This is a genomic window from Sulfitobacter sp. NFXS29 (assembly GCF_040148765.1).
In the GTDB taxonomy this organism is placed as follows: Bacteria; Pseudomonadota; Alphaproteobacteria; order Rhodobacterales; family Rhodobacteraceae; genus Sulfitobacter.
Map to the genome: position 1 here is coordinate 1 of NZ_JAGDED010000017.1, position 44,907 is coordinate 44,907.

Consider the following 44,907-nt stretch of genomic DNA (forward strand, 5'->3'; position numbering starts at 1 on the left):
TGCCTGCTTCAACACGGCCATGATCTGTGCGTCGCTAAATCGTCCGTTCTTCATCATAAATCTCCTCAGATATCTTGCCGAGAAAATTCTACTTTTGAACACCACTATTTTTAGGGGGGATTACCCTATGATAGAATAAATGAGGCCATTTCTGGCCATAACGTTCTTTTTTAGAGGTAAGTATGGCTACGCAGGCGCAGATTAATACTCTTACAGGGCTCTATGTCAGTTATTTTGGCCGGTCTCCTGACCCAGAAGGCCTCCAATTTTGGATCAAGCAAGTCGATAGCGGCCGAGACATTACAACCATCGCACAAGACTTCGCGCAGTCTGACGAAGCAAAAAGCCTCTATCCTTATTTGGCAAATCCGAGCAGCTCCTCTCCCTTAGATTTCATCTCCAGTATCTACCAAAACCTGTTTAACCGGGCTCCCGAAGCTGCGGGGCTTGGCTTCTGGTACGATGCTCTAACGACAGGCGCTGTCTCTGTCGGCGACATGATCGAGGCCATTCTTCTTGGCGCGCGAGGGAGCGACGCCACGATCGTAGAAAATAAAATCGAGGTCGCTTTCCACTGGACCATAAGTGTCCCGGAAAAGAAAGGAGGCTTCACATTTGACGCCGAGGCAATGGCTGCAGCCAAAACGGTCCTTGATGATATTGATCAGTGGCAAGCATCTGTAGCCCACGCCAAAGAACAGACTGAAGTCTATGTAGCAGGTGTAGTTGATGTGCCAGAACCCCAGCCTGTATTGGCTACGCCTCAAATCTTGTACCTCTCATATGAACAAGGTGAAGTCCTCGAAGGGGGTGCCGCTGGCGACACCTTTATTGCAGCGCCTGGAACCCTACAGGACGGTGACGTATTGAACGGCAAGGGAGGCAACGACGTCTTGAAGCTAACGGTCGGCGTCAACCTTGACGGGATAGAAGGCGGTCCGCTCATCGCAATGGCGGACGCCCCTCCTAATCTGGAAATCGTTCCGGATCTTCTAGATAGAGGGTACACCAATCGACTGAATTTCGACCAGTTTTCCATTTCTAGTATAGAGACGGCAGAGATCCATCTTAGCCCCTTCTTCATGGGGTCGCAGTACTTCTCTCTATGGAATCTTCCCTTTGAAACAGTAGAGATTACTGGAGGGGGTCACCTTATTAACCTTCCCCCTTACGAGCTTATCGATGCGGCACCTTACCCGTATTACGTTGAGCCGTCTTACGCGGATATCGATACGGCTGTTGCTGCAACGATCGATGCGTCTGGCTTCAACGGAAGAGTTTACCTTAGCGGTAGCGATGAAGAAGACACTCTCATCGGGACAGACTACGTCCAGCCCGGCTATACGGACACTCTTGTAGGTCGTGGTGGCGCGGATACGATGACAGGCGGCGAAGGCGCAGATATTTTTCTCTTTACTGAAGCCAGTGATAGTAATTCTGCTAACGCAGATATCATTCTTGACTTTGACGCAGAGGAAGACGTGTTGGGGTTCTATTCCATTGTCAATTACTTAGGTGAAGCTGAGGGTTATGCTGCAGTTCTAGAAAAACTACAGCTCTTCGAGACAACTCCTACAGAAGATCGCAGTCATATGATGCATTTTAACGCCGTTCTCGACGCAGAAGAAAACGTTCTTTACGTTGATGTTAACGGGGATCGCGCTCTGGATGACAACGATATGGAAATCAATCTGGCGGGTATAGAGGCTCTTACCGCAGATAACTTCTATTGGTACGATTGATAGAAGGTCCCCGCTTTAAATGGCGGGGGCCTTTTGCCGCAGTGGCCCAGAATACTTGGGAAATGAGCACTTTGGGGGCAGAGATGCCCCTTCTGAATACTACCGCGAAACTACGGCACCACCGTTCACTCCGAGTGCTTGGCCGGCAAGCTGAAGCAATCTGTGAAGGGACGCACCATATCTCTGCGCCCTTCGATCATCACCCCCGCATCCAGAGCCGCCATGTCACCGTAAAAAACCGCAGCAAGCGGTTGAGCGGAGACCGCTGAGAAGGTCAAGTCCGGTGCTGCCGTCTCGCCGCGTTGAATAGGCATCTCCCCGCGTTCGAGCCGGGCGGTAAAACGTGCAGAACCAATTTCAAAGACTGCAGTGACATCCAAATCACGGGCGACATTGCTGTCCAGCATTGTTCGAAGGGAAAGCATGAAGGAGGCCGGCGAAAGCGGCAGCGTTGGATCGTGCAGCGGCGATGCGGCGGCCCATCGGCCGATCTCTTGGACTAATGGCTCTGCCGCATACCCCCATTCCGTCAGCCCATAGAGCTGCGCCGGCACAGGTTCTGGGGCGTTTGTCCGAACGATCACGCCAGTCGTTTCCAGCCCGGCCAACCGCTCGGTCAGAACCTTTGCGCTGATGCCTGGCAAATTCGCTCGAATGTCGGTAAAGCGCCGCGGCCCGAACATGAGCTCTCGAACGATCAATAGAGACCAGCGTTCGCCGAGCAACTCCATGCCAAACGCCGTTCCGCAGGCATCCCCATACCATCGACCATGGAGCCCTGGCTTATTTATTGTTTCTTTTTGTAACTTCATAGTTGATTTATATAACTTAGGCTGTTTAGCCTGTCCATATCCGAAGCGCCGTTCAGGAGGATACGCAATGCCAAAGACAATCTTCATCAATTTGCCGGTCGCTGACGTGGCAAAAGCTACGGCCTTCTACGAGGCTCTCGGCTTTAAAATGAACCCCGCTTTTTCCAATGAGAGCGCCAGCGCTATGGGATGGTCGGACACCATCCACATCATGCTGCTTGACCGTGCGTTCTATGCCACTTTTACCGATAAGCAGATTATTGATGCCAAGACACACAGCGGCGCGCTGTTGTGCCTGTCCTTCGACAGCAAGGAGGCGGTGGATGACATTCATAGCCGTGCTGCTACTGCAGGCGGACGCGAGACACGCGCTATCGAAGACAAGAGCTTCATGTATGGCGGTGCTTTCGAAGACCTTGATGGTCATGGTTGGGAGACCGTTTGGATGGACGCTGGTGCGAGTACAGACGGCGCAACACTTGCCCACGACGCGGCTTGACCGCGCATCGCGGCCCTCAAAAGCAGTCTCGCCGCATCGCATTAGAAGTACCGTAGCCCTTTAAGCGCCCCCGCAGCCCCCTTTCAACATAGAATTCAACTAAGGCGCAAAACAGGAGACCTGACATGACCTACGTAGCTGGATTTCTCACCCCCGTTCCCGATGAAAATCGTGAGGCCTATATTGAAAGTTCTCGCAAAGCCTGGCCACTTTTTCGCGATTACGGCGCGCTGTCGACTATGGAATGCTGGGGCGACCAAATCCCCGACGGAAAGCGAACGGATTTCAAGCGCGCTGTGGCATTGGAAGAGGGCGAAAGCGTGTGCTTTTCGTGGATCATCTGGCCTGACAAGGAAAGCCATGACCGGTGCTGGGCCTCCATGGAGACAGACACGCGCTGGCAGGAACTCACGATGCCTTTTGACGGCAAGCGCATGATCTGGGGCAGCTTCGCTCCTATTTTTCAAGCAAGCGCAGAGGCCTCTGAATAACCTGTCTGCCGCCGCAAGGAGCATACCGATGACAAAACGCAAGGCCGCCGTTTTCCTCTGGTTCGATACCGAGGCCGAACAGGCTGCGAAGTTTTATGCCGCTACCTTTCCCGACACTGAAGTGGAAAATATCACCCGTGTTCCCGAGGGCCTTCGCGGCAGCCCCGCAGGGACGGTTCAGGTGGTCGAGATGACCCTTTTGGGTCTCCCCTATGCGCTTCTCAACGCCGGACCGCAGGTGCAGCCAAATGACGCCTACTCGTTGCAAATCTACACCGAGGACCAAGCGGAAACAGACCGGCTTTGGAGCGCTATCGTTGGCAACGGGGGCACAGAGATCATGTGTGGTTGGTGTAAGGATCGTTGGGGTTATCGGTGGCAGATCACGCCACGGGTGCTCATGGAGGCGCTTTCGAACCCAGACAGGGCGGCTTCGGCACGTGCCCAAGCTGCAATGCTGAAGATGAAAAAGATCGACATTGCCGCGATTGAAACCGCACTGCGGCACTAACTTGAAATCCAATCTGCTGAAGGCCTCATCCGTAAAGGAGGCTTCAGCGCGCAGCAGGACTGGTTCCGCCCTAGGCCTTCCTAGGTTTAAGTGGGATTACGGAGAAAAGCAGTAACCGATGCCATAGATCGCACTGAGCACTGCAAGCATTACCGCCCAGCTATATAAGATGGCTCTGATATCGACGGGGGTCTTTCCAGGTAAGCTTTTTGAACCTGCATCACTTTTGGCAGAGTCCAGATCAGGTAAATGCTCGGTTTGCATTTAAAGGTGTTCCGGCTCGGAGGTCGCCGAGCGCGAGGGGCCAGGTAATGCCATCTGTCTTCTAGGGCATGCGGCAAAGGTTGATATTGATACGGGACCGCTCATGCACAAGAGGGCAAACACGACTAATGTGAAATATAGTTGTGGTTCCCACGTTGGGTCTGGAACACTTTCGAATGGAAGCTGCCTCAAACCTTTCAAATCTATAAACAATAAATTACCTATATTTTTAAATTACTTGCCTAGCACTCTTAATGTTTTAGTAGAGGTACGGCTGGCGGCTATTTTGATGCTTCGCCCCTCCGTCCGCGATTTTTTGAACCGCTGAGCGGCTAGAAGAAAACCTCCTACTTCGGAAAAAGCAGCGTTTGGCTGTACTCGTTGGATCACCCCTATCCCGCATTTGAGGAACCCGATCGCTTCCTTGACGTTCTGTAAGATACGCCCTGTTCAACGAGGATGGAAAACAAAGCACCCGGAGGAGCCCGAATGGCCGGAGGAGATAGGATGGATTGTGCTGCCGTGAAAACCATTGCAAAGTTTGAGAATGACAAGCTACGGCAGCGTGCCGCACGCTATCTTAAAAGATACCCTCATAGCCTGGAGCATCTGACGTTCGATGAGTTGCAGGACCAAGTTATAATGCATCCAGACGCCGGGCCTGCGACTTAAAGCTGGTATAAAGCATTCAGTCATCTCCCCTTTGGAACTGCAACGGCCTAGGCAGTGAGATCAAGCATTCGGCAACAGTCACCTAAGCGGCGCGCACTGCGTGGTTTTAGTGGACGGTCAGCCTTGGCACATGGCTCACACCCTACTAATAACGCTTTGCGCAGCCATGGCTCACCTGACCGCAATTCTATCACCGACGCCGAGGTAGGGCTTTCGAGAGCCTTCGACGACATCTGCGTTGTGGGCGGGTGTGATTGGTGAGCAAAGAAATCGTAGTTTGGGCGAGGCGCGCCTTTTGGATGCCAAGAGCTCACTTTTTTCAGAAAATATGCGACGACCCCACCTGGGGTATTAAGAGAAAAGGGTCGCCGCAGTTTTTCCGGACGACGGGGAGGAAGTTCCGGAGTGAATAGGCGCTAATAGCAGCCTACGCCTGTAGATATATGTGCGCTTAAAACTAAGGCAACCACGAAATCACGCCAAGCCTGCAGACCGCTCTCCGGGCCCGATCTGTTTGCAATAGGTTGTGCTTAATGCGTAGCGCCAAACCAGATACATAGGTCAGTGGAAGGGCTATGATTGTCCCGGAAGACTTATGGATCCTGTATTTAGGTGAATGCCGAAGAACAGCTAAGCATTTCAGTTAAATGTGGAAATATGACGCTAGAACTGTATTGATGCAATTGAAATAGAGGAGGCTGACGATGGGCATGACCCGCAAGACAATGACCGAGGGCCGTTCCATTGCAGACGCCAACGTGGATCTTGAGCGCGATGTCTTTCTGCGCTCTTTGCTACGAGAACTCTCTGGAACTCTCGAAAACGTAGTCGGGCTGTCAGAAGCCTCTGGCTACATCAGCGTGGTCGGCGGGGCGATTGGCGAACAGATTGATACATCCTATCGCAAGGCTCTTGCCGTCGAACGGTTGTCAAAAGATCAAGTTCGAGACGTTCTGGTTGATCTCAAGCGCAGAATAAACGGCGACTTCTATGTCATTGAAGAACGCGAGGATCGGATCATTCTTGGCAACCGCGCCTGCCCCTTTGGCGAGTTTGTAGAGGGGCGTCCTTCCCTATGCATGATGACGTCCAATGTGTTCGGATCAATTGCCGCCCAGAACCTTGGCTATGCCCGTGTGGAGATTGAAGAAGCGATCGCTCAAGGTCACCCTGGCTGTCGGGTGGTTGTTTATCTGCGGCCAACCGACAATGTCGAAGCAAATGCCCGTGAATATTTCCGGATCGAGCAATGACCCCCAAAAGCGGCTCGCAACTCGGCGGCTTCCCGCTGGAGTTTCTGCTGGAGCCTGCCATGCTGGTGAGCCTCGATGGTCATGTGCATGAAGCAAACGCGGCGGCCCATAGGATTCTCTCTGGACTGAGCAGCCCGCAAAACCTCTTTGAGATATGTTGTGATCCAAGGCCTAATGTGGCGGCTTTCTTGCGAAACGCAAGCAGGAGCACATCTTCTTATATTGGCGCTTTGGAGCTCAAACAGGGGGAAGAAGTCGAACGGTTTCGCGCAATGGCCGCAAGAATTCAGCATCCAGCGCAGGAAGGCACGCTTATCATCCTCCGATTAATGCCCGCCGAGCTCGATCGTTTCAGCATTCTCAACCGCAGAATTCAGGAAATCGACCGCCAGTTGCACAAGCGGCTTAAAGAGAATGCATTAATGGCAGAGACGTTGGAGGATAAACGCGTGCTGGTGGAAGAGCTGCAGCATCGCGTGAAAAACAATATTCAGCAGATGCTCTCCTTGATGAACTTTTCCGCCGCGGGCCGCAACACACTCGAAGTCGCTGAGTTTATGTCAGTAGCAGCAAATCGGTTGCGTGCAATGAGCGCAAGCCAAGAAGCAATCTACCAAAGCAGCAGCGCGCGGGCGATCTCATCGCACAGTTTCCTTGATGAGGTGGCGCGCGGAGCCGCTGAAAGCTTTGGTGCATCTGACCAGTTAAATCTTTCCATTGAAGATGTGCAGATCCCAACAGACGCGGCCCATAATCTGGCGCTGATCGCCAATGAGCTTATTACAAATGCGTTCAAATACGGAAATGGACAAGTGAGTGTGCGCTTCCATAGATCCGGAGAAAACCTGGTCTTGGACGTTTTAGATGAAGGCATGGGGTTCGATGAGACCGCCCTTACGCGCACCTCTGGGCTCAAGCTGGTACGCAGTTTATGTCGACAAATTGGTGGAATGCTCCAAATTGCAAAGGTAGGGACAGGAAAATGCTCGGTACAATTCGATATAAACCCATAGAGAGAGTGAGCATGAAAGCACAGGGACATGAACGTGAAAGCTGGGAGGTAACAAGTGGATGGCACAATGTAGCCACCTCCCCCAAAAATGAGGCGGCGCATTCTGTGCTTGCCGGGAGGTCCGCGGCTACAGCAACCGAAGAAACCCAAAGTGCCCAGCAGAACGACGTCGTTGTGCCACCTCCGCCACTACGTGTGCTCATCGTCGAGGATGAGGCAATCATTGCGATGGAAATCGAGATGATACTCGAAGACCTCGGCGCGGAGGTGGTGGGGACAGTCATGTCGGCCCAAGAAGCCGTCGACTATGCTAAATTACACCGGCCAGACTGTATCACCATGGACATTAACCTGAAAGGGGATCGGGATGGTGTCAGTGCGGCATTGGAAATCCATGAAGCGATCGGCATTCGTGCGATCTTCATATCAGCCTATGGCAGCGACGATCTGAAACTGCGCGCCCAACCCGCACAGCCCTTCGGATGGATTCAAAAACCAATCCTAACAGGTGAGCTTAAAACCGCGCTCGTCCGGGTGCGCGAAGCTTTGTGAAGGCAAGCGCAGCTAGCTATTCGACGAAAACCTTCGACCTGAACGGGCTCCGGGCGCAGCTTAGGCGCTCTGTCTTAACCGAAGTGGCCGCGAACCATCTGTCAGTTGATGTTAAGGGCCAAACTTCGCGTTTAATGCCTCCAGCCGATCTTTGAAAAAATGGGCGTTAAAGTGAAAGCCGGTCTCATCCAGCCGGCGCTCGAAACGCCCCCCAAGACGCCCTTCAACCATTGTTTGAATAAGCCGGCTTCCAAATCCTCGCCGCTCCGGCTGCTCGGGGGGAGCTGCGAGCGGCTCCCGGCGACGCTCTTCCCAATCTAGGCGAAGAACATCAGACGTATCTGCATTAGACACTTGAATATATAAGCGATCACCCCCGCCCAAGCCGCCATATTTTAAGGCATTGGTGCCAAGCTCATGCAGGATTAACGACAAAGGCATCACCGCCTCTCTGCAGATCATAATGGGGGGGGCATCGATGACGATTTTGTCGTGATCTGGCAGCATCGCGAGAGACTCTTTGATTAGATCAGGGAGAAAAACACCCCGTTCAGCCTCTACGATCGATGTCTTGTTCGCGCGCCCTATGGCAATGATGCGACCTAAGAACATGTCATCCAGCTCTTGGATTGATCGCGCCTGACGAGAACACTGGCGGTAGATAGACGATAGAATGGACAAGCTGTTGCTAACCCTATGCACCATTTCGTTGCGCAACGTCTCACGGCTCTCAGCCCCTTGCCTGCGGCGTATGGCGGCACCCACCTGGCTGCCAACAGTTTTTACCAGACGCAGGATTTCCGGGTCCATTCTGGAGCTGTCTGTGCCGAAAAACTCAAGCACCGCATGAACGTTGCCCCCATGCGGCACCGCAAGTGCCACACCCCGCGTCAGTCCCACCTCCGTAAAAACCTCGCGGCGCAAGAATTTGCAGTCACCAATCAGGTTTTCGAGTGCCTCCAACCCACCTGACTGCCAAGCCCGGCCTGGAAGCCCTTGCCCTGGTTTGAACTGAAGACCGGAGGTGGCCTCTACCACTGGCCGGTACCGCTCATCGCGCAAGCACCAAATCCCCGAAGGCTCCAAGACCTGACTGCTGCCTTCGCCCCGTACAACATAGAGATGCCCCGCATCCATGTTGGCAATATCGCACACCTCGTCGAGACAGAACTGAATGAAGTCATCAAGCGGCACATCTTCAATCAGCTTTTGACCAACATTCATCACAGCCGTTGCTTCACGCGCGCGCAGCTCTTGCTCGCGCTGCGCCACCTCTTCAACAGAGCGATCGCGCACAAAGGCGTAAAAGCTATGCTGCTGGTCGGAGTGGTTGATCGCGAAGATCGACAGTTCAACTGGAAACTCGACGCCAGTCTGGTGCAGGGCTGTAATTTTGATACGCTTCTCAAGAACGGGGCCTTCGCCTGTGCGGTTATAATGCTCAAGGCCGCGTGTGTGATGTTCACGATGTTGGGCCGGCACAATCAATTCACCTAAGACCGCGCCTAGGGCCTGCTCCTTAGACCAGCCAAAGATTTCTTCGGCCGCGCCATTCCAAGCCGTTACGCGTCCATCTGGGCCCATACCGATGACTGCATCCAGCGCGCGGCTCAGCAGAAGCTCTAAGTTCTCCATACGTACATATTTCTCCCCCTATTAGTATCTTAGGAAAGAAATGCGGTTCCGTCGAGAGAGCTGCCGGATGGCACCTAGCATGGCCTATGCGCATCTCAATACGACGGAACCCGCGCGCGGCAAGGAACGGCGCTCTGCAATTGCGGCCTTTGCGAAAATCAGACTTCAGCATTTTATGCTTGCGTCTGAACGCATTGCGGCATGAGCATGCAACGAGCAGAGGAAAGAAATCTATGATCCGCAGCCGGTTGAAGTTCACCATCCAAAACCTCAGCGAAAAGCTATGGATCAGGCCCCTGCGCAATGCGGTGCTCGCAGTTCTGGTCGTCTATATCGCACATCTTGCCGACCAGTTGCCGCTGCAGGATCTTGTGCCTGACATCAGCATTGAGACGGTCGAGAAGCTGTTGACGGTGATCTCAGCCAGCATGCTTGGCGTGGCCACTTTTGCTGTGGCCTCCATGGTCTCTGCCTATGCCTCCGCCGGGGGCAGTGCGACACCGCGTGCTTTCGCGCTGATCGTTGCAGATGGCGTGTCTCAAGAGGCTTTGTCGAGCTTCATCGGCGCTTTTATCTTCAGCATCGTAGGCATCATCGCCGTTAAAGTCGGCTTTTTCGGCGTGGCGGGGCGCTTTGCGCTCTTTTTGTTTACCATCGCGATATTTGCCTGGGTGATCCTCACCTTCGTACGTTGGGTCGACAACATCGCCCGGCTCGGCCGCATTGGAAACACGATTGAAAAAGTCGACGCCGCCACACGAGAGGCTTTTAATCATTTCCACGCCTCAGCCCCTCTTGGCGGTAGGCCGGTCATCAATTTCCCCGAGAATGGGGTAGATATCTACTCCGATGAGCTTGGGTTCATCCAGCACATCGACACAGGCCGGCTGGACGACTGGGCAGAAGATAACGATGCAATGGTCTATATCAGGAGCCTGCCTGGGGCTTTTATCGACCCTAAGCGCCCTCTCGCGACAGTCGTGACACGCACAGAGAAGACTGTGCTGGAACTGGGCATACCGCGGCGCGCCTTCATCTTGGCGGAGCGTCGCACCTATACGAACGACCCGCGTTTTGGCCTCATTGTCCTGTCAGAGATCGGGTCTCGTGCCCTCTCGCCTGGGATCAATGATCCAGGAACGGCAATCGAGATTGTCGTGCGTCTGTCGCGTATCCTCCGTGATTGGACTGTAAAGCAGAAGGCTGAAGACACAGAGCGCCCTCAGCTCAAGCGGGTGTTTGTACCCCCGCTTGAGCTCGGCGATCTTCTCGAAGACGCTTACGGTGCAATCAGCAAAGATGGCGTGGAATCGGTAGAGGTTGGTATCTGGATACAGCGATCACTTGCCTTATTGGCGCAGCTACCAGAAGCGGGCATCAGACAGGCCGCTCAAGTGCAGGCCAAGCTCGCCTTGGACCGAGCAGAGCGGGAACTGTCATTTCCTCATGATCTGGCGCGGGTGCGCCGTGCGCATGAAGCCGTGCCTAAGCTCAAGTTCCATTAGAGCCAAAAACCACAGGTCCGCGGGCGCAAGACCTTCCATTAATGCCCCTGAGAACTGCGCCCTAAGTTAAAGTTCTTTGAGAACTCGCCCAAATCTGCGATCCTTATGGGATCAGAGGGGGGAACCAATCATGGATTTGGGGAAATTCTCATGGCTTGCATTTGTCTGCGGGACGGCCGCACTTGCCGAGCCGAGCTTGGAGCGAGGCAAATACCTTGTTGAGGGGCCAGCAGCTTGCGGAAATTGTCATACGCCCATTGGGCCTGAAGGTCCTATCGCGGAAATGCAACTGGCGGGGCGTCTCGTAGAGAAGGCGCCAGACTTTACCGCCATCGCCCCCAACATCACGCCAGGCGGACGCGTCGCAGAGTGGACCGATGAAGAACTTGCCCGCGCCATCCGAGAGGGGGTAACTCCTGGCGGTTCTCGGGTCATCGGCCCTCCTATGCCCATCGCGCTCTACCGCCGACTATCGGACGACGACGTTTTTTCTATTGTCCAATATATCCGGTCCGTGCCGGCTGTTGAAAATGATCCAGGCGACAGCGTCTACAGCTTTCCCCTGCCCCCCGCATATGGACCGCCTGTGGGCACGGTTCCACATCCTGAGGAAGGCGTCACAGTGGCATATGGAGAGTATCTTGCCGGCCCTGTTGCCCACTGTATTGAATGCCACAGCCCAATGGGGCCCATGGGCCCCGATTGGGTCAATCAGCTCGGCGCAGGAGGATTTGAGTTCAATGGGCCCTGGGGCAACTCCGTTTCAGCAAACCTGACGTCCCATGAGGAGGATGGCATTGCCGGTTGGGCTGATGAAGAGCTCAAACAGATGATTACGCGCGGTGTGCGCCCGGATGGGACAAAGATGATGCCGCCGATGGGCTATGGCTATTACAGCCAGATCAGCCCCAAGGATCTTGATGCGATCCTTCTCTATCTGCGGCAACTTCCCGCCCTGCCCGACCCAACATAAATCTCGATCTCACCTAGCAGAGGGAGCGATCAGGCGATGCGGAAAATCAATTGAAGTGCTATGTCATTTTTTTATCAAATGTTCTTTGCGCTCACCCGGGTAGTAGTCTTGGTGGCTAAAATAAGCGGCGAGCAGCGCATACAAGGCACGCGCATCAAATGACATCGGCTTTATCCGTTCTGTCAAAGGGGTGCCGCCTGAAGGCCAGATCAGCAAGCGCCCTGCATCTATGCCTTCGATGAGCGCCCCCTCCCCTTTGGTTTCAGCCCATTGTTCAGGAGAGATGATTGAATCTGATGCGTTATTGTAACCGGGACATTTTTGAGGGGACCAGCTCATTGAACGTTCCTCTAATAAAATAAGAATTCAAAATCAGCTGCTGATAGAAATGAAGTACAGACGCGCTTACGAGACCGTAGCGGCTTTCCTAGCTTTGGGGAAGCGATAGCAGAAATTTATACGACCTTGCTGATCCCATCGACGATGGCGCCAGTGGTTATGCGACAATGGCAGCAAAACGCGGAATTGAACACTTCGTGGTAGACCGCAAACCCGGCACGCGCGTCACGCCTGCTATGACAAGTTCATCAAACTCTTCTATGGCCCGGCCACGAAAAACCGCAGTGATCTATGGTATTTGCCGCGTTGGACTAAAAGACATTTGCAGGGGCGGTGCTTTCTAGGTGGCAGAAAGCGGTGGTTCGGTTTGGTCGGCGCGAAGGGTACCAATCAGTTTTGCAACCAACATGATGAGGGAACGCGTTGTGTCATATCCAAGCTTTCCTAAGCTACAGCCTTGGATGGCATGATGGCCCGCAGTGGAATTGAAATCGTGAAGGTCGCACCGTGACCCAGCTGGCTCTCAACTGTGATCACACCCTCCATCCGATCAACCAAGCGCTTCACGATGGGCATTCCAAGACCCGTTCCTCCGGAAGCTCTTCCTTTGATCGACCCCGCTTGTTCGAATTCTTGGAATATCCTGTCGTGATCTTCTGGAGCAATGCCAATGCCAGTGTCTATGACATCAACCAAAACTTGCCCGTAGGAGTCTTCTCTCACTCTAACGGTGACAGAGCCGGCTTGCGTAAACTTGATGGCGTTTCCTACCAAATTCTGCAGAATCGTTTGAAAAGCACTTCTGTCGGCGAAGTAGAGGTTGCTGGATAATTCATCATCGACACTGAGGTGAATGGATTTAGAATCCGCGAGCCCTTGGAACTCATGGAGAATTTCGCGCGCGAAATCACCGATATTGGTCTCCTCTTCCACGCTTTCGAAGTGGCCGGCATCAAGCTTTGCCAGATCCAGCACATCGTTCACAAATCCAAGCAGTTTATCGGCCGACCGGTTCAAGATTGACATCAAACGGGCCGAATGGTCGTCAGATTTCGACTGGATAAGCATCTTGATCGAGCCGATGATACCAGTAAGTGGCGTTCTGATTTCATGGGCGACATGCGCGATATAATCACTTCGGGTTGCGACAACCTGTTGTAGTTCTAGGCGCGCCTTGCGTTCTTCCAGCGCGAGCGTCCGAGCCTTAACAATGTCGTCGACGCAGCGCGCGAAGCCTTCAAGAATTGTAATATCACTTTGTGTCCACTCCCGGGGGGAGAGAGAGGTGCAGCACAATGCCCCTATAACCTTCCCAGTCGTGGTATGGATCGGGCATCCGAGATAAGCGCGCAGGCCACTTTCAATGACAAGACTATTATTCTGTGTGCGGGGGTCTTTTAGCAAATCAGGGATTGCGACCGTTTTTTGATTTGCTTGAACGTATGTACAGATTGACCCCTCTATTGGTATATCGCGCACGTGATTGTTTTCAAATATCTGGCCCACACCTGCAGAGACATACTGCCGCCCCTTTAGGTTATCCAGCACCGAGACATAAGATATCGGCACATTAAGGACGCTGGACGCCAAGGTGACGATGTTATGAACACTCTCATCTACGCTGGAATGCAACAAACCGAGCGCTTCAAAAGAATAAGTTTTTGCCATGAGGGTGCCTCCAATACCGACGCTTAAGCGCCAAGCCCCTAACTAGCGCCTTTCTCAACCTGAAAAAAGCGGCGAATATGCGGCGGCAATGGGGTGATTTCAGATTAGATCAGATGATCTTCCATCCACCTAGCCTTGCTAAAAGGAATGCGCGCGCATGACCAAACATACTGCTTCATACCAAGCGACGCTTTTATTAACCACCACGATCCGAAGGGTTGCTACATAGGGCGTTTTAAGGACCCCCCCCCATATTGTTGTTCGGTCTAAGGTAGAGCAGAATAACAAACCGTGATCCCATCAGTCCTTGGCGACAGGCTACCAACCATGGTCTAAAAGCGAGAAAGTGAGACAACCGCTCCCTCGCAGGCACCTGCAACGCGTAACTTGCTTCGCCCTATATCTTGCCTCACGGATGGGGCAAACTCAGCCTTCTTGAGGAACTGAATGACTAAGCTCCCGATCCTAACTCCCGAGGCAGCGGATGCCTATGAGCACCTCCAACATCCCATTTGGGTGTTCTCAATCAACACCCTTCAGATTTTAAGAGCAAATTCGGCCGCTCAAAAATGGGTGGGGTATGAGGCGCAAACTCTACACGCGATGGCCATCACTGATCTGTTGCCAAAAGTCGATCGCGACAAAATCTATGATAGGGTCCGCCAATTTGATGGAACGAATTCCTTCGCAGGTGTCTGGCAGATTGAAGCAAAAAATGGAGACCGATACGATGCTGCACTCAATTGGAAAAAAGTAATTTTTGATGGTACGCAGGCGATCGTCGCCAGCATTTCTGATATCAAAGAGATCGGCAAAATTCGAGCGCAAGATAACAACTTTGCACGCGAAAGCGCGACATTGGGGTCACAAGTCCATTTGTCTTTTGAACATCTCTCACTTCTTATCGATAGCCTTCCCGGAAAGATACTGATCCTAACGCCCAGTGACTATAAGATCGTTGCGGTCAGCGACGAATATGCACAAGCAGTCATGCTCAAGCGCGCCGCCATTTTGGGTCGATGCATGTTTGACCTTTTTGCTGATGACCCATCCGAACCTGAAGCGGATGGGGTGCAGAATCTCCGCGCTTCTTTACAGCGCGTTCAAACGCTCCGTTTGAGTGACGTTATGGCCTTACAGCGCTATCCGGTGCGGCATTTCGAGAGGGGGTTCCAAGAGCGCTTCTGGCTCCTTCGGAATAAGCCGGTGCTCGATCCCGCGGGGAACATCATTTACATCGTCCATCGCGCTGAAGATCTTACTAATATATTGGGTAAGGTGGATCCGGACCTTCAACCCTCCCTTTCAGCTGAACCGTCAAACGTTTTGCAATTGACTGATGCGCGCGCTGCACTGTTAGCCCTTCAAGAGCGCAATAAGCGCCTCAAGACTGCCGAGATGCTTCTGCATTTGGGTTCATGGGAATTTGATTTCGAACGAGATAAATTCAATTGGTCAGACCGGGTGTTAGACATCTACGGGCAGGATCAGGAACCGAATAATTTCGACGAATACCTTTCATTGGCACTTCCAGAAGAGCGTAAACAGCTGGCCTTGCAACTCTCCGAGTTTATTGAGACCGGTGCCCCCTCAATCGAGTTCCAGCACCACGTTATCCGGACCGACGGTGAAATTTCATACATCCGCGGTGTAGGGGCACGACATCTGGTTGAAGGGCGAGAAATCCTGATCGGAAACGTACAGGACATCACTTCCATCAAATCGAATGAAGAAAAGCTGAAGCGCCAGGCCCGACGACGGCAGCTAGCAGGCCATCTTGCCCAACTAGGAAGCTGGCACCTCGATCTCGTTACCAAGCAAATCAGTTGGTGTGAAGAAACCGCTGCGATCCATGACGAGCCCGAAGGTATGTCACCCCCGACATTTGAGGAGGCAGTGGCTTATTACCTACCAGAGTATCGAAAGCGCATTCATGCACGGTTTGAGGCCTGTATCAACGAAGGACAACCATTTGATGAAATTCTTCAGCTCGAAACCGCCAAGAGAAGGCGCGTTTGGGTGCGCGCATTGGGTGAACCCAAACACAATCTGAAAGGGGAAATTGTCGCTGTTGAGGGTGCGCTTCAGGATGTAACGGAACTGGTCGAGGTGCGAGAGAAGGCAGAGGCAATCTCCGCGCAACTAACGCAGACACTTGAAGGCATGAGCGATGCATTCTTCCTGCTGGATCACCACTGGCGGTTTTCTTTCATCAACATCCAAGCAGAAAAACTTTTACGACGTGGAAAAGATGACCTGATAGGTAAGGTTGTCTGGCAGGAGTTCCCAGCAGCGGTCGGTAGCGCCTTCCAAAAAGAATACGAGTATGCCGTTGAAACAGGCAAACCCGTTCGGTTCCAAGAGTTTTTTCCACCGCTCGAGATTTGGCTCGAGGTGAGCGCTGAGCCAACTTTAAATGGATTGGCCGTCTATTTCCGCGACATCACCCAACAGCGCCTCCGCGACGAACAACTACGTCTTCTAGACGCTGCGGTTTCACGCCAGAACGACATCTTGTTGATTACTGAAGCCGAGCCCATCACCGGACCTGATGGGCCGCGGATCGTTTATGTCAACGATGCCTTTCAACGGATTACCGGCTTCTCCCGCGCAGATGTCATCGGCAAAACGCCACGGATATTGCAGGGGCCTAAAACACAGCAACAAGAGCTAGTTCGCATTCGTAAAGCGTTAGAAACTTGGCAACCCGTACGCGCTGAGCTGATCAATTACACAAAATCGGGCGAGGAGTTTTGGCTGGAATTGGACATCGTGCCCCTGGCTGATGAGACGGGTTGGTTTACCCATTGGGTATCCATCGAGCGCGACATTAGCGAGCGCAAAAATGCTGAGTTGGCTCTTAGGTTGAATGAAGAACGGTTTTCATTGGTGACCAAAGCAGCAGGCAGCGCCATTTGGGAATGGGATACGGCAACCAATGAACAATGGTGGAGCGAAGGTCTGCGCTACATCTTCGGGCATATACCGGATAACATGTGGTCAGCGCCTGCACCTACCGTCTGGACATCGCATGTGCATCCGGAAGATGGCCTGCGTGTTACCGAGGCTTTTGAACGAATGAGGGCGGGCGAAACCAGTTCGGTGCGAGAACAATATCGCTTCAAGCGGGCTGACGGCAGCTGGGCATTCGTTGAAGATAAGGCCTTTGCGCAACGCGGTACAGATGGCAGTGTCATGCGCATTTTGGGATCGATGACTGACATTACCGAACAGAAGCAGCTCGAGGAGCGGCTCCTTCAAAGCCAAAAAATGGAAACGGTGGGCCAATTAACCGGCGGCATTGCCCATGACTTCAATAACTTATTGATGGTCATATTGGGCAATTCCGAAGTCCTGGAAAACGAACTCGTTGAACAACCGCATCTGCAGCGTCTTGCAAAGATGTCCCTCAACGCCGCCGAACGGGGGGCTGAACTCACCAAACGACTGCTTGCATTTTCACGCAAACAGGCTTTGAAGCCTCAAGTTCTCAATGCTGCGCAACTTATTCAAGGCATGGAAGATATTCTACGGCGCACGCTCCCTGAAAGCATTAACATTGAGTTTGTCCGCTCCGGCGGTTTGTGGATGGTGGAAGTCGATGCCGCGCAACTGGAATCAGCACTTCTTAATTTGGCTGTTAATGCACGCGATGCGATGCTCCAAGGTGGGTTCCTGACAATTGAAGTTGCCAATGTCATGCTAGATGATGACTACGTGGCCGCGGAAACAGATGTTCCGCCGGGACAATATGTAATGATCTCTGTTACCGATACAGGTTATGGCATTTCACAAGAAAACATAAGCCGGGTTTTCGAGCCTTTCTTCACAACGAAGGAGGTTGGAAAAGGATCGGGACTGGGATTGAGTATGGTCTTTGGATTCGTAAAGCAATCCAAGGGCCATATCCGGGTCTACTCAGAGCCGGATCAAGGAACGTCGATCAAGATGTATTTCCCACGCACGCGAACGGAAGAACAGCACATTGTGACATCGCGCGCTAGATCTAAACTTACCGGTGGCGCCGAGACCATTTTGGTCGTTGAAGATGACGGTGCTGTACGAGAGCATGTGGTCGCACAACTCATCGCTCTAGGCTATCAAGTACTGGAAGCATCAGCAGGCGCCGAGGCCATTGAGACCCTGAAGCAAACGCCGTCGATAGATTTGCTCTTCACTGACGTTGTCATGCCTGGGGGCATGGGGGGGAAAGAGCTGGCGGATTTGGCGCGCCAACTGCGGCCAAACCTAAAGGTTCTCTACACATCTGGATACACTGAAAACTCTATCGTACACCACGGCAAATTAGACCCTGGTGTGAAGTTGCTGAACAAGCCCTACCGGCGCGAGCAACTTGCGGTAAAAGTGCGTGAAATCTTGGAAGAGGGCAGCCAGGAGGCTTAATTTTTTCCAGCGATACGCGCGCACCCAGGCTAAGGCACCGACTCCTGCGGCCACCATCTCATACCAAAGGTAACGCTTAAAAAAACCGCTTCCGAACACAATTTTGACGAAAAGAAAGAGTGGGTTAGGCCTACCACCGCCTGACCGTACTATAGATAACCCAAAGAGTAGCACGTTAGTTTGTTCGAGCTGTTGTACTCGCGCTGGCGGCGAAAAGCCGAATAAGCTATGGGTTACCATATTGCCGTTTTCCGTGGTACCGAAGGTAGATGAAACAATGCAAATGGATGTTTAACTTAAAAGGTAACCCGATAAGATGCAGAAAGCTCTCTTGATCGAGGATGAGGAAGACGTGCGAGAAACCATACGTAGTATGCTGTTTTCGGCGGGTTTCGAAGTGACCGAGGCAAAGGATGGACGCGAGGGGGTGGCGAAATTTCGCTTAACGAATCCAGATGTCATCATCACTGATATTTTAATGCCGGGCAGAGAAGGCATCGAAACTATCATGGAGATTCGGAGAGAGAACACTGAGGTCCCCATTGTCGCAATATCGGGTGGCGGACAATATTTGAACGACCTGTTGGATAATATGCTTCAAAGCGCTGAGCTTCTAGGGGCGACCCGGTCAATATCTAAGCCGTTTCGGCGCAAGGAATTTCTGAAAGTTGTCACTGAGGCCGTTAATATCAATAGTCGTTAACTGCACATGGTTGCGCTAAGGATCCGAAGCACCTAGGCAATCCGCCTGCCCCTTAGGTTTTGGCATCTCTAGCATGCCAGCCTCGTGAAGCCGCTGGACAAAATAGAAGGGGGAACCAAATAGCTGCCCCCCCCCTTCTCATATTCCCATTTTGCAAACGCCCTACTTTCTTCGCGCGGTGTCTCGCTTGAACTCGTAGGCCGGGCTGGCCAATGAGAATGTGTCAGGCAGTTTCCACTTTTTCCGATATGCTTCGGGGGAAAGATTATGCTCCAGCATGAGGTGGCGCCGCAAAAGACTCATCTCTTCACCACATTCCAAACAGGTAATCAGTCGGCCTTTTGAGCCAGGCTCTGAGGGAGGTGATTTCTGGTTCGTATGTGGCGCAGCTTGTAGCCTGATTTCATATTGCGAACCGACCCCCAGCTTACCAGATATTTTCAGGCTTCCACCTATGGATGCCAATCTCAATTGGACAGGTATGAGGGAAGAGATTGAAGTTTCTTCGAAACTTCCTTCCTGCACCTTCAATCCTTTAGTCAACAAATCTATGTTGTGCTTTAGAGCGATCCCCAAGCCTGTGTCTCTTACTTTTATCAGCAAGTTCGAGGAAGCATCACTTTCCAGCTCGATGCTAACAGCGCCCTCCGTATTGGCGGCCACCGCACTGGATACAAGGTGATTTATGACTTCCGCCAGGCAGGCGCTGTCCACAGCAGGGCTGGGACCCGCCTCAAGTCGATCCTCTACGGTTAAAGTAATGCCCTTTGAAACCGCGTGAGGTCGATGGGGGAGCACGGCATTCCTAACTCGCCTTAGCAAGTCCGACTTCTCACTTTGACTGCTGGCGCCCTTTTCGTCGCGCTCATACACCCGAATAAGGCCATCCGTGATAGCCAAAAGCTGTGTTGAGCTGCGTGCAATAGTTCCAACAAGAGCCCCCGATGGGCCTTCGAGTTTTAGATCATTGAGCACGCGTGAGGCTTCAGAGATCAGCTTTAGAGGGGTCCGAAACTCATAGTTTGCAGTTTCCCAGAAATCCTTGGCCGCCGGCTTTGCATTAGTCCGTCCAATCTTTGACGTGTCGACCGAACTACCGGAATAGGATATCAAATTGCCATCAACCTGCTTGCCAATGTGCGTTAGCACCTGCATATCTTCGTCCGTCCAAGCGCACGGCGAGAAACTTATACAAGACAAAGCTCCCAATATGTGGCCGTCGCGTGTATTGTGTATCGGCACTGAGATACAGCTCATCACCCCACCCTGTTTCACCGCAAGGGCTTGGTTGAGTATCGGATTATCGCGCGCGTCGGAAACCGCCCAAAGCCGCTTATTGGCCACAACATGCTCAGCGATATCACTGGCCATTTGAGCGACCCGCGCATCACCCGAACAATCAATGGTATCTTTCTCGGAACTTACTTGATGCACCTCCCCCCTGGGACCAAACCAAGAAATTATCGCAATAGGGGTATTTAATGCCCGCCGAGCCACGCGGGCGGAACTTTCGAGGCTATCCTCTATAGGTTCCGGACTTACTTTATTGATCAAAGGGAAAGCCATATGTGAACACTCATTCCGGAGGTGGATGAGACTCTTCGCTTATAGAGTATTTGCTCTGCGCCCAACCTCAATCTTGTTAGAGAAGAGCGCTCAAACTTACCATGACCCTCAATTGCCTGGTCGCAGCCAAACCCGCTTTAGTCATCGCAAAGCGATGAGAGTGGGCAACTCACTGTCCAGACCAATCCGGTCGGGGCGTAGGCGAGCTTGACATCTGCTGAAAGCGATGAGGCCGTCAGCTTGTCGATCACCGTTGTTCCGAACCCGTGAGACGTAGGCGCTGATACCGCGGGGCCATCTTGTTCGCGCCAAGACATAGAAAATTCGCCTTGCTCAATCGACCAGCCGATGGCAACGCGGCCGATATCATTGCTTAGGCTTCCGTACTTGGCAGCATTTGTGGCCAGTTCATGAATCGCCATGCCGATCGCCTGCGCTGCATGCGCGCTAACTTTGACTGGGGGACCCGCCACCGTTACGCGCTCACTGATTGCTTCAAAATGCTCAAGTTGGCCCCGCACCAGTGCGTCCAACTCAATCTTCTGCCATCCGTTGTTCACCAGAATATCTTGGTTGGCCGCAAGAGCCTGTAGCCGTTCACCAAATGCCTCAATGAAGTTCTCCGGGGACCGCCGGGCTGTTTGGCGCGCGATCACCTTAACGACAGAAAGCAGGTTCTTGCCACGGTGGTTCACCTCACGCATCAGCATTTGGCGGTTTTCGTCGAGTTCTTTTCGGTCCGTAATGTCTTGGATGATTTTGATGAGGTAGGAGAGCCCTCCCTCAGGGTCGCGCACACAGCTCACCGTGGTATGGCCCCATACCAAGCCGCCATCTTTGCAAAGATAGCGCTTTTCCAGATCGTACTCATCCGCTGCACCGGATTTGAGCGCCTCAAGTGCTGTCCTTCCTCGAGGGGTATCCTCTGGATGCGTAAAATCATCAAGCAAGCGGCCCTCCACTTCTTCAGCGCTGTAGCCAAGCATTTCTGCCAGGCGGTCATTGACGCGCATTAAAGTGCCTTCTCCACTCACAATGCTGATCCCGACGCCCGCGTTCTTGAACGTGGCTTCAAAGCGCCTCTGAGATGTCTCAATGTCTCTTGTTCGGTCTTTAACCCGCGCTTCCAGTTCAGCATTGATCTGAGCTAAGTCCAACAACGCCTGCTTTTGTTGGCGCACAATTGCCGCGACAATCAATCCAATGGAAGCCGCGGTCAGGATCAGGATCTGCATCCTGTTGTGCATAAGGGCGATGCTCAATGTGGGGCTATCCGCGGCACCAAGAATATGCCCATGCGCCCCGATTACGAATGTTAGCCCCGCCACCGCGAGCGCCGCGCCGCGGAACTCAAATCGCAATGCAGCCCAGAGAACCGGCAGCGGCAACAGATATGTGTAATAAGACCCTGTCGCCAAATCCCAGGCGGTGATGCCCACCAGCAAACCTGCAATGACAAGACTTTCTAACAACGTGCCCCCTTGGAGCCTCATGCCATCACGCCATGCATTTACAACCGTGATTGTTATTGGGGTGGCGATCAAAGTGCCGGTTGCATCCCCTAACCACCAAAGAGGCCAGGTGGCCGCAAAGGAGTTTTTGCCTTCTAATGCAACAAAGGCACTGCCAATGGTCGCACTGATCATAGGGGCTATCAGAACGCCAATGACCAACAGCCCCAGAACCTGGGACAGCTTGGTCAACCGCCGGATGGGGGCGTCAAAAAGCGGGGCGAGAATGTAGCCTGCCGCAAATATTGCAGCCGCGTTAGCGACTATATACCCAAAGGCGGCAATGACGGTGCTGTTGTACCACAGGAAGTTCCCAATGATCTCTCCGAAGACCCCAAGCGCAATCCACCATGGCCAAGTTTCTCTGCGGTGCATCAGTAACGCCGCGATGATCACCCCATTAGGCGGCCAAACAGTAACGGGATCACCGGGCACAATCGTCATCCAACGACCAAAAGCAGCCGCCGACAAATAAATTGCAAAAAACAACAGCAAGGTGGAAACACTGGGTAAGCGCGCGCGCCCTCCAGTAGCCTTATTAGGGCTCCGCGCCAATCCAGCATTCGAAGTCGCCAAAGCCTCTGGCGACGGCGTTCGTGTAAAGAAGGTCCCCCTCACATGCTCCCCCCTTGAACAGGCTTCTGAAAATACACTTTCATATTCTTGCATATTTGCAAAAGTGTTTTTGGGACCCGTGTGCGCTACCCATCCGTGATGCGGCAGCCCTATTCTTACCCAGTATGGTTTTGTCTGCCTTGGGACGAGCACCAGAACCTTGGTGCCAAACAAACTTCAAGGTTCACTCAAAAACGCCGTCAGGTTTTGTGCAGCATGCAGGATCCGAATAATCTCGATTGCCATGCTTCAATTCTAATTGGTGGTGATATCGACGCAATCCAAGCGCTCAACTCCCCACGGCTTCACTATCTTGCGACTGGCGCGCTTCCATTATCTCTTTCGTGACAAAAATCGCGCAAACCTCCCCTATATGAGGGTTATTGCCCCCCTAGATGATCAATATATCTCGCGTTGTGAATTTGTTATGAAGATGAAAAGCCCGACAGCGGGTGCTGCCGGGCCTTCATGACTTGCGGATCGTTTAGATTAGCGGCTGTCGCTGCCAGCACCATAACCGCCATAGATATACCCCTCACCGGGGCTGCGGAGGTCGCTGCGCGAGCTTAGGAAAGTGTCCTCCATCTTATCGCTATTCGCCGTGTTCAACGTCAGATCGTTCGCACGGGTCGACAGGTTGGGGTTCATGGCACGCTCACCGTCGGAGTATACTTTGCCCGCATTCATCGACGTGTCGAGGAAGAGGTCATTATAGTAAGTCGAATTGGACGCGAATGCGGTGGTGGAGATCAGGGCAGCGGCGGCGGTTGTCAGAAAAAGTTTCATAATCTGTTCCTTTGGCTCTCATTGAGTTGTGTCGCATCAGTGCGATGTCTTCGTTGTGGTAAAGACACGGCGCCGCACTGAGAGAAGTTTCGCACCGCCCTGGCTTGGCGTTATGGAGCTAGGAAATGATCTCTGCTGATGTTGCCTTCTTGCTAGAAAGTATATTTATTATAGATAGTTACGAAATATTTCAGCGGCATCACAGTGCTGTGTGAGATGCTTCCACTCAGTCCAAATACTTTCTGCACACGGCTTGCTCCGAAGATGTAGATATCAATCTCACAGAACACGCCAAAGGGGGGGGGCGTGTGACGGCCCAATCAAGGCTATTTAGGCCCATAAATGAGGTTAATTTCTGGCGCTAGGAGCGCGCGAGCTGAAACCGCAGCAAAGATTGCGGGGGGGGGGGGGTGAGAGAGGGACCACGCTACTTAAACGGCACGCCTGAACAGCTTGAGCGACCGGATTTTTAAAAGATGAAGAACGCACCGCAGTCAATTGTTTTGGCTGGTATTTACCATTTCAGGTGCTCGCCACCATCAGGGCAAATCAGTTGCCCGGTGACTGCAGGTGCATCCAGAAAATAGCCCAAAGCCGCGGTGATATCTTCAAGGTTTACCCCCCGCTCCAAAACTGTGTCCCGGCGCTCTTGGGCAAAGACTTCTTCAGACTGATGTTGTCCTTGCAAGGTCGGTCCGGGGCCTATGCCGTTCACCCGAATTGCCGGTGCCAGCGCTTGGGCGGTCGTGCGTGTCATGGCCCACAGGCCCATCTTGGCAATGGTATAACTCATGAACTCTGGGGTCGGGCTGTGCACGCGTTGGTCGATCATATTCACAATCAGCCCAGTGGCACACGGCTCGCCGCGCTCATCTGACGTGGCTTGCAGCCCCTGCCTTGCCATGGCTTGCGTCAGCACAAAAGGCGCGCGCAGATTGCTGCCAATATGGCGCTCCCAGCTTTCAGGGGTGGCCGTGTGGATATCGTCCGCCTCAAATATTGAAGCGTTATTGATCAAACAGGTGATCGGGCCACCAAGTGCTGCCGCCGCGCGGGACAGCAGAGCCTGTGTCTCCGCCTCGTCGAGCAGGTCGGCTTGCAATAGAGAGGCCCGCTGCCCCTGCGCCGCGATGTCAGCGGCTGTTTCTTCTGCTGCCGTCCGCGAGGTGGCAAAATGCACGGCCACATCAAACCCTCGCTCCGCAAGGTAGAGCGCCATAGCGCGCCCAAGGCGCTTTCCGGCGCCCGTCACCAGAGCTCGACGCATGACGCCTCTCCTCAGATCATAATTACACTTGGATAAAGCACATAACGCTCGCGCAGCACCAGACCCCCAAAGAAAGGCAGAGCGACCAAGGACACTCAGCCGACGTGAAAGAGCGTGTTGAACAGCTTCGGGTCGAAGCTCTGCGCAGCAAAGGTATCGCCTTGGGTCAGCACGCTAATGGCATCATGGCTGTGCAGGCTTTCTTGATGGCTCGCCACGATGCGAAAATCCCCTACCCGCGTATCCGCAAGAAGTTGTTCGCAAAAGAGCCGCGCCGCATCCTCGACGAAGATCGGGTTGGCAGCGTTCAGCTCGGCAAAAGCCTGTTCGTCTTCGCGTTTGACCATCACTTGGGTCTCTGTCGGCACCGCGCGGCGGCACAGGTCAATCAGGTCTTCAAACCAGAGGCACTCCCTTGCATCGAGGTCCTCCACCGAAATCCTCGCAACCGAGCGCTGTGAATGCGGCGTGGCCAACTGCCCTCGAGTTGCGCGGGCATGTTCGCTCAGCTCCAGCGAACAAGGACAGGTACTAGAGTAGACATAGTCGAGATGGACTATTTTTTTGCGTCTTCCCTCCTGCTCCACAAGTTCGAGCGCGAGGTCGTAATATTGGTAGCCGGTCAGCCCCGAGCGCAGACTGGCGATCTTCATTGGGAAAGAAAACCGCATCTGGATCCGCGCATCGAGGCTTTCCAGATCGGCCTTATAGTCATCCAGCGCGGCTTCGATCACATCAAAGCTGAAGGTGGCCTCGGCATGGCGGTAGAAGCTGCGCATGATACGGGACATATTGATCCCCTTCTTCTCGGCATCAAGCGAGACCGATCCGGTGACGGAGGTTTCAAGCTGCAAATCACCGCCACCACGGCTGTGGTAGCGGATCGGCAGGCGGAAGTTAGAAATGCCCACATGCTGGATCAACTGCTGCGCGCCGCGGATCAGGCTGGAAGGGCCGTTTTGCAGATCAGGCAGCGTGGCTTTGTAATTGGCACCCACGGTAAAATCCGTTGGATAGATGCGGTTGAAAGCAGGGTATCCAGTACCGTTCACCATCTGCGCAACCGCAGGGTCGAGCGCGGCGATCTCGGCCTGAGTGGCCTTCTGGCCCCACGCGTGCAGGATGGCGAGCGCAGCCTTGGCCGCATCCCGATCCGGTGTATCTAACACCTCTGTCTCAATAGTCATATGCGCGCCCCTTTGATCTGTCGGCCGCACGCTAAAGTGGTTTAACCGGCAACACCATGGCACAGCGCAACAAGACGACGTCTTGGGTGTCCTCCTTCATCGGGTGGCTCAGATTAAGAGCCCTAGCGCGTGGCAGTGTTTGCAGAACACGCCTGAGACAGCCAATGCGAGCTCCCAGCCTGAATTGACTTGCCAAGCGTTTCTCACCTAGATGCACAATCTATGGTAATATCCGAGGCGACAGGTGCCCCTTTCAAAAATCAACGGTAAGCTTCTGCATTTTGTCCATATTCCTAAGACGGGTGGATCGTGCATCACAAGCTATCTCCGGGCCAAGGGGCCTCTGGCTCTTTACAGCCGTGAGCCGGTAGAATGGTCAAAAACCACGCCCCAGCATATGGAAGCAGCAACGCAGCGCATGATCTTACCCGACGGATTTTGCGATCATCGGTTCTGTATTCTGCGCGATCCGTTTGAGCGTTTGCTCAGCGAGTATCGCTACCGTGCGACCCGAAAAAATCCCGCCGACGCGCTGCCTAAGCACGTGGGGCCCGGCGACACCCTGACCGTGGAGCTTGATTGGGGGGAAGAGTTTTGCGGTACGTTTGATGCATGGGTTGCAAAGGTTTTTACAGATCAAATTGCCGATCCCTATCTGTCGGACAATCACATCCGACCTCAGGCGGAGTTTACCGGGCCCGACGTAAAGATGTTCCTCTTTGAGGAAGGCCTCGAGCAGGTGTTTCGTTGGATTGACCATGTCACTCAAACCGACCGAGCCATCGTGCCTCTCGACCGCAACAGCAGCGTGAAGTTCTCCATACAAATGCTTGAACAAACTCGAAAATCAATCGAAACCTTCTACCGAGAAGACCTGCGACTGATCCAAGAAATCAAAGCAGCGAGGAGAACCGCGTTGCACGTACCGTACTGAAGCTGAGGACACCAACGCCCCCTTACAGGTTGTCATAGTGGTGGAATGTTAGCCAGTGGCGTGCGCCATCTCCCTGCGCGATCTAAAACACGCGTCACCCATTATTGTCGCAGCACAGAAAATGAAACAGGGCGCTTCCCACCTTACGAACGTGATTACGTGAATTCTTTCGCTTCGACCAATACACCAAACTTAGAGATGCCATAAAATAGGGCCGCCCGAGGGCGGCCCTGTGATCCAACGTCCACTTGATTATCTCGCTCACGCGTTGACCTGTGAAAAGGCGGGGAGACGCTGTTGCAGCTGGTCCATCATCTCACGAAGCAGTATAGCAGAAAAGAGATCCGCTTCCAAAGCCTTGGTGAGCAATTCTTGGAATTGAGCGATCTTACCGGCTGTCGTTGCCGGGACCGTAGCCACCGTAGATGTAGCCTTCACCTGGGCTGCGCTCTGCAGAGCGGGTGCTCATGACTGTGTCTGCATCGAAGTTGTTATCGGCCGTGCTGAACGTGATATCATTTGCTTTAGTCGACTCGAGGGGCGCCAGCATGCGGGTCTCATCACCGTAGGTCTTCTCGGCGCCAATCGCGGTGTCGAGGAAGAGGTCCTGACGATACGTCGAGGTATCAGCCAGGGCGGCAGTGGAAATCAGGGCGGCGGCGGCAGTTGTCATAACCAGTTTCATACTGTGATCCTTTGATCTTACGACTATCGCGGGATTGCGACATCATCGTTGCTGGGGAAGTAACGGGCCCGGAACGATCAAAGTTTCCGCAGTGCAGCGCACACAGGTTGTGCATAATCGAACAACTTGATTGAACGCCATGGAAGGGTCTTCAGGCCTTCTTTTGTCGATAATCTTAAACCGATGCTTCCATGCAGAAATCATGCGTAAACACCCGTATTGATGTAATCGATGACTTGGTGGGCCTTACCTGTTTCTACGCGCGGCCTAATCCTATGAAGTAGATCATCTGCATCCATAACTGATGATGCCAGACCTCGACCAGCAATACATCGAAGTAGGCGCTTTGCGCGGATGCCGCGTAACTTGAGGCCAGCCTGTGCCGCATTTGCAGACTGCGCGACGTTCGAACTCATGCTGCGTGATGCCGTCCGGCATATCGCTTGGCAGGCGCGTCACGAGGTGCCCGCAGTCCCAGCATTTGACTTCCACATGAGTGATGCCCGGCAGAAACAGCTCGTCAGTCATCGAAGCGCGACGAGCTGCTTGATTTCTTCATCTGAGCAGCCCACTTCAGCGAGCCGAGCATACAAAGCAGGCCGCGCTGCCGCTCTCGGCTCCTCCGAAAAAGCAGCGGTGTTATATTGAAATTTCATGCTACGCATAGGCTGCGTTCGGTCAGCACGGAACTCTCCATAAAGCGCTTGTAGGATAGCGAGAAACCTCTCCGCATAGGCGCTAAAAGTAGCCTTGTCTTCCACATGAGCGAGGATGCGAGGGTTGATGCCCTCTAGGTCGACATAGACCCAACCCGCAGGCGTCGGATCAGTCAGCAGGATGAGCTTGATGTCAGCGCGCATTGCCGCGTGGCGGTCGGACATCTCAGACATCATCAAGCTCCTCGAACACATCAGTCACGTAATAATACTCTCGGCCATCAATGACAGGCCGTTGGCGCGCCACCTGCACATCAACGCGCGCACGCAGGGGGGCTGACAACCGTTTTGGATCTACATATGAGCCTGCCCTGTAGCAGTCTCGGAGGTACATCCGCTCATCTTCGGGCAGATCAGATAACATCAGGCGCAGGCGGAACCCGCAGTCCAGCAGCGCTTTGTTGAAATCGCGATAATTGTCTACGCCGATGCCAGCCATGGCGACATCCCGCGTCACGCGGCTCTCGCTGTATGCCCTTAAAAACTCCGCAGAGGTGATCAGCTTGGGATGCAACTTGCTGGCGTAGTCTTGCAATACCGCGTGATCCGAGTGATCTGGCGATACGGTATATACGTCATGCCCCCCGACCAGCTCGACATGAATACTAAGCTGTCGCAGCAGGCGCACTGCATCAGCCCTGATCGCCCTGCGGGTCACTGCATCCTCACATCCATAGACGTCGATATGCGCAATTTCATCTGGGCGGACGTAATGCACTTGAGCGACAAGCTCGATGGTCAGGTCAGGATATTGCGGGGCAATCGTGTCTTGCACGGCTGCTAATGCGATCGCTTGTGTCATGCCTACCTCCCAAGGAGATCATATGAGGGATGGTAGGAGTGGAGAGATTTGAACTCTCGCGCCGACAGTCATCTACTGCCCTTAGGGTGTATAAAGCCCGTTGCCCACCAAAGCACTCCCCCGATTATATCTGGCTGAATCAGCTAGATATTCGGGGGTAGGGAATGTGGTTGGTGCGCAGATGGGAGCTCATGCTCACAGAGTGCCGCAAAGCAAGACGGCTGGCAAGAGCGGCCGCAGGTATCCCAAGTTACTTGAAGTTACTTGGACTTACCTGAAGTTACTTGAGGTTACTTGGCTACTGGGCCTCGCCCCCCTACCGACTGTCCTTCACGCCGAGATTGAACGCCCTTTTGCGCTGTTTCAGCACAACACTTACTATAGCCCACCCCCATAGCTCATTGCGGTCCACGACTGCGCCGCAGGGTACCCCCGCCGGGGGCATTCAAAGCCTTAGTATAGCGCTGCAAAGCGGCATCAATTTTTGCAGAAGCCTCAAAATTGCCACCAAGATCTGGTCGTTTTCGAACCGACATGCGAGAGCAACAAAGACTATCAAGGAACTGTTATGCGACTTAAGAATTTCCTGAACGCCATCTTAGCGGCTGCCCTGCTCACCCTGCCTACTATCGGGGCCGCGCAAACAATCCTTACGGTTTCGACCCCTGAGCAATCCGCAACCTATACGCTGGAAGAGCTGCTCGCGCTGCCTCAGACCACCGTTGTGACCACAAACGACTATGTGGATACCGCCACAACGTTCCAAGGGCCGCGTCTGCGCGCTGTGCTGGAACCCCTGAATGTCGGGCCTGATGCGACCCTGAAGATGGTCGCACTCAATGATTTTAGCTCAAGTGTGCCGGCCGTAGATGCCTTCGATTACGACGTCATTCTGGCAGTGTTACGTGATGGTGAGCCGATGTCGGTGCGGGATAAAGGACCTATATGGGTCATTTATCCAATGGACGACCATGCGGAGCTTCGAAACGACTCCTTTAATGGCAGACTGGTATGGCAGCTCAAAACCATAGCTATCAAGTGAACGGTAAAAGCAGGATCATTCGCGCGGTACTCCTCGTCGTTTTTGTCGGTGCCGTGCTCTTTGGTATCGGGGTCGTCTATAAGCTGAGCGATAGGGTCGACAATATCCAGACCGCGGAGCAAAGCGATCCCCTTTGGGTCGGCTCGCAGCTTCAGTTCGAAGTGCTCAGGCTTGAGAAAGAACTCAGCGAAGTCGTGCTCGGCCTTAGACCCCCAACGGATGTGGCTTTGCGCTTTAACATTGCCTGGAGCCGGATCACGATCCTTCAGGAAGGTAAGCTTGCACGGCTCCTCACGAGCTTTGGCATAGATCAAACAGTGCTTTCTGACCTTGAGAAGACCTTCCAGACCGTTGAGCCCGATATCGCTGAGTTCGTATCACAAGAGCTGACAAGTGACGAGGAACGCCAAAAAGCTGCAAAGATTCTTGCAGAACTGGAAGGCTACGACATTGCTTTACGCAATCTGTTGGTGGCCCTTGCCCAGGCCAAAAACAGCACCTTATCAGAGTTCCGAACTGGCTTGCTGTCATTATCACATGTCATTGCCTATCTCGGCACGACGCTTTTGATCCTCTTCGGCATCTTCATTTCCCTGCTTCTGCTCGAACTTCGCGCAGCAAAGAAAAGGGAAAGGGAAATGTGCATCCTGGCTGAAAAAGCAACCTCAGCAGCGCGCCTAAAAATGAACTTCATGAGTGTGGTCAGCCACGAGTTGCGCACGCCGCTCACCTCGCTCCTAGGCGGGTTGTCTTTGCTGAAAGCCAGGATCGGCAGCACACTGAAAGACCCAGCCGCCCTGAAGCTGCTCGATGTCGCTGACCGCAACGGAAATCGGCTCCTGACACTCGTCAACGATATTTTGGATGCTCAGGCCTTAAGCGAAGGAAAAGTCTCCGTAAAGCGCGAGACGGTGGACCTCAATGAAGTGGTTAAATCTGCGGTGGAGAATTGCCAAAGCTACGCAGAGAAACTTGGAGTAAGCTACGCTGTCCACACCCCCCAGGAGTCCGTGATCGCCCTCACCGACAGCGCACGGGTGACGCAAATCTTGAACAACCTTATCTCCAATGCCGCCAAATTCACTTCCGCCGGGGATGTGGTTGAAGTTAGCTTGACGCGGATCAGCGATAGAGCGCGGATCGAGGTTACCGACCACGGGATCGGCATCCCCGCAGACCTGCAGCCCGATATTTTTACCCCCTTTCATCAGATTAACCCTGGCACCACGGGCGCAAACAAAAGCAGTGGCTTGGGCCTGAGCATCACCAAACAGTTGATAGACCTGCTCGGCGGAAAGGTGGGGTTTACCTCCGTCGAAGGAGACGGATCGGTGTTCTGGATTGAACTCGACCTGCTCTCGCAATCTCGAGAGACCTCGAGCTCAAAATCTACCCCCTGTACAGCTTACACCCGAGTTTAAAGCAATACCGCGCATTGCGGCAGCCACTAAGCTTTGCGCGATATGTGGGGGTTTTCCCCTTCTTAAGAGAGCAGATGTACGCACCCCCAAGGGCTATTAAACTCAGTTTAATGCCTCATGGCGCTAAGCTCAAAGGGGCATAGTGCCACCTTTGCATAAGCATCCTGAATAAGCTGGGAAATCATCGGGTCGATGTCGCCATATTCTTTCATCAGCTTGCTGACCTCGGCATAGGTTAAGTCGCTAAACTTGCGTGCGTTCAGCTGGTTATACCCTTCTACGAAGTCATCCACACTGTATCCGGCCATTCTTTAATCCTCCCCAGGACTTTAGCAGCTAAGTATCTTTCCAGAAAAGCGCAAATTATTCAAGTAATTCGACCTGAACGCCACAATCGATCAAAAACTTTTGGGCCAGCAATTGTCTGGATTTCCCACATCAGACTTCATCCGGAGAATGCCGTAGAATATACGTGCCAAACCACATTTGGACATCGTATCCGAACTGCGTTCAGCCCGACGCGCCGACACAACATCAAACCCTCCTGCCAATGTGCCATCATTAACTCAAGCCATTCGTGCAGAACCGCGTCGATTGGGATATCAGCGACACCGCGCGCCAGATCCCGCCCCGGGGTCTGCAAACACCTAAAGATCAACTGGCAGGCAACTGGCCAGTTAACTTGGAAATTACCCTATCGGCCAAGATGATGAGCAATCTCTCACTGGCGTCATACTGTGATGCGACAGACAAATTACCTTCTGAGGAGTAGGAAGTGAAAGCCTCCACTTTTCCAGAGGCAATCACATCCCCGTCCGCCTCATCAATCAACTGATAGCTCACGCTCCCTATTTTCTGGGCAATGCTTACATCTCTCAGATCCAAGCCTTGATCATATATTGAAATATTATACCGCAGAGTCGTGCTGGCACCCGAATTGCGCCCCAGGCGCTCTTCAAAGCTGCGGGCAAAGATATACGCTTCCCGGCTCGTAGGAGCCACCAACTTAATATTCTGGAGATCTTTACCAACCTGAGACCCTGACGCATAGATCGGCTCAAACCCATAGGCTCCAAGACCCAAAATCATAAAAACCGCTATAAAAGAACAAATAACCTGGCTTCGCATGTTGCTACTCCTGTTCAGGCGGCCCCTTCCTGGGACATGACCTTTTCCACTTGGGCGTGGTGATCGGTAAATGGATTTTCTCTATACAGCCCGCTCAAAGTTCCAAAGGGTCTTTGTCAGCGGCTTCGGAGGGGCGGGGGTCATGGAGCTGGATAACATTTGTCGCGTGGCTAAGAGCGCCGCCCCGCCGAAAGCTAGAATGGCTTCGGGCCAAGTGGTGCAGCCCAAGGCCCAGGATTGACCCCAACCCAATGCCCGCCACATCCGCCATGAGATCAATAAAATTACCCGAACGTCCAACAAAGGGCTGTATGATCTCAATCAGAGCGCCATAGGCGGTCGCCCCCGGAATTATTCGCGTAAGTCCTTGAGGATAAAGAGCAGCACAGGGCAATACCAAGACTGCGAACGCCCACATATGATGATCCTTATCGCTACCAGGCATATCTGAAAGCCCCAGAGGGAGGAGCATCAGCATACCGATGCAAATCATCAGGCTTACCGTCACCCACAAAACGATCGTGCAGCGGGAAGGGGCCTTCAAATCAAGCGCGCGCAAATTAGACATGAAAGCTCAACCTATCGTTAAAAGCCCCCGGGGCTATGCATCCTCGGGCGGGGATGACGGCATTTATAGACCGCTTTGAAGGCTTTGTATTTATACCAAGGCGCTAAAATTTACAGCCAGAGGATAGGCGATCAGAAATCGCGTACTGATCGTATGGCCCCGCTTTGCATCATAGTCCAAAAGCCAAGCAGGTTCATCGAAACCGACGCTCTCGCACCACCGCCCTACTCACGCTAAGGATTAGGCACCCCATTAAGGGTTTCCTCAAAACGTTCCGCTGCCCCCATGGCCTCTTTCATGAGCGCATCAAATGTCTCTGGTGGGTTACCTCCGTCCAGCATTCCTCTAAAGGTTGCATAGGCATCAGTCTTACGGCCATACGCCCGCAAGGTCTTCTCATCATTCACCCATGCAAGGACGATAACCTTTGCATCGCTGTTGAACCGGTAGAACAACCGATACTGTTGAAAGAATTTTGCTCGGAACCAATGTTTTCGGTGATCGCCGAGAGTATTGCCCTGTCGGAAGGCCTGGGTGCCCGGATCGACGGGTATCACATCGGTTACCAGCCTGGAGATTGCCGCCAGCCGCTTGGTGCAGTTTTTCTTATGCCAGTTTTTTGGATCGCGCACTTTGCGCTCTTCGACTTCCTTGATCAGCGCTTCGAGTTGGTCAAGAAAGACCGGGTGGGCATAGAACGACCATCCGTTAACGACGAGCGGCGCTTCCAGGGGCGCGGCACTGCTAGTCATTCGTCCTCATCTGACAGTGGCGCGTCAAGATTAACATCGACGTTTCCAACCAATGCTTTGAGCCGGTCATGCAAGCCATCGTTGATTGCCTGCAGGCGTTCCGGATGCGTCTTGATATCAGCTTCGATAAAATCAAGGAACGCATCCAATGCGGGGTCTCCCTCTTCGGCAACCATGGCTTCAATATAGATCCGACCGTTCGGCTCAGTGCAGTAGCGGATCCGATCGCCTTTGCCCAAGTTCAGCTGCTTGCGCACGCTGCTCGGCACGGTCGTTTGATAGCGATCGGTGAGCTTTGAGACATCTTCACTAAGCGCAGGCATGCCAGCTTCCCCTTTTAGCCACTTGTATCACAGATGCGGTAATGCATTTGCATTACCTCGTCAAGTTAGGGGCGAGGCCTGCGGCCTCATATCCGGCAGCAGAGGGGCTGATCGGCGTTGCGCGCCATTAGCTGGCGCGGCTCTTCGACTGCATGAGACGTACCGCGAGATTGATCGGCCCGTCGTTTCATCTCGAAAGACAAATGCATTGCAAACAGGGTCCTACCGACCTCGCAGTCGACAGGATCGCAAGCTACATCCGCCAGCCGAGAGCAATGGCCCCTAAAACATCAGTTCTTTTGCAAGGCACGTAGAACGCGGTCGAGCGCTTTGCCCTGTTTGGAATATTTTGCCGGTCCGTCTTTGACCAAGTTGTAGTAGGATGTGACATCATAGAGCTGCACGGGTAGGCGCAAATCTTGCGCAGTGAGCTGTCCGGTGGCGGCCAAAACGGCATAGGCCGCAATATAGAGATTGGCGCGCGCAGTGACCCGCGTGGATTCCGCGTCCAACAATACCTGCTCGGCATCCAAAACATCCAAGGTGGTTCGGGCCCCCAGCTTTGCTTCCTCCCGCACCCCCTCAAAGGCGGTACGCGCGGCGCGGATCTGCCGATCTGAGGCTTCAAGTTGCGCCCGTGCTGAGGACAAAGACGCATAGGCATTGCCAACTTCTTGAGAGACCTCGCGGCTCACAACATGAAGATTGGCGCGCTGTGCGTCGTGCTGAGCCATGGCCCGCCGCACCGCTGAGGACAGCGCCCCGCCTTGATAGATTGTTTGACCGGCTTCCACCCCAATACTGCCACTGCGGCTATAGCGCTGACTGTCGAATGTTTCTGAGAGACCATAGTTCCCTTGCAGCGTTACCCGAGGCTGCATCGCCGCCTCGTTTGAACTAACTGCCAACCGTGCGGCTGCAACCTGATGCTGTGCTGCCAAAACGGCTGGGTGACGGCGGACCGCCAGCGCTTTGGCAGCCTCTAAATTACCACCCACATTCGGCAATTGAGGCGGGGGATTGAGATTGCCAGGCTTGCGACCAACGACATTGAGATACTCCTCCACTGCGCGCAGCAAAGCGCCTTCGGCCCCCGCGAGCCCGCTGCGGGCCTGTGCCAATTGCGCTTCAGCAAGAGCGACATCCGTGTTAGTCACCTCTCCCACATCAAAACGATCGCGCGCAGCACGCAGCTCTTGGGTCAAGAGACGCAGGTTGTTGTTGCGCAGCGCCACGACGTCCGAGGCCTCAATGACCCCCATATAGGCGGCAACGGCGCGCAAGAGCACCCGCTGTTCAAGGTCGAGCAGCGTCTGGCGGGTGGCCAGCACCGTCTCTTTTGTCGCCTCAATCCGGTATTGGCTGGCGCCGAAATCATACAGCAGCAGCTCCCCAATCAGGTTGATTGACGCGGTCAGAGCTTCGGTGGATTGCGAGGGTGCTAGACTGGAGGCCCGCGTGCTGCCAAAGCTCTGCGTTAGCCCCCCAGCCCACCGCAAGACCGGTTTGAGCGCGGCCTTAGCACTGGCTACATCTTCATCCGCGGCGCGCAACAAGGCCCGGTTTTGATCCAAGAGCCCTGAATGCTCATAGGCCCCCACCAGCGCGTCCGCCAATGTTTCGGACCACAAAGGGCGCGGCATCAACAGCACCAGCGCGAGGGGCAAGGCAACGCCAGCCTGCCGCAGGGACCTTTTGAAACGGTTGATCTTCATTGCTCGTCTTGCCTTTTATATGCGCACTCTCTTTGGCTTAAGCAGGATGGAGGCGCGTTTCTTGCTCTGAGCGCTTAAAAGACAAGCCCCCAAGATCAGGCTTCCGCCATCCACCTACTGCCGCGCGCCTTCACGGCCCGAGCATAATGAAATGAGATATGACGTCAGAAACCTTGCAAAGGAGTGTGCCATATCCGAGAGCGATTTGCCATTTGATATCTCTTGCCGCGCGGCTCAACCATCCTTGTGGTTCAACACGGCCTCAACGTCACGCGCCACATCATCCCATGTGCGCAGCGCACTTGTGCTGATCTTCTGTTCCAGAGCGCGCCGGTGGTCAGGATCCGCGATGAGCCGATGGCAGGCTTCATAGATGCTGCTGATGGACTGGGCATCGCAATATTCCACCAAATCCCCACCGACCTCAGGCATGGAGGAATTGTCTGCCACCACCGCGGTCTTGCCAAAAGACAGGCTTTCACCGATCGGCAACCCCCAACCTTCGTAGAAGCTCACAGTCGCTGTAAAAAGGCAGTTCTCATATAGAAACCCAAGCTCGGTATCGCTGGGGCGTTTGGCAAATTGCACCCAGCCCCCTAGGTTGCCCGTGGCCGACATCAACTCTTCAAAATCGTCGTTATACCAGCCCGGCTTGCCGGCGAAGACAAGCTTGGGCACTTCAAGCCCTGGGGTCTGAATAAGACGTTGCCAAGCTTGCGCAAGACGCCAGAGGTTCTTGCGCGATTCCATTGTGCCCACGACCAGAACGAAAGGCGTCTTGGTCAGGTTCAACACAGATTGCTGCAATCCCTGCAAACTGCTGAGACGCGATTTGAACGGCTTTGCAGGATCCCTTACCCGGTTGGAGTGCACCACATTGAACTTTTGTGCCAACGGCACCACGTCGATGGGGCGCTGCTGCCCGATTTCGTCCATAAAGCGCCGCAAATCGCGGGCCGTATTCTGAGAATTTGCCATTAAGCGGTCGCAATAGTCCAAAGAGGACCGCAGCCAATGGTAGAACTCACCCGAGAAATCCGCCGCAATATGTTCGGTCGCAATGATCGGGATCAGATCATGCACCAGCTGGTAGATCTCAAGGTTCTTGTCGTCTTTTAGACGCTGTAGAGCGGGCTCTAGCCCATCGATGTTCCAGATCGCACCCAAAATGATCAATTGATCGCCCGGCTTCGCGGTTTCGCTCACAACCTCTCGGGAAAGCTCCTTCATCCCCTGCGCCTGAAGCGGCGCGCGGCGCGTCTTGAAGGCTTCCCACTCTTCAATGCTCGAGCCCATCTTGGCAAAGTAGCGCTCATGTCCGCGCGCGGCGTGATACGCACGCACCTTGTGGTAAAACCAGTACTTCAGGGGTCTGTTGCGATAGCGCACCAATGTCGGCGCAGCATCATGTTGAGAGCGTGCCTTCTTGCCAAAGAAAACCACACCCAAATCATCGGGAGAAAACTCTTCCATGTCCTTAAGAAAACTTGCGTCAATGGCGACATAGGCGCGCCGGCCCCTGTCCCAGTAACTCAGCCGGACATTCTCGGCCCCCAAGCGCGCGACCATACGACGAATGACTTCGAAAGAGACCCTTTGAATACCCGATACAGTGGTTTCTTTTTCCACGTAGATTAGGATATCGGTCATGTCAAAATAGTACATGTCGGGTTCGGTTCCTTGGCTCTGGTGCACAATCCCCCAAAAGGGTAAAACACCGCTTTAGTGACGCTCAGTGAAGAACAATTTCAAGTTCCTCAACCCCAGAGACGATGTTAGGACGACTTATGAGCCCTATATATTATGATCTTTCAGAACAATTTCTGTCTTCTGGCGTCAAGTTCAAATATTATGGTATCGCGCGCACGGTGATGGAGGTGGGCTATGAGCTCGCCCGCTCGCCGGCTGACGTACGTTTCGTCGTATTCTCTCCCGCACATGATCGCTTTTTTGAGGTTGAGCCAAACATAGGCTCTGCCTCCGAGACAGGCGTCTGCGACCCCAACATACCGGTCGAAGCAAAGCCCATGCGCCTTCGATATAGCTTTCCCGAACCTCATTGGCTGCGCGATGCGCTCTACCCGCTCGTGAGCACAATCATGAAACGTATCTGCCTACGCAGATGGCGCCGGGCAATCCCCGAAGGCAGTCTGCGCGAAGTTGATCTCTCAGGCCAAATCTTCGTGTCCCTCGGACGGCCCAAAATGATGGCAGATTATCTCGTCGCCTTAGACAAGCAGAACATCCGCCCGCGGTTCTATCCGCTGATCCACGATATGATCCCGCTGCATGAGTTTGCGCACCCCCGTCAGAGCATGTTTGCGCGCAATTTTGCTCACGACAATGGAATCGTCATCAGCCACGCTGAAAAGGTGATGACCAATTCCCGTTTTACAAAATCAGAAATCGAAAAGTTTTCTGCTTCCGGCCATCTACCCGACATTCCCCCCATTGTGCCCGTCCCCCTGCCCCATGAGTTGCGCCCAACCGATGAGGCAGTCGATGTCGACGTCCCCGATACACCCTATTTTCTGGGAGTTGGGGTGATGACCGGGCGCAAAAACCTCGAGTGCATTCTGCAAGCAATGCTGCATCTGCACGACACAGGCCGTCCTGTGCCGCTGTTTGTCTTGGCCGGCGCCCATAGAAAGAGAACTGTCTCGCACCTCGACAAGCCAGAGCTGGCGCCGATCAAAGATAAAGTGCGGCTCATTTTGAACCCCAATCAAGCGAGCTTGCGCCTGCTCTATCAAAAAGCCCGCGCTCTGATTATCCCAAGCCACATGGAAGGCTTCGGCCTACCCTTGGGGGAAGCTTTATGGCTGGGAACCCCTGGCCTTTCCGCCACCGCCCCAGCGTTGCGCGAAGTCGGGAAGGATTTGGCGGAATACTTCGATCCAAACGATCCTAAAGCGCTCGCGGCCCTTATCGACAAAATGCATACTGATCCCGCAGCCTATGCAGCTGCAAAAGATAAAATCCTGCGCAACCATTCCTCACTCCGGACCTGGAACAACGTTGCGACAGATATCATCGCCACGGTATCCGCCGGCTCCACAAAAGCCTGAAGCATACCATGTCCAAGCAAGATCACACTGCAGCAGCACAAGTAGACACGACAAACGCCGCCCCCAAAGGCAAAAAACGTGCGCCGCTCTTCAATGACCAAGATAAGGACAATATCTCCTGGTTCTGGTCCACCTATCTTAAACAACGCACGCCTTGGTTGGGCTTGGTGATGGCAATGATCCTGGTTCAGGGCTTTGCCTATCAACAGTTTATCGCCCTCACGGAAAGCGGGTTAAGGGTGATCTTCGACGAAGGCACTGTCGCAGGATTGGTAAAGGTCTGCGGCATGGTGCTGGCAATTTTTGGTTTACGCGCAGTGATGTCTTATTGGGTTCCCAGGCTCTCGGCTTGGCTGGCCAGCGACGCGGTGTTCAAGATGCGGCGCGATCTGATTGATCACATGATGACATTGGATCTGGCGTTTTTTGAGCGGACAAAATCGGGCGATATCATCCTGCGGCTGGTCAATCAGGCGCAGGATCTGTCGGGTTTCATTGGTCAGACCACGGTCAACGCGGTACGCGACACCGTGACCATCATTGCCGTTTCAGGCTATCTGATCTGGAAAAACCCGGCCCTCTTCATGCTGGTGATCATCGTCATGCCCACGATCACGATCGTGGTCCGACGGATCTCTCAAGGCATCAAAGGCACGCAAGCAAACGCCGAGAATGCCATGGGCAACTACATGTCCGGGATCGAAGAGATGACGAACGGCATGCGCACCGTCAAAATCTCCAACCAAGAGCCCGTGGAAAAGGCCCGCCTCAACAAAGCCACCGGTGAAATCAAAGACCTCTCTATTCGCCTGCAAAGACTACAAGCGATGATGAGCCCTACCGTCGATGTGCTGGCCGCTATCATCTATGTTCTGATCATCGGGGTCGGAGGCTACATGGCCCTCAGCCCAGATTTTGAGATGGATGGCGCCGGCATCATCGGCTTTATGATTGGCATGGCGTTGATCTTTGACCCCGCGCGCCGCCTCACCGCCTTTTTTGTCAGCATGCAAGCCAGCCTGATCATCCTCGACAGTCTGCGCTCACTCTACCGCGAGGTGCCCAGCATCACCACTGCGCCGGGTGCCAAAGAGACGTTCAACTCTGCGGGCGATATCATCTTAGATGACGTCACCTTCCAATATTCCGAGAAACACCCCCTGTTCCGCGACGTGAACATGGTCTTTGAGGGCGGCAAGGTCACCGCCATCGTCGGTGCAACCGGGTCCGGTAAAACCTCAGTTCTCAGCCTCATCGCCCGGCTTTACGATGTCAGCGAAGGGGCTGTGACCATCGGCGGGACGCCCGTGAAGGAGTTGCGCGTCGACAAGCTGCGGCAATCCTTCTCTGTGGTCGCCCAAGACATCGTCATCTTCAACAGCTCGATCTACGAAAACATTCGCTATGTGCGTCCTGACGCCACTGAGCAAGAAATCTGGCGCGCGGCTGAACTTGTAGGCATCGACCAATTGATGCGCGACCGCGGCGACGCGCCCCTGGGCCCAAAAGGCTCCCAACTCTCAGGCGGGCAGAAACAACGTATCGCCATCGCCCGGGCGTTCTTGCGTTCCGCCCCAATCTTGCTGCTCGATGAGGCCACATCTGCGCTGGATCAGCGTACCGAAGAGAAAGTGCGCGGCGCCATCCACGAGCTTTCCAAGGGCAAAACCACGATCCTGGTCGCCCACCGTCTGTCAACGGTAACCCATGCCGATAATATCTACGTGCTTGACGAGGGCCGGGTGGTTGAAGAGGGCACCCATACGGAGCTAATGGCCCAAGAAGGGCTCTATGCCGCTATGTTCAATGCACAACGCAGCAGTTATGGTTGAGTGAGCCGCGCTTGCCTTCACACCTAAAGGAATAGATATGCCATCGCTCAAACTTCCCCTGTTCCTTTTGGCCAGCGTTGGTATCGCGCTTGCAGCCTGTACAGTACCTTCCATGCCAGAAGCACCTGATGGCGCTCAGTTCTACGCCAAAAACTGTGTTGCGTGCCATGGAGTATCAGGAAAAGGAAACGGGGCTCTAACAGCGAACCTTGACCAAACTCCTACAGACCTGACCCTGCTGGCCCGTAAGAACGACGGCTCGTTCCCCCGCGCGCGGGCACTCAGCTATATCTACGGGCATCCAGAGCAACGTAATATGGAACGCGCTATGCCACAGTTCGGTGGGGCAATGGCACATGATACGGTGCCGGTTGAGATAAATGGCGTCCTCACCCCAACGCCACGTGAGCTGGCAGGCTTGCTGGTCTATCTCGAAAGCATTCAGCGATAAGGGCCTCAGTGTGTAATGCATGAAGCACCCCTCATGCATCCCTTCGACCTGATTTATCAAAATGGCAATGAAACCTATCCGTCAGCGTTGAAAGCGAGCGCTGGCATGGACAGCAGTCCATAGAAAAACGTGGATAAGCACTCTAGATGCCGTCCTCTAGGGCTCCCGGTTGTTATAAGCGGTGTAAATTTTGATATGCACTAGCAGATCATTTCTACCTTTTGATTGGTCTGCCCCCATCAAGTGGTCCGATTTGATTGGTTAGTGCATGGTTGGCCTCTGGTCTATCGGGGCGATGCTTTCAGGCGCTGGAGGACGATATCCCAAAGCGCTGTGCGGCCGGACCGTATTGTAGTGGCGCCGCCATCGTTCGATCAGGATTTGAGCCTCTCGCAATGTGGTGAGCCATCTCTGGTCCTCCTGAAATGGGATAATACTATCCCAGTTGGTGGACCACTTCAGTGGGGGCACTCCAAATGGCGGTCGCAAATCTATCCTGATCGACGCACTGCCGCCCTTTCGCCAGCCTATGATTTTGCATCAACAGTTCACTACATTAAGGGTGACAGCTTCGCATTGAACTACAGCCTGAGCTCATTCTGAGCACTCACGAGAGCAAAAACCCGACCGCAAGCAGAGTCACTATGGGGCGTAGACAGCGCATACAGTGAGGGTCGTTCCACAATGTCATAAATTAGCCGCAATCTTGGTTACATTCTTTAGTATGTGGATTGCAAAAGAATATATCATAAGGATGTAGGTAACGCGCAGAGTAAAGGCATCGCCCCCCTCTTTCCTCCAAAGGTAAGGGTGACAGGGCAAGCGCAGTATGCCCTGCTCTCGCGACCTCTGATTTGGCTATGTCAAAACGAGACCAAGGAACAAAGCATATGAAGATCCTCGCCGTCGACGACAATCAGCTTATCCGCGATTTTTTGCCCGCCATCTTGGAAGGTACGGATTTCGCGGATGTCACCGTGGCCGCGTCAGGAAAAGAAGCGTTGGAAATCATCGCAGCGGCTTCAAAACCCTTCGATTGCCTGCTGCTCGACATTGTCATGCCTGCCATGGATGGGATCACGCTGTGTCGTAAGATCCGAGCGATTTCGTCCTATCGCGCGACGCCGATCATCATGCTCACATTGAAGTCTGATGTCACATCAATTGAGCATGCATTCGCGGCCGGAGCCAACGATTATATCTTAAAACCCTTTGAGGTGCGGGAGATCGAGCGGCGTTTGCGGGTGACCCAGCGGATCCTCGACAATGCTGAAGTAGCGCTGCGCCTTGATCCAAAGCGGATGCTTCTAGGCGGCCACCCGGGACAGCACGACTTTGCTCTAGAAGACCCCATACACATCTTGGATGTTCCGCAATTCATCCCACCCTACTCGCTTGGCAATTACTTGTCACAGCTCTCACGTCAGCATCTCGACAGATGTCAGGTCTTTGGCGTTCAAGTTGAGGATATCGCATCTTTGTATTCGCGATGCGCCAGCCGAGAGTATGCCTTGGTCCTCTCTGACGTCGCCTGTGCAGTGAGCCAAGTGGTAGGCTCCCCTCAATTGCTTATGGCGCATTTTGGTAGCGGTATGATACTATGTATCTCGACCGGGAACAGCCTGCCGAGTTGGCCGCAGATCGAAGAGTTGGTTCAAGCTGAACTGCAGATAATGGGCCCCTGGAGCGAGACCTCAAACAACACACCCGTCACTGTCTCGATCGGCAGGCCGGTCCGACCGAATGCAAACCGCACACAGCGAGTTCGCAACACATTTGATCGGGCAATTGATAGAGCTGCGGGGCGTCAAAAGTTCAAGAACGACACCCCGCCTGCTCACCTCCCAATCGCAACCTCCGCCCGTTGAACGCCTCACGGCGAAAGATGCGATTCACCTGGCTCGGCCCTATTTGGTTTATTCCTTGGGGCCGAGCTTTTTTCTGTGGGAAAGGGCTCTAATGGCGCGGCGCAGTGAAATTTACGTAAGTTGCTGGCCTGGACCATGGTGGCAATTTTCATTGCACATACCCCACCCAGAAAGAATGCTGCCACCAGCGTCCAGAGCGCACTGCCCAGCAAATGCAAGACAATTGCGGCAATAGCCCCATAAATCAGGCCAATCAGCATCACGCTTGTCGATATGTTGGAAAAAACCGAGGTGGAATCGGAAGGCGTGCCACCTGATTGTGTAACTGCGCTCTGTTTGCTTCTAACACGCACCCTCAACTCCCGGTCTTGCCATCGCGATCAGGACTGGCATTACATCAAACACGGAATGTCTCGGCTTGAGGGGCCACGTTACCATCCGTTCAGATGAAGCGAAGTAGGTTTCAAAGCGGAGGAAGTAAGCTGGCCAAGCAGCTTTGTTGTGCGACTGAGGGCTGGCCCCTCTTACTGCTATGCAGCTTTCGTGAGGGGCCATACCGTTTCCTATCAAAGCAGTGATGGTTAAATGTGATCTAGACCCTCGTCATTGAGGCCCCCCAGTAAGTCGCTGGCATCGCTGAGCGTCTCGCCAAGAGGGTTACTTCCGCCCAATAGCCCACCACCAAGACCGTCCGACCTACCATCTTCTCCGGTTAGACCACCGAGCAGGCCTCCAAGTGGGCCTTCCTCACCGGTTAGACCGTCAAGCACGTCGCTCAGCGGGTTCTCCCCTCCGGTCAGGCCGTCAAGTACGTCACTCAGTGGGTCTTCCTCTCCGGTTAGGCCCCCGAGCACATCACCAAGCGGCCCTTCTTCTCCTGACAAGCCACCCAAAAGACCTCCAAGGAGATCATCGGGACCGCCGCTTCCACTTTCGCTCGTCCCCTCTCCCAAGGTTCCCGTGCTGGTCAGGCCACCAACGACCCCACCGGAGCCGGTGATATCGGACAGAAGACCCTCGTTGCCAATAAGATCACCCAAAAGGCCATCCGAACCAGTCACGTCGCCCAAGACACCAGAGTTGCCGGTAACCTCTCCTAGCAACCCACCATCCGAGATAACACCATCAGTAAGGCCGATGCTGTCATCAGGAACACCATCTCCCAGTAGGGGCTGCCCTAGAAGGCCCTCACTCAGGGCCTCGACCGGCGTACCGTCGCCGACCAGGCTGCCAAGCACGCCTTCTGAGCCGGTAATGTTTCCCAACACCCCAGAGTTTCCTGTCAGGTCTCCCAGAAGCCCATCGTCGGAAACCAGCGGATCAAGGAAACCCTGTTCGACGGGATGTGCTGGGTCGGGGGATGCCTGAGCTTCAGATGTCCCCTCACCCATCGCTCCAGTCCCGATCAGGCCACCAACAGCACCACCGGAGCCGGTGGTATCGGACAGCTGACCCTCATTGCCAATAAGATTCCCTAACAGGCCATCCGAACCAGTCACGTCGCCCAGGACACCAGAGTTGCCGGTAACCTCTCCTAGCAACCCACCATCCGAGATAACACCATCAGTAAGGCCGATGCTGTCATCAGGAACACCATCTCCCAGTAGGGGCTGCCCTAGAAGGTCCTCACTCAGG

At 53.8% G+C, this 44,907-nt stretch carries 39 protein-coding genes, 1 tRNA gene and 1 pseudogene; 18 read left to right on the forward strand and 23 right to left on the reverse strand.

Going from position 1 to position 44,907, the window contains the following annotated elements; all coding sequences use genetic code 11:
• Positions 1-182 precede the first annotated feature (182 nt).
• Positions 183-1,742 carry a DUF4214 domain-containing protein gene (locus tag J3456_RS18425; protein WP_349581677.1) on the forward strand — a complete coding sequence of 520 codons (1,560 nt, stop codon included), beginning with the start codon at positions 183-185 and terminating at the stop codon, positions 1,740-1,742.
• Positions 1,743-1,867: 125 nt separating this feature from the next.
• On the opposite strand, the gene J3456_RS18430 is transcribed toward J3456_RS18425, so the two are convergent.
• Positions 1,868-2,641 carry a winged helix-turn-helix transcriptional regulator gene (locus J3456_RS18430; protein WP_349581678.1) on the reverse strand — a complete coding sequence of 258 codons (774 nt, stop codon included), beginning with the start codon at positions 2,639-2,641 and terminating at the stop codon, positions 1,868-1,870.
• On the opposite strand from J3456_RS18430, the gene J3456_RS18435 reads away from it, so the two are divergent.
• From J3456_RS18435 to J3456_RS18460, 6 genes are all read left to right on the forward strand, one after another.
• Entirely contained in the window at positions 2,622-3,053 is a 432-nt protein-coding gene (locus J3456_RS18435) for a VOC family protein (RefSeq protein WP_349581679.1), read from the forward strand. The two genes, J3456_RS18430 and J3456_RS18435, sit on opposite strands and share 20 nt — an antisense overlap.
• Before the next feature lie 125 nt (positions 3,054-3,178).
• On the forward strand, positions 3,179-3,544 hold the full coding sequence (locus J3456_RS18440; protein ID WP_349581680.1) for a DUF1428 domain-containing protein: 366 nt from the start codon (positions 3,179-3,181) through the stop codon (positions 3,542-3,544).
• A gap of 28 nt (positions 3,545-3,572) precedes the next feature.
• Entirely contained in the window at positions 3,573-4,055 is a 483-nt protein-coding gene (locus J3456_RS18445) for a VOC family protein (RefSeq protein WP_349581681.1), read from the forward strand.
• 1,640 nt (positions 4,056-5,695) lie between these two features.
• Positions 5,696-6,244, forward strand: coding sequence for a methanogen output domain 1-containing protein (locus J3456_RS18450; RefSeq protein WP_349581682.1), 549 nt, complete (start codon positions 5,696-5,698; stop codon positions 6,242-6,244).
• Positions 6,241-7,257, forward strand: a complete 1,017-nt coding sequence (locus tag J3456_RS18455; protein ID WP_349581683.1) for a sensor histidine kinase — start codon at positions 6,241-6,243, stop codon at positions 7,255-7,257. The genes J3456_RS18450 and J3456_RS18455 overlap by 4 nt, the downstream gene beginning before the upstream one ends.
• 11 nt (positions 7,258-7,268) lie before the next feature.
• Positions 7,269-7,808, forward strand: coding sequence for a response regulator (locus tag J3456_RS18460; protein WP_349581684.1), 540 nt, complete (start codon positions 7,269-7,271; stop codon positions 7,806-7,808).
• Positions 7,809-7,919: 111 nt separating this feature from the next.
• Here J3456_RS18460 and J3456_RS18465 read toward each other — a convergent pair whose 3' ends face one another.
• On the reverse strand, positions 7,920-9,443 hold the full coding sequence (locus tag J3456_RS18465; protein WP_349581685.1) for a PAS domain S-box protein: 1,524 nt from the start codon (positions 9,441-9,443) through the stop codon (positions 7,920-7,922).
• 233 nt (positions 9,444-9,676) lie between these two features.
• On the opposite strand from J3456_RS18465, the gene J3456_RS18470 reads away from it, so the two are divergent.
• Positions 9,677-10,948: a DUF2254 domain-containing protein gene (locus J3456_RS18470; protein ID WP_349581686.1), complete on the forward strand. Its 1,272-nt coding sequence runs from the start codon at positions 9,677-9,679 to the stop codon at positions 10,946-10,948.
• A gap of 130 nt (positions 10,949-11,078) precedes the next feature.
• Complete coding sequence (locus J3456_RS18475; RefSeq protein WP_349581688.1) at positions 11,079-11,921, forward strand: c-type cytochrome; 843 nt, start codon at positions 11,079-11,081, stop codon at positions 11,919-11,921.
• Between the two features lie 63 nt (positions 11,922-11,984).
• On the opposite strand, the gene J3456_RS18480 is transcribed toward J3456_RS18475, so the two are convergent.
• Together J3456_RS18480 and J3456_RS18485 are read right to left on the reverse strand one after the other, a co-directional pair.
• A complete protein-coding gene (locus J3456_RS18480; RefSeq protein ID WP_349581689.1) occupies positions 11,985-12,260 on the reverse strand; it encodes a hypothetical protein in 276 nt (91 codons plus the stop codon).
• A 444-nt stretch (positions 12,261-12,704) separates the two neighbouring features.
• Entirely contained in the window at positions 12,705-13,928 is a 1,224-nt protein-coding gene (locus J3456_RS18485) for a GAF domain-containing sensor histidine kinase (protein WP_349581690.1), read from the reverse strand.
• 447 nt (positions 13,929-14,375) lie between these two features.
• Here J3456_RS18485 and J3456_RS18490 point away from each other — a divergent pair, with 447 nt between their 5' ends.
• Both J3456_RS18490 and J3456_RS18495 read left to right on the forward strand, forming a co-directional pair.
• Entirely contained in the window at positions 14,376-18,332 is a 3,957-nt protein-coding gene (locus tag J3456_RS18490; RefSeq protein ID WP_349581691.1) for a PAS domain S-box protein, read from the forward strand.
• 316 nt (positions 18,333-18,648) lie between these two features.
• On the forward strand, positions 18,649-19,035 hold the full coding sequence (locus J3456_RS18495; protein WP_349581692.1) for a response regulator: 387 nt from the start codon (positions 18,649-18,651) through the stop codon (positions 19,033-19,035).
• Between the two features lie 162 nt (positions 19,036-19,197).
• Here the strand turns inward: J3456_RS18495 and J3456_RS18500 are convergent, their stop codons facing one another.
• The 5 genes from J3456_RS18500 to folE2 form a co-directional block, all read right to left on the reverse strand.
• Entirely contained in the window at positions 19,198-20,601 is a 1,404-nt protein-coding gene (locus tag J3456_RS18500) for a MucR family transcriptional regulator (protein WP_349581693.1), read from the reverse strand.
• 137 nt (positions 20,602-20,738) lie between these two features.
• A complete protein-coding gene (locus tag J3456_RS18505) occupies positions 20,739-22,607 on the reverse strand; it encodes an MASE1 domain-containing protein (protein ID WP_349581694.1) in 1,869 nt (622 codons plus the stop codon).
• A gap of 609 nt (positions 22,608-23,216) precedes the next feature.
• Positions 23,217-23,513: a hypothetical protein gene (locus J3456_RS18510; RefSeq protein WP_349581695.1), complete on the reverse strand. Its 297-nt coding sequence runs from the start codon at positions 23,511-23,513 to the stop codon at positions 23,217-23,219.
• A 514-nt stretch (positions 23,514-24,027) separates the two neighbouring features.
• Positions 24,028-24,780: an SDR family oxidoreductase gene (locus J3456_RS18515; RefSeq protein ID WP_349581696.1), complete on the reverse strand. Its 753-nt coding sequence runs from the start codon at positions 24,778-24,780 to the stop codon at positions 24,028-24,030.
• A 95-nt stretch (positions 24,781-24,875) separates the two neighbouring features.
• Complete coding sequence (gene folE2 / locus J3456_RS18520) at positions 24,876-25,967, reverse strand: GTP cyclohydrolase FolE2 (protein ID WP_349581697.1); 1,092 nt, start codon at positions 25,965-25,967, stop codon at positions 24,876-24,878.
• 244 nt (positions 25,968-26,211) lie between these two features.
• Here folE2 and J3456_RS18525 point away from each other — a divergent pair, with 244 nt between their 5' ends.
• A complete protein-coding gene (locus J3456_RS18525; RefSeq protein WP_349581698.1) occupies positions 26,212-26,901 on the forward strand; it encodes a sulfotransferase family 2 domain-containing protein in 690 nt (229 codons plus the stop codon).
• 388 nt (positions 26,902-27,289) lie between these two features.
• On the opposite strand, the gene J3456_RS18530 is transcribed toward J3456_RS18525, so the two are convergent.
• The 4 genes from J3456_RS18530 to J3456_RS18545 form a co-directional block, all read right to left on the reverse strand.
• Positions 27,290-27,586 carry a hypothetical protein gene (locus tag J3456_RS18530; RefSeq protein WP_349581699.1) on the reverse strand — a complete coding sequence of 99 codons (297 nt, stop codon included), beginning with the start codon at positions 27,584-27,586 and terminating at the stop codon, positions 27,290-27,292.
• Between the two features lie 524 nt (positions 27,587-28,110).
• Positions 28,111-28,476 carry a hypothetical protein gene (locus J3456_RS18535; RefSeq protein WP_349581701.1) on the reverse strand — a complete coding sequence of 122 codons (366 nt, stop codon included), beginning with the start codon at positions 28,474-28,476 and terminating at the stop codon, positions 28,111-28,113.
• Positions 28,469-29,104, reverse strand: a complete 636-nt coding sequence (locus J3456_RS18540; protein ID WP_349581702.1) for a hypothetical protein — start codon at positions 29,102-29,104, stop codon at positions 28,469-28,471. The genes J3456_RS18535 and J3456_RS18540 overlap by 8 nt, the downstream gene beginning before the upstream one ends.
• Before the next feature lie 30 nt (positions 29,105-29,134).
• Positions 29,135-29,224: transfer RNA gene (locus tag J3456_RS18545), tRNA-OTHER, on the reverse strand.
• 448 nt (positions 29,225-29,672) lie between these two features.
• Here J3456_RS18545 and J3456_RS18550 point away from each other — a divergent pair.
• Both J3456_RS18550 and J3456_RS18555 read left to right on the forward strand, forming a co-directional pair.
• The gene (locus J3456_RS18550; RefSeq protein WP_349581703.1) at positions 29,673-30,146 is read left to right on the forward strand and encodes a putative pterin-binding protein; all 474 of its coding nucleotides are present in this window, start codon (positions 29,673-29,675) and stop codon (positions 30,144-30,146) included.
• Complete coding sequence (locus J3456_RS18555) at positions 30,116-31,567, forward strand: sensor histidine kinase (protein ID WP_349581704.1); 1,452 nt, start codon at positions 30,116-30,118, stop codon at positions 31,565-31,567. Before J3456_RS18550 ends, J3456_RS18555 begins: the two co-directional genes overlap by 31 nt.
• 107 nt (positions 31,568-31,674) lie before the next feature.
• On the opposite strand, the gene J3456_RS18560 is transcribed toward J3456_RS18555, so the two are convergent.
• The 7 genes from J3456_RS18560 to J3456_RS18590 form a co-directional block, all read right to left on the reverse strand.
• Positions 31,675-31,875, reverse strand: coding sequence for a hypothetical protein (locus tag J3456_RS18560; protein WP_349581705.1), 201 nt, complete (start codon positions 31,873-31,875; stop codon positions 31,675-31,677).
• A 346-nt stretch (positions 31,876-32,221) separates the two neighbouring features.
• Positions 32,222-32,695 carry a hypothetical protein gene (locus J3456_RS18565; RefSeq protein ID WP_349581706.1) on the reverse strand — a complete coding sequence of 158 codons (474 nt, stop codon included), beginning with the start codon at positions 32,693-32,695 and terminating at the stop codon, positions 32,222-32,224.
• A 94-nt stretch (positions 32,696-32,789) separates the two neighbouring features.
• Positions 32,790-33,263: a VanZ family protein gene (locus tag J3456_RS18570; protein WP_349581707.1), complete on the reverse strand. Its 474-nt coding sequence runs from the start codon at positions 33,261-33,263 to the stop codon at positions 32,790-32,792.
• 233 nt (positions 33,264-33,496) lie between these two features.
• Entirely contained in the window at positions 33,497-34,015 is a 519-nt protein-coding gene (locus tag J3456_RS18575) for a type II toxin-antitoxin system YhaV family toxin (protein ID WP_349581708.1), read from the reverse strand.
• A complete protein-coding gene (locus J3456_RS18580) occupies positions 34,012-34,338 on the reverse strand; it encodes a type II toxin-antitoxin system PrlF family antitoxin (RefSeq protein WP_349581709.1) in 327 nt (108 codons plus the stop codon). Before J3456_RS18580 ends, J3456_RS18575 begins: the two co-directional genes overlap by 4 nt.
• Before the next feature lie 290 nt (positions 34,339-34,628).
• Positions 34,629-36,053 (reverse strand): TolC family outer membrane protein, encoded by a 1,425-nt coding sequence (locus J3456_RS18585; protein ID WP_349581710.1) that lies wholly within the window; start codon positions 36,051-36,053, stop codon positions 34,629-34,631.
• A gap of 234 nt (positions 36,054-36,287) precedes the next feature.
• Positions 36,288-37,748: a glycosyltransferase family 4 protein gene (locus J3456_RS18590; RefSeq protein WP_349581711.1), complete on the reverse strand. Its 1,461-nt coding sequence runs from the start codon at positions 37,746-37,748 to the stop codon at positions 36,288-36,290.
• Positions 37,749-37,840: 92 nt separating this feature from the next.
• Here J3456_RS18590 and J3456_RS18595 point away from each other — a divergent pair, with 92 nt between their 5' ends.
• From J3456_RS18595 to J3456_RS18605, 3 genes are read left to right on the forward strand one after another with little or no spacing between them, the layout of a single operon-like run.
• Positions 37,841-39,121, forward strand: a complete 1,281-nt coding sequence (locus J3456_RS18595; RefSeq protein WP_349581712.1) for a glycosyltransferase — start codon at positions 37,841-37,843, stop codon at positions 39,119-39,121.
• An 8-nt stretch (positions 39,122-39,129) separates the two neighbouring features.
• Positions 39,130-40,953: an ABC transporter ATP-binding protein gene (locus J3456_RS18600; RefSeq protein ID WP_349581713.1), complete on the forward strand. Its 1,824-nt coding sequence runs from the start codon at positions 39,130-39,132 to the stop codon at positions 40,951-40,953.
• 37 nt (positions 40,954-40,990) lie between these two features.
• A complete protein-coding gene (locus J3456_RS18605; protein ID WP_349581714.1) occupies positions 40,991-41,404 on the forward strand; it encodes a c-type cytochrome in 414 nt (137 codons plus the stop codon).
• Positions 41,405-41,665: 261 nt separating this feature from the next.
• On the opposite strand, the pseudogene J3456_RS18610 reads toward J3456_RS18605, so the two are convergent.
• A pseudogene (locus J3456_RS18610) lies at positions 41,666-41,806 on the reverse strand (integrase core domain-containing protein); the annotation flags it as partial.
• A 488-nt stretch (positions 41,807-42,294) separates the two neighbouring features.
• On the opposite strand from J3456_RS18610, the gene J3456_RS18615 reads away from it, so the two are divergent.
• Positions 42,295-43,272, forward strand: coding sequence for a response regulator (locus J3456_RS18615; RefSeq protein WP_349581715.1), 978 nt, complete (start codon positions 42,295-42,297; stop codon positions 43,270-43,272).
• A gap of 5 nt (positions 43,273-43,277) precedes the next feature.
• On the opposite strand, the gene J3456_RS18620 is transcribed toward J3456_RS18615, so the two are convergent.
• Entirely contained in the window at positions 43,278-43,625 is a 348-nt protein-coding gene (locus tag J3456_RS18620) for a hypothetical protein (protein WP_349581716.1), read from the reverse strand.
• Between the two features lie 228 nt (positions 43,626-43,853).
• On the reverse strand, positions 43,854-44,907 hold a 1,054-nt coding region (locus tag J3456_RS18625; protein ID WP_349581718.1), incomplete at its 5' end, for a hypothetical protein.

Coding starts and splice junctions, on each gene's coding strand:
- J3456_RS18425 (WP_349581677.1), top strand. CDS start 183: ATGGCTACGCAGGCGCAGATTAATACTCTTACAGGGCTCTATGTCAGT.
- J3456_RS18435 (WP_349581679.1), top strand. CDS start 2,622: ATGCCAAAGACAATCTTCATCAATTTGCCGGTCGCTGACGTGGCAAAA.
- J3456_RS18430 (WP_349581678.1), bottom strand. CDS start 2,641: ATGAAGATTGTCTTTGGCATTGCGTATCCTCCTGAACGGCGCTTCGGA.
- J3456_RS18440 (WP_349581680.1), top strand. CDS start 3,179: ATGACCTACGTAGCTGGATTTCTCACCCCCGTTCCCGATGAAAATCGT.
- J3456_RS18445 (WP_349581681.1), top strand. CDS start 3,573: ATGACAAAACGCAAGGCCGCCGTTTTCCTCTGGTTCGATACCGAGGCC.
- J3456_RS18450 (WP_349581682.1), top strand. CDS start 5,696: ATGGGCATGACCCGCAAGACAATGACCGAGGGCCGTTCCATTGCAGAC.
- J3456_RS18455 (WP_349581683.1), top strand. CDS start 6,241: ATGACCCCCAAAAGCGGCTCGCAACTCGGCGGCTTCCCGCTGGAGTTT.
- J3456_RS18460 (WP_349581684.1), top strand. CDS start 7,269: ATGAAAGCACAGGGACATGAACGTGAAAGCTGGGAGGTAACAAGTGGA.
- J3456_RS18465 (WP_349581685.1), bottom strand. CDS start 9,443: ATGGAGAACTTAGAGCTTCTGCTGAGCCGCGCGCTGGATGCAGTCATC.
- J3456_RS18470 (WP_349581686.1), top strand. CDS start 9,677: ATGATCCGCAGCCGGTTGAAGTTCACCATCCAAAACCTCAGCGAAAAG.
- J3456_RS18475 (WP_349581688.1), top strand. CDS start 11,079: ATGGATTTGGGGAAATTCTCATGGCTTGCATTTGTCTGCGGGACGGCC.
- J3456_RS18480 (WP_349581689.1), bottom strand. CDS start 12,260: ATGAGCTGGTCCCCTCAAAAATGTCCCGGTTACAATAACGCATCAGAT.
- J3456_RS18485 (WP_349581690.1), bottom strand. CDS start 13,928: ATGGCAAAAACTTATTCTTTTGAAGCGCTCGGTTTGTTGCATTCCAGC.
- J3456_RS18490 (WP_349581691.1), top strand. CDS start 14,376: ATGACTAAGCTCCCGATCCTAACTCCCGAGGCAGCGGATGCCTATGAG.
- J3456_RS18495 (WP_349581692.1), top strand. CDS start 18,649: ATGCAGAAAGCTCTCTTGATCGAGGATGAGGAAGACGTGCGAGAAACC.
- J3456_RS18500 (WP_349581693.1), bottom strand. CDS start 20,601: ATGGCTTTCCCTTTGATCAATAAAGTAAGTCCGGAACCTATAGAGGAT.
- J3456_RS18510 (WP_349581695.1), bottom strand. CDS start 23,513: ATGAAACTTTTTCTGACAACCGCCGCCGCTGCCCTGATCTCCACCACC.
- J3456_RS18515 (WP_349581696.1), bottom strand. CDS start 24,780: ATGCGTCGAGCTCTGGTGACGGGCGCCGGAAAGCGCCTTGGGCGCGCT.
- folE2 (WP_349581697.1), bottom strand. CDS start 25,967: ATGACTATTGAGACAGAGGTGTTAGATACACCGGATCGGGATGCGGCC.
- J3456_RS18530 (WP_349581699.1), bottom strand. CDS start 27,586: ATGAAACTGGTTATGACAACTGCCGCCGCCGCCCTGATTTCCACTGCC.
- J3456_RS18535 (WP_349581701.1), bottom strand. CDS start 28,476: ATGTCTGAGATGTCCGACCGCCACGCGGCAATGCGCGCTGACATCAAG.
- J3456_RS18540 (WP_349581702.1), bottom strand. CDS start 29,104: ATGACACAAGCGATCGCATTAGCAGCCGTGCAAGACACGATTGCCCCG.
- J3456_RS18550 (WP_349581703.1), top strand. CDS start 29,673: ATGCGACTTAAGAATTTCCTGAACGCCATCTTAGCGGCTGCCCTGCTC.
- J3456_RS18555 (WP_349581704.1), top strand. CDS start 30,116: ATGGCAGCTCAAAACCATAGCTATCAAGTGAACGGTAAAAGCAGGATC.
- J3456_RS18560 (WP_349581705.1), bottom strand. CDS start 31,875: ATGGCCGGATACAGTGTGGATGACTTCGTAGAAGGGTATAACCAGCTG.
- J3456_RS18565 (WP_349581706.1), bottom strand. CDS start 32,695: ATGCGAAGCCAGGTTATTTGTTCTTTTATAGCGGTTTTTATGATTTTG.
- J3456_RS18570 (WP_349581707.1), bottom strand. CDS start 33,263: ATGTCTAATTTGCGCGCGCTTGATTTGAAGGCCCCTTCCCGCTGCACG.
- J3456_RS18575 (WP_349581708.1), bottom strand. CDS start 34,015: ATGACTAGCAGTGCCGCGCCCCTGGAAGCGCCGCTCGTCGTTAACGGA.
- J3456_RS18580 (WP_349581709.1), bottom strand. CDS start 34,338: ATGCCTGCGCTTAGTGAAGATGTCTCAAAGCTCACCGATCGCTATCAA.
- J3456_RS18585 (WP_349581710.1), bottom strand. CDS start 36,053: ATGAAGATCAACCGTTTCAAAAGGTCCCTGCGGCAGGCTGGCGTTGCC.
- J3456_RS18595 (WP_349581712.1), top strand. CDS start 37,841: ATGAGCCCTATATATTATGATCTTTCAGAACAATTTCTGTCTTCTGGC.
- J3456_RS18600 (WP_349581713.1), top strand. CDS start 39,130: ATGTCCAAGCAAGATCACACTGCAGCAGCACAAGTAGACACGACAAAC.
- J3456_RS18605 (WP_349581714.1), top strand. CDS start 40,991: ATGCCATCGCTCAAACTTCCCCTGTTCCTTTTGGCCAGCGTTGGTATC.
- J3456_RS18615 (WP_349581715.1), top strand. CDS start 42,295: ATGAAGATCCTCGCCGTCGACGACAATCAGCTTATCCGCGATTTTTTG.